The sequence below is a fragment of the Rhizobium sp. BR 314 genome (assembly GCF_047445805.1).
Taxonomy (GTDB): domain Bacteria; phylum Pseudomonadota; class Alphaproteobacteria; order Rhizobiales; family Rhizobiaceae; genus Rhizobium; species Rhizobium lusitanum_B.
On sequence record NZ_JARWLA010000018.1, the window covers coordinates 55,746 to 113,416 of the forward strand.

Annotated in this window: 52 protein-coding genes (2 of these 52 cut by a window edge); 34 read left to right on the forward strand and 18 right to left on the reverse strand. The window is 61.0% G+C overall.

All coding sequences use genetic code 11. The annotated features are described in order from the left end of the window. From QD461_RS21305 to QD461_RS21325, 5 genes are all read left to right on the forward strand, one after another. On the forward strand, positions 1-248 hold the final stretch of the coding sequence (locus QD461_RS21305) for a LysR family transcriptional regulator (RefSeq protein WP_414089540.1). Its footprint begins 673 nt before the window's first position; only the last 248 of its 921 coding nucleotides appear in the window; its start codon lies beyond the left edge, outside the window; it ends in the stop codon at positions 246-248. A 48-nt stretch (positions 249-296) separates the two neighbouring features. Then, a complete protein-coding gene (locus QD461_RS21310) occupies positions 297-1,103 on the forward strand; it encodes an alpha/beta fold hydrolase (protein ID WP_414089541.1) in 807 nt (268 codons plus the stop codon). Positions 1,104-1,238: 135 nt separating this feature from the next. Next, positions 1,239-2,363 (forward strand): alkene reductase, encoded by a 1,125-nt coding sequence (locus QD461_RS21315; protein ID WP_414089542.1) that lies wholly within the window; start codon positions 1,239-1,241, stop codon positions 2,361-2,363. Beyond that, positions 2,360-3,088, forward strand: coding sequence for an SDR family NAD(P)-dependent oxidoreductase (locus tag QD461_RS21320; RefSeq protein WP_414089543.1), 729 nt, complete (start codon positions 2,360-2,362; stop codon positions 3,086-3,088). Before QD461_RS21315 ends, QD461_RS21320 begins: the two co-directional genes overlap by 4 nt. A gap of 481 nt (positions 3,089-3,569) precedes the next feature. Next, positions 3,570-4,628: a LacI family DNA-binding transcriptional regulator gene (locus QD461_RS21325; protein ID WP_414089544.1), complete on the forward strand. Its 1,059-nt coding sequence runs from the start codon at positions 3,570-3,572 to the stop codon at positions 4,626-4,628. A 45-nt stretch (positions 4,629-4,673) separates the two neighbouring features. Here QD461_RS21325 and QD461_RS21330 read toward each other — a convergent pair whose 3' ends face one another. Further along, positions 4,674-6,839 (reverse strand): mechanosensitive ion channel family protein, encoded by a 2,166-nt coding sequence (locus tag QD461_RS21330; RefSeq protein WP_414089545.1) that lies wholly within the window; start codon positions 6,837-6,839, stop codon positions 4,674-4,676. Between the two features lie 164 nt (positions 6,840-7,003). Here QD461_RS21330 and QD461_RS21335 point away from each other — a divergent pair, with 164 nt between their 5' ends. Next, entirely contained in the window at positions 7,004-7,963 is a 960-nt protein-coding gene (locus QD461_RS21335; protein ID WP_414089546.1) for a hypothetical protein, read from the forward strand. Between the two features lie 27 nt (positions 7,964-7,990). On the opposite strand, the gene pncB is transcribed toward QD461_RS21335, so the two are convergent. The 7 genes from pncB to QD461_RS21370 all read right to left on the reverse strand — a co-directional run bounded on the left by pncB (position 7,991) and on the right by QD461_RS21370 (position 17,202). Next, on the reverse strand, positions 7,991-9,295 hold the full coding sequence (pncB, locus tag QD461_RS21340) for a nicotinate phosphoribosyltransferase (RefSeq protein WP_414089547.1): 1,305 nt from the start codon (positions 9,293-9,295) through the stop codon (positions 7,991-7,993). A 305-nt stretch (positions 9,296-9,600) separates the two neighbouring features. Beyond that, complete coding sequence (locus QD461_RS21345) at positions 9,601-10,560, reverse strand: 2-hydroxyacid dehydrogenase (RefSeq protein ID WP_414089548.1); 960 nt, start codon at positions 10,558-10,560, stop codon at positions 9,601-9,603. 11 nt (positions 10,561-10,571) lie between these two features. Then, positions 10,572-12,209, reverse strand: coding sequence for an ABC transporter ATP-binding protein (locus QD461_RS21350; protein WP_414089549.1), 1,638 nt, complete (start codon positions 12,207-12,209; stop codon positions 10,572-10,574). After that, entirely contained in the window at positions 12,206-13,360 is a 1,155-nt protein-coding gene (locus QD461_RS21355) for an ABC transporter permease (RefSeq protein ID WP_414089550.1), read from the reverse strand. Before QD461_RS21355 ends, QD461_RS21350 begins: the two co-directional genes overlap by 4 nt. Further along, the gene (locus QD461_RS21360) at positions 13,360-14,451 is read right to left on the reverse strand and encodes a microcin C ABC transporter permease YejB (protein WP_414089551.1); all 1,092 of its coding nucleotides are present in this window, start codon (positions 14,449-14,451) and stop codon (positions 13,360-13,362) included. The genes QD461_RS21355 and QD461_RS21360 overlap by 1 nt, the downstream gene beginning before the upstream one ends. A 183-nt stretch (positions 14,452-14,634) precedes the next feature. Beyond that, positions 14,635-16,473 (reverse strand): extracellular solute-binding protein, encoded by a 1,839-nt coding sequence (locus tag QD461_RS21365; RefSeq protein WP_414089552.1) that lies wholly within the window; start codon positions 16,471-16,473, stop codon positions 14,635-14,637. A gap of 108 nt (positions 16,474-16,581) precedes the next feature. Continuing rightward, on the reverse strand, positions 16,582-17,202 hold the full coding sequence (locus QD461_RS21370) for a TetR/AcrR family transcriptional regulator (RefSeq protein WP_414089553.1): 621 nt from the start codon (positions 17,200-17,202) through the stop codon (positions 16,582-16,584). Between the two features lie 51 nt (positions 17,203-17,253). On the opposite strand from QD461_RS21370, the gene QD461_RS21375 reads away from it, so the two are divergent. From QD461_RS21375 to QD461_RS21405, 7 genes are all read left to right on the forward strand, one after another. After that, complete coding sequence (locus tag QD461_RS21375) at positions 17,254-17,823, forward strand: hydrolase (protein ID WP_414089554.1); 570 nt, start codon at positions 17,254-17,256, stop codon at positions 17,821-17,823. Positions 17,824-17,967: 144 nt separating this feature from the next. Beyond that, the gene (gene mepA, locus QD461_RS21380; RefSeq protein ID WP_414089555.1) at positions 17,968-19,002 is read left to right on the forward strand and encodes a penicillin-insensitive murein endopeptidase; all 1,035 of its coding nucleotides are present in this window, start codon (positions 17,968-17,970) and stop codon (positions 19,000-19,002) included. Positions 19,003-19,099: 97 nt separating this feature from the next. Then, positions 19,100-19,480 carry a methylglyoxal synthase gene (locus tag QD461_RS21385; protein ID WP_414089556.1) on the forward strand — a complete coding sequence of 127 codons (381 nt, stop codon included), beginning with the start codon at positions 19,100-19,102 and terminating at the stop codon, positions 19,478-19,480. A 35-nt stretch (positions 19,481-19,515) separates the two neighbouring features. Then, the gene (locus tag QD461_RS21390; RefSeq protein ID WP_414089557.1) at positions 19,516-20,538 is read left to right on the forward strand and encodes a glucokinase; all 1,023 of its coding nucleotides are present in this window, start codon (positions 19,516-19,518) and stop codon (positions 20,536-20,538) included. 329 nt (positions 20,539-20,867) lie between these two features. Beyond that, a complete protein-coding gene (locus QD461_RS21395) occupies positions 20,868-22,607 on the forward strand; it encodes an ABC transporter ATP-binding protein (RefSeq protein WP_409527710.1) in 1,740 nt (579 codons plus the stop codon). Between the two features lie 14 nt (positions 22,608-22,621). Continuing rightward, on the forward strand, positions 22,622-23,446 hold the full coding sequence (gene dapB, locus QD461_RS21400; RefSeq protein WP_414089558.1) for a 4-hydroxy-tetrahydrodipicolinate reductase: 825 nt from the start codon (positions 22,622-22,624) through the stop codon (positions 23,444-23,446). A 121-nt stretch (positions 23,447-23,567) separates the two neighbouring features. Further along, a complete protein-coding gene (locus QD461_RS21405; RefSeq protein WP_184708739.1) occupies positions 23,568-24,203 on the forward strand; it encodes a 2,3-bisphosphoglycerate-dependent phosphoglycerate mutase in 636 nt (211 codons plus the stop codon). Positions 24,204-24,294: 91 nt separating this feature from the next. On the opposite strand, the gene phnF is transcribed toward QD461_RS21405, so the two are convergent. After that, positions 24,295-25,029 (reverse strand): phosphonate metabolism transcriptional regulator PhnF, encoded by a 735-nt coding sequence (gene phnF, locus QD461_RS21410; RefSeq protein WP_414089559.1) that lies wholly within the window; start codon positions 25,027-25,029, stop codon positions 24,295-24,297. A gap of 101 nt (positions 25,030-25,130) precedes the next feature. On the opposite strand from phnF, the gene phnG reads away from it, so the two are divergent. The 15 genes from phnG to phnN all read left to right on the forward strand — a co-directional run bounded on the left by phnG (position 25,131) and on the right by phnN (position 38,216). Next, complete coding sequence (gene phnG, locus QD461_RS21415) at positions 25,131-25,607, forward strand: phosphonate C-P lyase system protein PhnG (protein WP_414089560.1); 477 nt, start codon at positions 25,131-25,133, stop codon at positions 25,605-25,607. After that, complete coding sequence (gene phnH / locus QD461_RS21420; RefSeq protein ID WP_414089561.1) at positions 25,607-26,230, forward strand: phosphonate C-P lyase system protein PhnH; 624 nt, start codon at positions 25,607-25,609, stop codon at positions 26,228-26,230. The genes phnG and phnH overlap by 1 nt, the downstream gene beginning before the upstream one ends. Before the next feature lie 3 nt (positions 26,231-26,233). Then, the gene (locus tag QD461_RS21425) at positions 26,234-27,343 is read left to right on the forward strand and encodes a carbon-phosphorus lyase complex subunit PhnI (protein WP_414089562.1); all 1,110 of its coding nucleotides are present in this window, start codon (positions 26,234-26,236) and stop codon (positions 27,341-27,343) included. After that, entirely contained in the window at positions 27,340-28,251 is a 912-nt protein-coding gene (locus QD461_RS21430) for an alpha-D-ribose 1-methylphosphonate 5-phosphate C-P-lyase PhnJ (RefSeq protein ID WP_414089563.1), read from the forward strand. Before QD461_RS21425 ends, QD461_RS21430 begins: the two co-directional genes overlap by 4 nt. Beyond that, on the forward strand, positions 28,248-29,024 hold the full coding sequence (gene phnK, locus QD461_RS21435; protein ID WP_414089564.1) for a phosphonate C-P lyase system protein PhnK: 777 nt from the start codon (positions 28,248-28,250) through the stop codon (positions 29,022-29,024). The genes QD461_RS21430 and phnK overlap by 4 nt, the downstream gene beginning before the upstream one ends. Before the next feature lie 9 nt (positions 29,025-29,033). After that, on the forward strand, positions 29,034-29,741 hold the full coding sequence (gene phnL / locus QD461_RS21440) for a phosphonate C-P lyase system protein PhnL (protein ID WP_414089565.1): 708 nt from the start codon (positions 29,034-29,036) through the stop codon (positions 29,739-29,741). Continuing rightward, a complete protein-coding gene (locus tag QD461_RS21445) occupies positions 29,738-30,355 on the forward strand; it encodes a DapH/DapD/GlmU-related protein (RefSeq protein WP_414089566.1) in 618 nt (205 codons plus the stop codon). Before phnL ends, QD461_RS21445 begins: the two co-directional genes overlap by 4 nt. A 94-nt stretch (positions 30,356-30,449) precedes the next feature. Beyond that, positions 30,450-31,004 (forward strand): pyridoxamine 5'-phosphate oxidase family protein, encoded by a 555-nt coding sequence (locus QD461_RS21450; protein WP_414089567.1) that lies wholly within the window; start codon positions 30,450-30,452, stop codon positions 31,002-31,004. Positions 31,005-31,225: 221 nt separating this feature from the next. Next, on the forward strand, positions 31,226-32,080 hold the full coding sequence (gene phnC / locus QD461_RS21455; protein WP_414089568.1) for a phosphonate ABC transporter ATP-binding protein: 855 nt from the start codon (positions 31,226-31,228) through the stop codon (positions 32,078-32,080). A gap of 93 nt (positions 32,081-32,173) precedes the next feature. Continuing rightward, the gene (phnD, locus tag QD461_RS21460) at positions 32,174-33,079 is read left to right on the forward strand and encodes a phosphonate ABC transporter substrate-binding protein (RefSeq protein ID WP_184708761.1); all 906 of its coding nucleotides are present in this window, start codon (positions 32,174-32,176) and stop codon (positions 33,077-33,079) included. Between the two features lie 66 nt (positions 33,080-33,145). Further along, positions 33,146-34,126 (forward strand): phosphonate ABC transporter, permease protein PhnE, encoded by a 981-nt coding sequence (gene phnE, locus QD461_RS21465; RefSeq protein WP_414089569.1) that lies wholly within the window; start codon positions 33,146-33,148, stop codon positions 34,124-34,126. Positions 34,127-34,134: 8 nt separating this feature from the next. After that, the gene (gene phnE, locus QD461_RS21470; RefSeq protein WP_414089570.1) at positions 34,135-35,481 is read left to right on the forward strand and encodes a phosphonate ABC transporter, permease protein PhnE; all 1,347 of its coding nucleotides are present in this window, start codon (positions 34,135-34,137) and stop codon (positions 35,479-35,481) included. A gap of 188 nt (positions 35,482-35,669) precedes the next feature. Continuing rightward, the gene (locus QD461_RS21475; RefSeq protein WP_184708767.1) at positions 35,670-36,356 is read left to right on the forward strand and encodes a DUF1045 domain-containing protein; all 687 of its coding nucleotides are present in this window, start codon (positions 35,670-35,672) and stop codon (positions 36,354-36,356) included. Positions 36,357-36,474: 118 nt separating this feature from the next. Beyond that, positions 36,475-37,614, forward strand: coding sequence for an alpha-D-ribose 1-methylphosphonate 5-triphosphate diphosphatase (locus QD461_RS21480; RefSeq protein ID WP_414089571.1), 1,140 nt, complete (start codon positions 36,475-36,477; stop codon positions 37,612-37,614). Beyond that, positions 37,611-38,216, forward strand: coding sequence for a phosphonate metabolism protein/1,5-bisphosphokinase (PRPP-forming) PhnN (gene phnN / locus QD461_RS21485; RefSeq protein WP_414089572.1), 606 nt, complete (start codon positions 37,611-37,613; stop codon positions 38,214-38,216). Before QD461_RS21480 ends, phnN begins: the two co-directional genes overlap by 4 nt. Before the next feature lie 27 nt (positions 38,217-38,243). Here phnN and QD461_RS21490 read toward each other — a convergent pair whose 3' ends face one another. Both QD461_RS21490 and polA read right to left on the reverse strand, forming a co-directional pair. Further along, on the reverse strand, positions 38,244-38,528 hold the full coding sequence (locus QD461_RS21490; RefSeq protein ID WP_414089573.1) for a hypothetical protein: 285 nt from the start codon (positions 38,526-38,528) through the stop codon (positions 38,244-38,246). A 17-nt stretch (positions 38,529-38,545) separates the two neighbouring features. Further along, the gene (gene polA / locus QD461_RS21495) at positions 38,546-41,548 is read right to left on the reverse strand and encodes a DNA polymerase I (RefSeq protein WP_414089612.1); all 3,003 of its coding nucleotides are present in this window, start codon (positions 41,546-41,548) and stop codon (positions 38,546-38,548) included. A gap of 436 nt (positions 41,549-41,984) precedes the next feature. On the opposite strand from polA, the gene QD461_RS21500 reads away from it, so the two are divergent. Beyond that, complete coding sequence (locus QD461_RS21500; protein WP_184708773.1) at positions 41,985-42,401, forward strand: MarR family winged helix-turn-helix transcriptional regulator; 417 nt, start codon at positions 41,985-41,987, stop codon at positions 42,399-42,401. A gap of 159 nt (positions 42,402-42,560) precedes the next feature. On the opposite strand, the gene QD461_RS21505 is transcribed toward QD461_RS21500, so the two are convergent. Continuing rightward, positions 42,561-44,897 carry an EAL domain-containing protein gene (locus QD461_RS21505; protein ID WP_414089574.1) on the reverse strand — a complete coding sequence of 779 codons (2,337 nt, stop codon included), beginning with the start codon at positions 44,895-44,897 and terminating at the stop codon, positions 42,561-42,563. A 197-nt stretch (positions 44,898-45,094) separates the two neighbouring features. Between QD461_RS21505 and QD461_RS21510 the strand changes: the two genes are divergently transcribed. Then, on the forward strand, positions 45,095-46,483 hold the full coding sequence (locus QD461_RS21510) for a dipeptidase (RefSeq protein ID WP_414089575.1): 1,389 nt from the start codon (positions 45,095-45,097) through the stop codon (positions 46,481-46,483). Between the two features lie 122 nt (positions 46,484-46,605). After that, the gene (locus QD461_RS21515; protein WP_414089576.1) at positions 46,606-47,526 is read left to right on the forward strand and encodes a nucleoside hydrolase; all 921 of its coding nucleotides are present in this window, start codon (positions 46,606-46,608) and stop codon (positions 47,524-47,526) included. A gap of 42 nt (positions 47,527-47,568) precedes the next feature. Here QD461_RS21515 and QD461_RS21520 read toward each other — a convergent pair whose 3' ends face one another. The 5 genes from QD461_RS21520 to QD461_RS21540 all read right to left on the reverse strand — a co-directional run bounded on the left by QD461_RS21520 (position 47,569) and on the right by QD461_RS21540 (position 53,770). Continuing rightward, complete coding sequence (locus tag QD461_RS21520; protein ID WP_414089577.1) at positions 47,569-48,744, reverse strand: M20 aminoacylase family protein; 1,176 nt, start codon at positions 48,742-48,744, stop codon at positions 47,569-47,571. 183 nt (positions 48,745-48,927) lie between these two features. After that, entirely contained in the window at positions 48,928-49,989 is a 1,062-nt protein-coding gene (locus tag QD461_RS21525) for an ABC transporter ATP-binding protein (protein ID WP_414089578.1), read from the reverse strand. Further along, entirely contained in the window at positions 49,986-51,539 is a 1,554-nt protein-coding gene (locus QD461_RS21530) for an ABC transporter permease (protein WP_414089613.1), read from the reverse strand. Before QD461_RS21530 ends, QD461_RS21525 begins: the two co-directional genes overlap by 4 nt. Positions 51,540-51,750: 211 nt before the next feature. Beyond that, positions 51,751-52,767: an iron ABC transporter substrate-binding protein gene (locus QD461_RS21535; protein WP_414089579.1), complete on the reverse strand. Its 1,017-nt coding sequence runs from the start codon at positions 52,765-52,767 to the stop codon at positions 51,751-51,753. Positions 52,768-52,885: 118 nt separating this feature from the next. Continuing rightward, positions 52,886-53,770, reverse strand: coding sequence for a LysR family transcriptional regulator (locus QD461_RS21540; protein WP_414089580.1), 885 nt, complete (start codon positions 53,768-53,770; stop codon positions 52,886-52,888). 99 nt (positions 53,771-53,869) lie between these two features. Here QD461_RS21540 and QD461_RS21545 point away from each other — a divergent pair, with 99 nt between their 5' ends. Both QD461_RS21545 and QD461_RS21550 read left to right on the forward strand, forming a co-directional pair. Then, positions 53,870-54,277 carry a CidA/LrgA family protein gene (locus tag QD461_RS21545; protein WP_414089581.1) on the forward strand — a complete coding sequence of 136 codons (408 nt, stop codon included), beginning with the start codon at positions 53,870-53,872 and terminating at the stop codon, positions 54,275-54,277. Further along, positions 54,264-54,968 (forward strand): LrgB family protein, encoded by a 705-nt coding sequence (locus QD461_RS21550; protein ID WP_414089582.1) that lies wholly within the window; start codon positions 54,264-54,266, stop codon positions 54,966-54,968. The genes QD461_RS21545 and QD461_RS21550 overlap by 14 nt, the downstream gene beginning before the upstream one ends. 57 nt (positions 54,969-55,025) lie before the next feature. On the opposite strand, the gene QD461_RS21555 is transcribed toward QD461_RS21550, so the two are convergent. Next, positions 55,026-56,363: an MFS transporter gene (locus tag QD461_RS21555; RefSeq protein WP_414089583.1), complete on the reverse strand. Its 1,338-nt coding sequence runs from the start codon at positions 56,361-56,363 to the stop codon at positions 55,026-55,028. 390 nt (positions 56,364-56,753) lie between these two features. Between QD461_RS21555 and cyoA the strand changes: the two genes are divergently transcribed. Beyond that, a protein-coding gene (cyoA, locus tag QD461_RS21560) for a ubiquinol oxidase subunit II (protein WP_414089584.1) crosses the window boundary here: on the forward strand, positions 56,754-57,671 show its 5' portion. 201 nt of this gene lie beyond the right edge of the window; only the first 918 of its 1,119 coding nucleotides appear in the window; its start codon is at positions 56,754-56,756; its stop codon lies off the right edge, out of view.

Below are 57,671 nucleotides of genomic sequence, written 5' to 3' on the forward strand. Positions count from 1 at the left end.
TCGAAGCCATCTGCGAGATGGCCGCTGGCGGTGTCGGTCTTGGCATCGTCCCCGAAATAGCCGCACGGCGTTGCAGCCGCTCGATGGGCATAACCGTACTCCGCCTTACCGACGACTGGGCGACACGCAGGCTTTCGGTTTGCGCCCGTTCACTGGAAGATCTACCGCAACCGGCGCGCGATCTTTTCCAGCAACTGGCAACGGCGAAACTACGACCTACATTGGTAAAACCATCGCGGATCGAATAGGGTCGCGCGCATTGCTGCCTGGAGGAGGCAGCCGATTGGGAGGTCAACATGGAATTTCGGGACGACGATCTCGATCGATTCGAGGTGGAGGGGCCGACACCCTTGCCGGACACGGAAACAAAGGGTCATGTCGATCATGACGGCGCCCGCATCTGGTATGCATCCTACGGCAGCGGCGCTCCGGTGATCCTCCTGCATGGCGGCCTCGGCAACAGCTGCAACTGGGGCCACCAGGTGCCGGCACTGATCGAATCCGGCGACCGCGTCATCGTCATCGACAGCCGTGGCCATGGCCGCAGCACCCGCGACGAGCGAACTTACACCTACGAACTGATGGCTTCCGATGTGCTCGAGGTCATGGACAGGCTTGGGATCGAGAAGGCTGCGGTTGCGGGATGGAGCGACGGCGCCTGCATCGGTATGGTCCTTGGGCATACCCACCCGGAGCGGATTTCCGGTGTCTTCTTCTTCGCCTGCAACATGGATCCGAGCGGCACCAAGGAATTTGTGGCGACGCCGATCATCGAACGCTGCTTTTCACGGCACACGAAGGACTATGCCGCCTTGTCGGCCACCCCCGATGCGTTCGATGCCTTCGTCGAGGCCGTCAGCTTGATGCAGCGAACGGAGCCGAACTATACTGTCGCCGATCTCGCCGAGATCAAGGTGCCGGTCGCCATCGTGCAAAGCGAGCACGACGAGTTCATCAAGCGCGAACATGCCGACTATCTCGCGCGGCACATTCCCGGCGCGGAAATGATCCTTCTGCCTGACGTCAGCCACTTCGCACCGGTGCAGCGGCCGGCTCAATTCAACGCCGCCCTGCTCGCATTCCTCACTCGGATCAAGGCCTAATACGAGATTCAGTTGCGCACGTCCGATTGTTGGAATAAATGATGACCATCATATATTCCAACTCCCGAGACCGAATCGCCGCTGACAGGCCCTTCCGCCCCGGGGAGCAATTTTCGCTCCAGGCAGGAGAATTTCATGACAGTAAATTTATTTTCGCCGCTTGCTATCGGTCCCCATGAACTGGCACATCGCGTCGTCATGGCACCGCTGACGCGAATGCGGGCAAGCCAGCCGGGCAATGTCCCCTCGGCGCTGAATGCCGAATATTACGGGCAACGCGCGACTAAAGGCGGGCTCATCATTTCCGAGGGGTCGCCGGTTTCGCTTGTCGGGCAAGGCATGCCGGCAACCCCCGGCATCCACACGCCAGAGCAGATCGAAGGCTGGCAGGCGGTCACGGATGCGGTTCACAGCAAGGGCGGCAAGATCTTCCTGCAGCTCTGGCATGTCGGGCGCATTTCCCATTCTTCTCATCAGCCGGACGGCGCTCTGCCCATCGCCCCCTCCGCCATTGCCGCCAGGGGGCAGGCGTTCACCGCCTCGTTCGAGCGCGTGCCGTTCGAGACACCTCAGGCGATCGACATCGATCTGATATCGCTGCTCATCGACATCTATGCTCAGGCCGCCGCCAATGCAAAGCAAGCCGGCTTTGACGGTGTCGAGATCCACGGCGCAAACGGCTATCTGATCGAGCAATTCCTGCAGGCACGCACGAACCATCGGACCGACCAATATGGCGGGTCGATCGAAAACCGCACGCGGCTTCTGCTCGAAGTGGTTGAGGCCGTTTCCAAGATCTGGGGGTCGGAGCGGGTCGGCGTTCGCCTCTCGCCGTTCGGCATCGCCAATGACAGCGGCGAGGACGATCCCTTGCGGCTCTACGGCCATGTCATTCGCGAGCTGAACCGGCTGCATCTTGGTTATCTGCACCTGATCGAGCCTCGCGCCAGCGGTGCGGGCCAGGCTGAGGTCGACCACAAGAATGTTCCCTCGGCGGCAGAACTGTTCAGGCCGGCATGGTCGGGCAAGCTGATCGTAGCCGGAAACTTCCGGCCCGATACCGCCGAGGCAGCGCTTGCGGCAGGCCATGCCGATGCAATCGCCTTCGGCCGCCTGTTCATCGCCAATCCCGATCTACCTGAGCGCATCCGGCGCAGCGCGGCGCTAAACCCCTACCACCGCCCGACCTTCTATGGCGGCGGCGCCGAGGGCTATACCGATTATCCGTCACTCGATGATGCCATGGAGGCAGCAGAATGAGCACGCCAAGCGCCGTTATCGTCGGAGTGGGAGCAGAACAGGGCCTGGGTGCCGCGCTCTGTCGCCTGCTCGCAACCAAGGGCTATCATGTCTTCATCGCCGGCCGGACGCCGGCGAAAATCGACAAGGTCGCCGCGACCATCAAGGCATCTGGTGGCAGCTCCGAAGCCATCGAAACGGATGCTACGGATGAAGCTGCCGTCGTGCGCCTTTTCGAACATGCTTTCACAGCTCAAGATGACATCGCCGCGCCAGATTTCGTCGTTTTCAACGCTGGCATCAATCGTCCGATCAGTTTTCGCGACCTGACGGCTGAGCAATTCGAGGAGTTCTGGCGCATCTGCTGCTTCGGCGGTTTTCTCGTCGGGCGCGAGGCGGCGCGGCATCTGGCCCCACTCGGCCGCGGCACGGTGATCTTCACCGGCGCCTCGGCCAGTCTGCGCGGCAAGGCGGGCTATGCGCAGTTTGCCGCCGCCAAGGCCGGGCTGCGTATGATCAGCCAGAGCATGGCGCGGGAATTCGGGCCGCTCGGCCTGCATGTCGCCCACACCATCATCGATGGTGGCATCGATGGCGAGCGGCTCCGTTCGCGGCGTCCCGATATGGATGCCGATGGCCTGCTCAATATCGACGCTATTGCCGAATCCTATTGGCATATCCATCGCCAGCATCCTTCGGCCTGGACGCAGGAACTCGATCTGCGGCCCTACAAGGAAAATTTCTGACGCCGCGATGCGAGGCTCTTGGGCACCTCATGGGGCAGTCCTAGCAGTTTCGCGACAGGGCTTTAGCTATGGCAAGAAACTTCGGATCTTCGTGCCGGTTGCCATGTCGGCCGTCCGTACTTTCCCGTTGAGCGATTTCACTCGGGATCGTGAAGGACCAGGCCGACGACCGGCCTCGGCTACGAAGGAAACGTGTGAGCCACCCAAGTGTGCCGCGCTTGCCCGCATTTCCCTCACCTTCACTCGGAGGTGGGCCAACTGCGTTCGGATTTGCGGGATCGCCCCAGCGAGCGTGATAGAGGTCCTTGAAAAGATAGTCGGTCGTCATTTCCATTCCTCACGAATTGAATCGATTCAATATTGATGCATACTGGCGAATTGAATCGGTTCAATAATACGCCGCTGGAAACCATCGTCAAGCAGAATTGAACCGATACAACTTCGTTGCTAGGATGCATCTGAAACACATGGAGAATTTCAATTGGCCAAGGGCACGATCAGGCTCGCGGACGTCGCCAAGGCGGCGGGCGTATCGCAGGGAACCGCCTCCAATGTTTTCAGCCGGCCCGATGTGGTGCGTGAGGAAGTGCGCGAACACGTTCTCGAAACAGCCAAGCGGCTCGGCTATGCCGGCCCGAGCCTGACGGGGCGCCTGCTGCGGGCAGGAAAGGTCAACGCGATCGGAGTAGCGGCCGTGGAGCCGCTCGCTTATTTCTTCGACGATCCCTGGGCAAGGGCGCTTCTGGCCGCTGTTTCCCAGGTTTGCGATGCCAGCGGCACGGGCCTTGCGCTCGTTTCTGCCAAGGACCGGCAGAAGCTGGATTGGAACATCAAAAGCGCATTGGTTGACGGCTTCATCCTCCTCTGCGTCGAAGGCGGCGAAAAGCTGGTTGAGCTGACGCGCGAGCGGCAGTTGCCCTTCGTGGCGCTGGCCCTGAACGACGACGATCCATCGATCGCCTCGATCAGCGTTGACAATCTGGGAGGTGCCGCCATGGCTGCCCGGCATCTGGCGGAGCTGGGGCACAGACGTTTCGGCGTGCTTGCGACCGAACTTTCAAACGACCATGTCGGACCGGTCGGCATCGCCGAGATCGAGCGGGCGATCTATTCCACCTCACGCGATCGAGCATTCGGCTACTGGAGGGCACTCGAGGCCTTCGGCATCCGGCGCGAAGATGTGCCAGTCTACGAGACAATCAACGACAAGCCGAGCGTCGAAGCCGGTCTCGACTTTCTGTTTTCGGCTCCTGAGCCGCCGACGGCGATCCTTGCGATGTCGGACAATATCGCTCTGCTGACAATCAATTGGCTGCGGGCACGCGGCCTTTCGGTTCCTCAGGATGTCTCCGTGATCGGTTTCGATGGCGTGCCCGAAGGCGGCATGGTCGAACCGGGCCTCACGACGATGGCGCAACCCTTTGCCGAAATCGCGCAACGCGCCGTCAGGGCGGTTCTCGAGGATGCCGTACCGGCAGAGGGTGAGATGATCGATGTCACTCTGGTGGTGCGCGGCAGCACAGCCGCGCCGAAGCGCTGATTTCTCGTCAACCGAAATCGGCAAAGGCCGCCAGGAGCGGCATCATCAGCCCGCAGTCTGCTCGCCCTCCACACCCGCCGCCCGCATCTGCATAAGTTGGCGAGCGGCCGCGGCGGTGGCGTCCTTGTCGCTGGCGACCTGCACGGTCGGCAAGGCGAACTGGATGCCATTGTCATCGAAGGCCTGCTTGATGAGGGCCAGCGCGCTGCGGCGGATGACGGAGAGTTCGTTGGGCTTGGCGGTGATCGCCAGCCTGATCTCGATGGCAAAATCGCCGAACTGCTCGACGCCCTTCATCTTCAGCGTCTGAATGATGCTGGGCTTCAGGTCCTCATCTTCGAGCAATCGCTGGCCGATGTCCTTGATGATCTTCTTCAGCTTCACCAGATCGGTATCGTAGGTGACCTTGACGATGATCTTGTCTATGGCCCAATCGCGGTTCATGTTGTTGACCGCGCCAAGCGAGCCGAAGGGGATCGTCGCCAGCGGACCGCGCTGGTGGCGCAGTTTCACCGAGCGCAGGCTGAAGGATTCCACCACGCCCTTGTAGCGGCCGCTTTCGATGTATTCGCCGATGCGGAAGGCGTCGTCCCAAAGGTAGAATATGCCACTGATCACGTCCTTGACGATCGTCTGGGCGCCGAAACCGACGGCAACGCCGACGACGCCGGCGCCGGCGATCAGTGGTCCGATCTGAACGCCGAGACCAGACAGCACCATCATAATGGCAATGATGCCGATGACGACGGCGAGAATGTTGCGGAAGATCGGCAGCAGCGTCTGCAGGCGGGCGCGGCTCGCCCTCATCTCTTCGGTATCGCCGATGGCGGGGAGCGATTGCATCACCTTGCCGTCTATGTAGGTCTTTGCCAGCTGCCAGACGAGATCGGCGACAAGCAGGATGACGATGCCGCCGAGGATGCCGCGCGCAATTTTGCCGATGACCGATTCACTGCCGCTCATCATCGCATGCGCCTCGACACCAAGCACCTTTCCGAGCCAGAGTGCCGCAAAAGTAATGATCAGCGCACGCACACCGCGATCGAGAAGCACGGCCGCGAGCTTGCCGGCTCCGAAAATGCCATCGGCCGCGTCGTGCAGCGCCTCGATTGCCCGCGTGGACACAGAAAGAATGCGCGGCAGCAGGACTGCATAAATGCCGATCCATAAGAGACCGTCGAAGCCGGCGACCCATAGGCCCCACAGTGCCGCGAAGAATATCGTCAGCAACCACGAAACCGTCTTCGCCCCGCGCTTTTCCGATGAGACGGGCCTCGACCACACGGCGGTAACAGCAATCACATAGAGGCCAATGCCGAGCGCATAGCCGATGAGATCGCGCGCGCCGGCTGAAAAGCCAAGCGAGGTCACGGCCTCCATGATGGCCCAGCCACAGGCGAAATAGGTGGTGAACACCATGCATCGCCGGTACCAGTATATCGCCACACCGCGCCTTTCGGCGATGCGCGCCGTGCCGCCATCCTCGTCCAGAATATCGTTCGCCCGGCGCATGGCGATCAGCTCCAACAGCAGCTTGCCAATGGCGAATGCCAACCGGATGGAAACAAGTGCGATGACGCAGGCGATGGCAAAACTCTCAATCACCGGCGGCCAATCGAAGGCCAGAAGCGGAACGAGAGTCGCCAGACCATGGACGATGGCTGGCACCACGCCACCCAGAAACTGAAACCGTGCGGCTTGCAGCTCGGTCTCTGTGCCGGCGGCGGCGGCTTCACGCTGCGCGCGCCTCGCATTGATGAAGCGCGCGACCGCGAGTTCCGCCACCAAACCCAGGAAAAAAAGTATCACAACCTGGATGATAATGCGCAAGACGCCGACCGTTCGGCCTTCGTCCTCCAGCTTTTCGGAAGCCGTCATCACCTCAAAGGGCAGGGTCATCGCTGCCCCGGAGACGATTTCGAAGTGGTGGCGCGTATGCCCGAGCATGCCGGATAGTACGGACATCTGGTCGCCGTTCGGCGAAGCGGAATCGGGAACGACAGCGGGCTGATTGTTCGATTGCGATGCGAGCCATTGCCGGACATCCGGCTCGTTCATCAACTGGATGAGTTCGCGCACCTTGTCGGGTGCCGGCGCCGCCGGTTGCGCGGCGGCAGAGCTCTGGGCGAACGAAGAAACGGGAACGAGCAACGCGAACAGACAAAAAAGCAGGGCCCCGACCGACCGCCTGCCACCCCCGACATTCCTCATGCGCGCCGCCCTTCCCACGATCGGTCCTCTTTCCCGCAGACTATACGCCTTTTTGCTGCGGGCAAGCAGGCACTTACCGCCATGCTCCCGCGTCGCCGCGTCGGCATTGCCGCAGGGTGGTTGCCGCGCTAGGTTCTGCGGCAGGTACCGTTTGATGCTTGAGGATGCGCGTGTTCAATTTCCTTAAAAAGCTCTTCGGTAGGGGCAAGCAGATGGAACAGGGGCCGCCGGCTCCAGCGACGCCAGACGCCATCCCCATCAGGACGCTGGATCTCAACATCCCCGACGAAGCCTTGCAGGACGAAGCCCGTTTTGCGACCTATCTGCAGGAGCGGCTGCCGTTTTTCGGCGACCTGATTAGGATCGACTATGATGCCAACGTCGGAAGTCTGACGCTGCACAGCCGCAGCGGCGATACGATGACGAAATTCCTTAACAACGCGCTGCTGGCGCTCAGGGAAAAGCGCGGACCGGCTCGCGCCCATGCGCTGTTGAACTACCTCAACATGGCCGAAACGATGGAGGACAACAGCGAACTCGGCAGCGTCCTGCCGGTGTTAAAGGCGCGCGATTTCATCGACGTTGCACGGCAGCAGATGATGCACGCCTTCAAGGATGAACCGGATCCGCCGCAATTCGTCTATCTCGACGAGACGGAGGGCCTGATCAAGCTCTTCGTGGTCAACGGCGAGACCAACGTCAGCTATGTGATGTCGACGACCCTGGACGACTGGGGCATCGACGCAAGGGAACTTGCCGAACTGGCGCAAGGAAACCTGCAGAAATTCCTCGACAAGACCGGCCTGCAGATCGCCAAGCGCAGCCGATTTCAATATATCGAGGTGGATGGCCAGTTCGAATCCAGCGTCGCCTTTCTGCCGAGTTTCTGGGCGCAGATTCAAGAGCAGTCCAACGGCGCCGCGCCGATCGCCGCGTTCCTGTCCCGCGACAAAGTGTTCTTCACCCACGAAAAGGATGTCGAGGGATTACAGCTTCTGGAGCTGATCAGCGCCGATCTCAGCGATGTGCCCTATGTTATTTCGCCGGATCAATATCGATGGGAGAATGGCAGATGGACGCTATTCAGGCGCGTCGCCCGGATGGAAGCGGCGAGCCGCCATTAAAGCAGCTCGCGATATCGCGCGAAGACCTCAAACGAACACGTCCTGGTCGACACGGTCTTCCGCGCCGAAGAACTTCAGATAGCGCTCGACTTCCGCAGGCTCGCCAGTCGCCTTCTGGGGGTTGTCTGAGAGCTTGACGGCCGGGTGGCCGTTGGCTTCGATGACCTTGCAGACGATGGAGATGGGATTCAAACCCTTGAGTTCGGTCGGCGCACAGCCGGCGAAATCGTTGGTCAGGTTTGTACCCCAGCCGAAGCTCATGCGAACGCGGTCGTCGAAATGCTTGTAGGTGTCGATGATGGCGTCGACGTCGAGGCCGTCGGAGAAGATCAGCAGCTTCTGGCGGGGATCGCGGCCCATCTTCTTCCACCAGTCGATGATCTTCTCGCCGCCTTCGATGGGGGGGGCGCTATCGGGGCGGAAGCCGGTCCAGTCAGCCACCCATTCCGGCGCGTTGCGCAGGAAAGAGGCCGTGCCGAAAGCATCGGGCAAAACGACGAGAAGGTTGCCGCCATAAAGGCGGTTCCAGTCGCGCAGCACCTTATAGGGAGCCTTGCCGAGCTCTTCGTCGTTCTGCGCCAGTGCGGCAGCGACCATCGGCAACTCATGCGCATTGGTACCGACGGCTTCGAGGTCGGAATCCATGGCGAGCAGCACGTTGCTCGTACCGGTGAAGGCATGCGGTACGCCTTCCTTCAGTGCTTCGACGCACCAACGCTGCCAGAGGAAGCTGTGTCGGCGGCGAGTGCCGAAATCCGAGATGCGCAGGCCCGGCAGCTCCCGCAGGCGCTCAACCTTTTCCCACATCTTGGCCTTGGCACGGGCATAGAGCACATCGAGTGTGAAAGGACCGAGTGCCCTTAGCGCCGAACGCGAGCGAAGCTCGTTGATGATCGCAAGCGCGGGGATTTCCCACATCGTAGTTTCTTTCCACGAACCGTGGAAGTCGAGAATATACTGACCGTCGCGCTTCGAGAGCTCGTACTCCGGCAGCTGGAAATTCGACAGCCAGGCGAGGAATTCCGGCTCGAATATCTGGGCGCGGCCATAGAAGCTGTTACCCGCCAGCCAGATCATCTCCTTCTTGGAGAGACGCAGTGTGCGGGCATGATCGAGCTGCTCGCGCAACTCCCTCTCGTCGATCACTTCGGCAAGGCGGACGCTCTTGGTGCGATTGATGAGGGAGAAGGTGGCGTCGACATCAGGGTAGAGCTTCCAAATCATCTGGAGCATCAGAAGTTTATAGAAATCCGTATCGATCAGACTGCGAATGATCGGATCGAGCTTCCAGGTATGATTATAGACGCGGGTGGCAATATCCGTCTTGGTCATGTCGTTCCTGCCCCGCCTCCTGCCCTGCGGACGTCATGCTTTTCGCCAGCGGGCAAGCCGGCACGCGTTTGTAGCGCTCTGTTATCAAAAAATGTTGAGCGAATGTCCAGTCGCTGAAAGAAAATTGATACCAGAGCCGATTGAGCGATATCGCGGGCAACGATCGACGCGAAAAGCCTCGATCGCCGTTTTCTCGATCAGACTTGGAGCATTTCCACTTTTCTTCGAGTCGCGAAAACGCTCCATATCTTTGTTTTCATGCAATGCCGGACGGAAAGCCGCTTCGCACTTTTCCTGCAATTGATCTAGTAACCCAGGCTGCGATCCACCAGATGCTGCAGCGGTTCGCCTCGCTCAAAGCGCGCGATCTGTTCCTCGACATGGCGCATCAGCGCCCTTTCATCCGAGACGGCGGAATCGTGCGGCGTGATGATGACATTGTCCAGGCCCCAGAGCGGATCGTCCGCCGCCAGGGGTTCGACGGCGAAAACATCGAGCGAGGCACCGCCGAGAATGCCGGTCTCGATCGCCAGCGCGATATCGGCCGCCACCTGGCTCTTGCCGCGGCCGGCATTGATGAAGACCGGCTTGCCCAGCGCACCATCGCGGCGAAGCCTCGAAAAGAGCGAGGCATTGTAGATACCCGTCGTCTCCGGCGTCAGCGGCAACAGGCCGACAAGGATATCGGTGCGCGCCAGAAACGCATCGAGCCCGCGGGCATCGAAGGTTTCCGTGCCATCGATCTGCTTTCTCGTGCGGGACCAGCCGATAACGTTGAAACCCATGGCCTTCAATTTCGCAAGGGCATCGCAGCCGAGAACGCCGAGCCCCATGACGCCGACCGTGATGTCGGCTGCTTCTGGACCATGCTGCGGCGCCCATACACGCTGACGCTGGCTCGTGAAGTGACCCTGAACATCGCGAAGGTGCATCAAGCATTGCATGACGACCCATTCGCTCATGCGTGTCGTGAGGCTGCGATCGACGAAGCGGACGATCGGGACATCGGGCAGGCCGGCGATGGACATCATCGAATCGACGCCGGCGCCGCCCGAAAAGATAACCTTCAGATTGGGTGCGCGCTGAAAAAGATCCGCATCCGGCTTCCACAGGAGCGCGTAGTCGGCCTGCGAGAGGTCGGCGTCCTTATTGGCGGGCTCGGCGAGATTGATGCTGCGGCGATCGGAAAAGGCCGTTTCGAGGATTTTGGCAATTGCCGCGGGATCGAATTTGAGGTCGACAACGATAGGGTTTTTGGCCGGCATGGCTGAAGTCTTCACTGTTTGATGGCGGCGGTCGGCACCGCCTCGATGTTGAATGCTGCGGCGAGAAGCGCCTTGGTATAATCCTGTTGCGGCGCGCGGAAGATATCGGCGGAAGCACCCTGCTCCACCACCTTACCGAAGCGCATGACGATCAGCTCGTTGGCAAGCGCCTTCACCACTTTCAGATCGTGGCTGATGAAGAGATAGGCGAGATCGTGCTTCTTCTGCAAGTCGCGCAGCAAATCCACAACCTGTGCCTGCACGCTCATGTCGAGCGCCGAGGTCGGCTCGTCCAGCATGACGAAACGCGGCTTCAGCACCATGGCACGGGCGATGGCAATGCGCTGGCGCTGGCCGCCGGAGAATTCATGCGGGAAGCGCCAACGGGTGGACGGGTCGAGGCCTACCTCCTCCAGTGCCCAGCAGACACGCTTGTCGCGCTCATCGACGGAAAGCGACCGCTCGTGTACCTTGAGCCCCTCGGCGATGATCTCGCCGACCGACATGCGCGGGCTGAGCGACCCATAGGGATCCTGAAAGACCACCTGCAGCTGGTTGCGCAGCGGCCGCATCTCGCGGAATGAATAGCCGGCTATATCTTTTCCCACGAAGGCGATACGGCCCTTTGAGGAAATGAGCCGGGCGAGCGCCAGCCCGAGCGTCGTCTTGCCCGAACCGGATTCGCCGACGACACCGAGCGTCTGGCCCGCCCTGAGCTTCAGATCGATACCATCGACCGCCTTCACGTGGTCGACGACCTTGCGCATGAAGCCGGCCTTGATCGGGAACCAGACGCGGATGTCATTGCCTTCCATGACCACGGGCTTGCCGTTATCGCTGGCCGGCGGCTCGCCACGCGGCTCGGCTGCCAGCAGGTGGCGGGTGTACTCATGCTGCGGCCGGGCGAAGACGTCTTCCACTGTACCGGTCTCGACGATGTGGCCCTTGGTCATCACGCAGACGCGATCGGCGAACTTGCGGACGATGCCGAGGTCGTGAGTGATGAACAGCATCGACATGCCGTGCGCACCTTTGAGCTCGCGCAGCAGTTCGAGGATCTGGGCCTGCACCGTCACGTCGAGCGCCGTCGTCGGCTCGTCGGCGATCAGCAATTCCGGACGGTTGGCGAGCGCCATGGCGATCATCACGCGCTGGCGCTGGCCGCCGGACAGCTCGTGCGGATAGGCCTTGAGACGCTTTTCCGGCTCCCGGATACCGACCTGGTTCAGTAGTTCCAGCGTGCGGTTGCGGGCAGCATCGCCCACCATACCCTGATGCAGGGCCAGGATTTCGCTGATCTGCTTTTCGATCGAATGGAGCGGATTGAGCGATGTCATCGGCTCCTGGAAGATCATCGTAATGTCGTTGCCGCGCACCGCACGCAGCTCGCTGTCCGATGCCTTCAGCAGATCCTTGCCCTTGAACAAGATCTCGCCGGAGGGATGGCTTGCGGCCGGATAGGGCAGCAGCTTCAGGATCGAATTGGCCGAGACCGACTTGCCCGAACCGGATTCGCCGACCAGCGCCACGACCTCGCCGCGATGGATATCGAACGAAATGCCGTCGACGGCAATCGAGGTGTGGCCGCCCTGACCAAAGGCGACCGACAGATTGCGAACGGACAATAGCGGAGTGGAGTTTTCGCTCATCGGAAGGTCTTCCTCGGATCGAAGGCGTCGCGCACGGCCTCGCCGATGAAAATCAGCAGCGACAGCATGATCGACATGGCGAAGAAGGCCGAAAGCCCCAGCCAGGGAGCCTGCAGGTTGGATTTGCCCTGGGCGATCATTTCGCCCAGCGACGGTGAGCCGGGCGGCATACCGAAGCCGAGGAAGTCGAGCGAGGTCAGGGTGGTGATCGAGCCCGACAGGATGAAGGGAACGAAGGTTAACGTCGCGACCATCGCGTTCGGTAGCAGGTGGCGATACATGATGGTGCGGTTGTTGACGCCGAGCGCGCGGGCAGCGCGCACATATTCGAAATTGCGCGCCCGCAGGAATTCGGCACGCACGACGCCGACAAGACCCACCCAGGAAAACAGCAGCAATATGCCGAGCAGGATGAAAAAGCCGGGCGGCAGCACCGAGGCGATGATCAGCAGAATGTAGAGCACCGGCATGGACGACCAGATTTCGATGAAGCGCTGCATCAGAAGATCCGTCCAGCCGCCAAAATAGCCCTGTATCGCACCGGCGCAGACGCCGACTACGGCCGAGCAGATGGTGAGCGCCAGGCCGAACAGCACCGAGATGCGGAAGCCGTAGATCAGGCGGGCGAGCACGTCTCGCGCCTGGTCATCCGTGCCGAGCCAGTTGAAGTTGCTCCAGTTGCAGTTCGGGTCGGAGATCCCGCCGGCATAGCCCGAGCAGCGCTTTTCCTTGCTCATTGCCCAGAAGGGCGGGGTCGGCGCCGACATTCCAACGGGCAGGTTGGAATTGGCGGTCTGATAGGAATAGTGGATCGGCGGCCAGATCATCCAGCCATTGGCATTGATCTCGTCCTGGATATCCTGGGCGCGATAATCCGTCTGCGCGAGGAAGCCGCCGAATTTCTCTTCCGGATAGTCGACGAAGATCGGCGCCAGGATCTCGCCCTTGTAGGACATAAGGATCGGCCGGTCGTTGACGATGAACTCGGCGCCAAGGCTGAGGACGAACAGGACAAGGAATATCCAGAGCGACCAGTAGCCCCGGCGGTTCGCCCTGAAATTCTCCCAGCGACGCAGGTTGGTCGGCGAGAAGAGGCCCTTGCGCGGCGGCTTTTCGACCGGCGTGGAAGCCGGAGTGCTGGCTGCGTCCATCACACGTCCCTCCGCTCGAAGTCGATGCGCGGATCGATCCAGGTGTAGATCAGGTCGGAAACGAGGCTAACGACGAGGCCGAGCAGCGAGAAGATGAACAGCGTCGCAAAGACAACCGGATAGTCGCGCTGGACGACGGAGAGATAGCTGAGGCGGCCAAGGCCATCGAGCGAGAAGATGTTCTCGATCAGCAGCGAACCGGTGAAGAAGGCGTGAATGAAAGCGCCGGGAAAGCCGGCGATGACGATGAGCATGGCGTTGCGGAAGACATGGCCATAAAGCACGCGCCGTTCGGAAAGCCCCTTGGCGCGGGCGGTGACGACGTATTGCTTCTTGATCTCTTCGATGAAGGAATTCTTGGTGAGCAGCGTGGTGGTAGCGAAGGCTGCAAGCGACAGCGAAATCAGCGGCAGCACCAGATGCCAGAAATAATCGAGGATCTTCTGCCACCAGTTGAGATCGGCGAAATTATCCGAGACAAGGCCGCGCAGCGGAAACCAGTCGAAAAAGGAGCCGCCGGCGAACAGCACGATCAGCATGATGCCGAAGAGGAAGCTCGGAACCGCATAACCGATAATGATGATGCCCGACGTCCAGACATCGAAAGTCGATCCGTCCTGCACCGCCTTGCGAATGCCGAGCGGAATGGAGATGGTGTAGGAAAAGAGCAGGATCCAGACGCCAAGCGAAATCGACACGGGCAGCTTCTGACCGATGAGGTCGATGACCGTCGTGTTGCGGAAGAAGCTCTCGCCGAAATCGAAGCGGATATAGTTCCACATCATCTGACCGAAGCGCTCCAGCGGCGGTTTGTCGAAGCCGAACTGCTTGTCGAGCTTGGCGATCAGCTCGGGATCGAGCCCCTGTGCACCGCGATATTTCGAGCTGCTGTCGTTGAAAGCCTGCTGGGTCGCGGTGTCGGTGCCGCCCGACAAGCGGTTGCTGGCATTGTCGCCCTGCCCGGTCAGCTGCGCGATGACCTGTTCCACCGGCCCGCCCGGCGCGAACTGCACGATAGTGAAGGAAATGGCCATGATGCCGACGATGGTCGGGATCATCAGCAGCAGGCGTCGCAGAATATAGGCGCCCATCAGTCGGCCGCCTCCTCGAAGAGGAATATGTCCCGCCTCGCCTTAATCCATCTATCGATCAATTCACATTCCCTTCCGCCGGCCCTTCCGCCGAATTGAAACCGGCGCAGTCATATCAGCTTGAAATTATCCGAATCAGCCTCGAGCATTTGGAGGCAGCGAGCCTCTTATTGCAAGAGAGGCTCATTTTCCGGCGCTTTTCGACCACCAGACCTCGGGAAAGCCGATCGAGTAGTAGGGCAGCTCAGGCAGATGCTCGAACTTGTCCCAATAGGCGATCCTCGTTGTCGTCCCGTAGAAGGTGGGCACAACGTAATGGCGGGCAAGCAGTACGCGGTCGAGCGCCCTGGTGGTGGCTTCCTTCTCCGCGACGTCCTTGGCAAGGATCACCTTCTGAATGAGTTCGTCGACGCCAGGGTCGGCGATGCCAGCATAATTGCGGGATCCTTGACGATCGACAGAGGCTGAGCCCCAGAAATCGGCCTGCTCATTGCCAGGATTGAGCGTTTCAGCCCAGACATTCCAAATCATGTCATAGTCGAAACTGCGGATGCGGTTGACATATTGCGAAGGATCGACCGTCCTGACGCTGGCATCGACACCGATGCGCTTCAGGTTCTGGATGTAGGGCAGCACCGAGCGTTCGTAGGAAGGATTGCTCAGCAACAGCTCCAGCGTGAACGGCTGACCGGTCTGCGCATTCACCATCTTGTTGTTCTTGAGGACCCAGCCTGCATCCTTGAATAGAGCGATTGCCTTGCGGAAATTGTCGCGCGCTTTCTGTGGATCGCCGCCGACGGGATTGGCGTAGGGAGCTGTGAAGACCTCGGCCGGCACCTTGTCTTTGATGCTGTTCAGAACATCGAGCTCCTGGCCCTGCGGCAGACCGGAGGAAGCGAATTTGGTGCCGAAGAAGAAGCTGTCGACCCGCGTCAGTTTCCCGAAGGAGAGGGTTCGGTTCAGCTCCTCGAAATCGTAGACATAGTTCAGCGCCTCGCGGATACGCTGATCCTTGAACCGTTCGCGCCGCATGTTGGGAACGAGCGCCTGCATGATGCCAACCGAGCGCAGCGTGTTGGGAAGTTCGTCGCGCTTGATACGGCCATCTTTGGCGGCCGGAAAATCGTAGCCTGTCACCCAATGGCTCGTCGAATTGTCCTGCCAGTAGTCAATGGCACCGCCGCGAAAGGCCTCGAACGCGACATCATAGTCGGAGAAATAGACATAGCTGATCGAGCCGAAATTGTTCTCGCCTACATTGACCGGCAGGTTCTTGCCCCAATAATCGTCGCGCAACTCGTAGCGGATTGAAGCACCCGGCTGCACCGATGCGATCTTGTACGGGCCTGATCCCACAACTGGTTCCAGCGTCGTGCGCGAGATATCGCGCGGCTTGCCATCGGGACCGTTTGCTTCCCACCAATGTTTCGGCACGATGGTAATCGTGCCGAGGATCGAGGGTAGTTCCCGGTTGTTTTTCTCATCGAAGCGGAAGGTGACGTCGCGCTCGCCGGTCTTTTCCGCGCTGATGACATGCGCGAAGTAGCTGGTCGCCATGGGATTGAGTTCTTTGGTCTTCTCGAAGCTGAAGATAACGTCTTCCGGCGTCACAGGCGTCCCATCGGCCCATTTCGCCTCGGTGCGCAACCGAAAGACCGCGCTCGAAACGTCATCGGGATAGGAAACGCCTTCGGCCAGCAGGCCATAAGAGGAGTTGGCCTCGTCATCGGCCTTCTTTAGCAGCGTATCGTAGATCAGCTCCGTGCCACTGGCGACATTGCCCTTCAGTAGCACCGGATTAAGGGTATCGAAGGTGCCGCTGGCCGAAAGCTTCACTTCACCGCCCTTGGGCGCATCCGGCTTGACATAGTCGAAATGCTTGAAGCCGGGCTGATATTTGAGATCGCCGAGAATGGCCGTGCCGATGCGGAATTTCGGCTCATCTGCTTTCGAGGATACCGGCATCGCCAGCAGGCCAATAAGAGAAGCGACCAAGCCTGCTTTCAACCGTGACAATGCCATCCATGATCTCCCGATGATTGTATCAGAATCAGCATAAGGCAAATGAGGGCAAAAAACAGGACGCAATTACTCATCTCATCGCCCCTGAACCGCTCGCCAACGGCGCACTCAGATCTGAGGAGCGGCGTCCTCCAGACGGCGGCGCAGCATCAGACGCAGCTCGCCGATAATCCGCCGGTCCTCCGCCGCATCCGGATCGCTGGCAACGACGGCGGCGATACGCAGCAGTTCGAGCACGATACCCGACATCAGGCCGATATCGTCCGATATCGGCGGCTGCGCCTGCCGCAGCACATTGGCAATCAGCTCCTTCAACTCCGCACGTGAACGCGCCTTGCGCTCCTTTGGAATATCGCGCCGCCCGGCGAGCGCTGCAAATTCCGGATATGTTTCCATGAAGGCCGCGAGAGCGTCGAAGATCGCCTCGCCACACTCGGCTGCGGAAAGGCCGGTGCTCCGTTCCGCAATGTCGCGAAGCCCCGCCTTCAACCGATCCAGACGATCGATGTGCAGCGCCTCGGCCAGCAAGGGTTTGGTCGGAAAGAACTGATAGAGCGAGCCGATAGAGGAATGCGCTTCGGCAGCGATCTCCGTCATGGTCGCAGCATCATAGCCCCTTCGCGCAAAGACCTTGCCGGCGGCATCCAGCAGAATGACGACGCGGTCGTGGCCGCGCTGCCGCTTAGGAACCCGGTTCTTCAATTCTTCACTTGATTTTTGTGAGGCCATCCTCATATTTCCATTGTGAGGACATCCTCATATTTTCTGGAGCCCCTGCCGATGTCACTTTACGACCCCAAGACCACCGCTCTCGTTTCCATCGACCTGCAGGGCCTCGTGCTCAGCCGGCCGCTCGCGCCCTATTCTGCCCAGCATATCATTGCCAATACCGTCGCCATCGCAAACAAGCTGAAGGCCGATGGCGGCACCACCGTTTTCGTAACAGTCGGATTCTCTTCGGACTATGCCGATGCTGTCAATCAGCCGACGGACGAAACCTTGGTACTTCCCCCAGGTGGTTTGCCCGCAGCCGCGCTGGAAGCCCCCGCCGAGATGGCGGCGCTGACGCCTGACGTCGCCATCGTCAAACGCCAATGGAGCGCCTTTTACGGGACGGAACTCGATCTGCAGCTTCGCCGCCGCGGTATCAAGACCCTGATCCTGACAGGCGTCGCCACCAATTTCGGCGTGGAATCGACAGTACGCGATGCTTACGCGGCAAATTATGCCGTCATCGTTGCCGAAGATGCAGTATCGACCTTCTCTCAGGACATGCAGGATTTTTCCTGTACCAAGGTCATGCCGCGGCTGTCGCGCATCCGCAAGACGGCGGAGATTTTGGCGAACTGATCCATCTTTAGAGATGGCCGAGATCGGCAAAGGCGGGTGCGCTTTTCGGCCACCTGTGCTTGCTGCGGATTAACTTGAATCAGTTTTCAGGATAGTCTCGCCGCAAATCACTTCGGCCCGTCTCGGTCGTCTTCAAGGATATCAATGGTTTCCCTACTGGCTCGCACCCTTCAAACTATCGGCAAGGTCTCACTTGCAACCACGATCGGCATAGGCCTCTTGGCGGGCGATGTGCTGGCACAGCAGACGGCTCCGTCGCCCGGCAGCGCCAAGGCAGTTTTCGGAGCCGTGACGCTGCCGACCGCCGGACCGTCGCACTCGATCGGGTTCTATGCCAAGGGGTGCCTTGCTGGCGCGGTCGCTCTGCCGGCCGACGGACCGACATGGCAGGCCATGCGCCTTTCCCGCAACCGGCGCTGGGGGCGGCCCGAAATGATCGGCCTGCTGGAGCGCCTGGCGCGTGATGCAGCGAAAAATGACGGCTGGCCAGGCCTGCTCGTCGGCGACATCTCGCAGCCCCGCGGCGGGCCGATGTTCAACGGCCATGCCTCGCACCAGATCGGTCTCGACGCCGACGTCTGGCTAACACCGATGCCTCGACACAAGCTCTCCGCCGCCGATCGTGAGGCTCTGCCCTTCACCTCAATGCTGGCCAAGGACAAGTTCCTGACCATCAACGACAAGGTATGGACACCGGCGCATGCCCGCCTGCTGATGCGCGCGGCAAGCTATCCCGAAGTGGAGCGGATCTTCATCAATCCGGCGATCAAAAAGAAGATGTGCGACAGCTGGACCGGCGATCGCAGCAATCTCGGCAAGCTGCGACCGGAATATGGCCACGACTCGCATTTCCATATCCGCCTGCGCTGCCCTCCAGGCTCTGAGGGCTGCACAGGACAGGCGCCGGTCGCCGCAGGCGACGGCTGTGACAAGACACTCGCGTGGTGGCTCGGCCCGGAGCCCTGGGCCAAGCCCAAGCCCAGCACGAAGCCGCCGGTAAAGCCGCGCGAAGTCATGGTTTCGGATCTGCCCAAGGCCTGCGGGGCCGTGCTGGCGGCACCGGCGGCCGCTTCCGCTCGCGCAGCCACGTCCGCCGCCAAGCCGGCCGATGCAGCCGCGGAAACCGAAGCGATGCCCGTCTCTGGCAATACGCCACCCGGCAATATCCCGCAGCAGTGAGGCCCGAACCATCCGCGCGGGGCAGCCTTTCAAAACGCGCCCCCTTGGTATAGAAGGCGAATTAATCGATTGAAACCCGTTGCGGAGCGAAGACTTTATGGCCGGCAGCAAATGCATCGCGCTGATCGCGCATGATCAGAAAAAGGATGCGATGGCGGATTTTGCACGGCGGAACCAAGCGGCACTTGCCGATTGGCATATCGTCGCGACCGGTACGACCGGCGGCCGCGTGCTTGATGCCTGTCCCAATCTGAAGGTCACGCGCCTGAAAAGCGGGCCGCTCGGCGGCGACCAGCAGATCGGCGCACTGATCGCCACCAGCGAAATTGACATGCTCATCTTCTTCATCGATCCGCTCACCCCGATGCCGCACGACGTCGACGTCAAGGCATTGACGCGGCTTGCCGTTCTCTACGACATTCCGATGGCGCTCAACGAATCCACTGCCGAGCGGCTGATCAAAACACTGAACCATTAAATCCGCCTTGCCGGCGGCAGACCACGGACCTGGCCATGCCCGAGCTCAATCACAGCGACGCCCCTCTGCCTTTTCCCATCCTGATCGGCGATATCGGCGGCACGAACGCACGCTTCTCGATCCTTGCCGATGCTGCGGCCGAACAGGAACATTTTCCCGTCGTGCAGACGGCAAATTTCGAAACGATCGACGACGCGATCCGGCAAACTCTTGAGAAGAGCAAGGTGCAGCCACGTTCCGCGATCCTTGCCATGGCCGGTCCCGTGCAAGGCGACGAGATACCGCTCACCAATTGCGACTGGGTGATCCGTCCGAAGACGATGATCGCCAATCTCGGGATAGAGGATGTGCTCGTCATCAACGACTTCGAGGCGCAGGCGCTGGCAATTGCCGAGATCGCCGACGACCACCGCGAAACCATCGGCACGGCCTCTGAAAACAAGACCGCTTCGCGCGCCGTACTCGGGCCGGGCACCGGTCTTGGCGTGGCCGGCCTCGTCCACACCCAGCATCAGTGGATTCCGGTGCCGGGCGAAGGCGGCCATATCGATCTCGGACCGCGCACCGAGCGCGACCTGCAGATCTGGCCGCATCTGGAACCGATCGAGGGCCGCATCTCGGCCGAGCAGGTCATCTGCGGCCGCGGGCTTCAGAACCTCTACCATGCCGTCTGCGTAGCCGATGGCATCGAGCCGAGCCTCAAGGAACCAGCCGACATCACCAACCACGCCCTTGCCGGCACCAACGCGCAGGCCGAGGAAACGCTGACGCTTTTCGCCACCTATCTCGGCCGCGTCGCCGGCGATATCGCCATGATCTTTATGGCGCGCGGCGGCGTCTACCTCTCCGGCGGCATCCCTCAGAAGATCCTGCCGGCGCTGCAGAAGCCGGAGTTCCGCGCCGCCTTCGAGGACAAGGCGCCGCATACCGAAATGATGAAGACCATCCCGACCCATGTGGTCACGCATCCTCTCGCTGCGCTGTCGGGACTTGCAAGCTATGCCCGCAGACCCGCAAGTTTCGGCCTGGCGACCGAAGGCCGCCGCTGGCGGCGTTGATGCTTTCAAGCCGATATGCAGCTTCGCTTGAGCGGGCTATCAATCTGCCGGCAGGGGCACTGCTGAGATCGGCTTCGCGTGCCCAATGGCGGCGGTGGGAAGAGGCCGAACTTCTTTCCGATGAGGGCTCGTTCTCCTATAATGACGGGGGCTTCAGACATGGCTCTTAACCAGCGCGGCAAGCCATCTCTAGCCAAAGCCGCCCTAAGTCTTTATAGAGCCGCGAAAGCATATGCCATGTGCGGCTCGCTTGGTTTGAGACAGGAAGCCGATTTTTGAAATCGCCCGATACCCAAAAAAACACCGTCGACAGCGAAGCCATCACCGGCATGCTGAAGCGCATCATCGCGGAAAACGGCCGTGATCATATTCGTGGCTACATCATTGCAATTAGCTGTTTGATCCTGGTGGCGTTGTCGACCGGTTATATCGGCTACATCGTCCAATCCGTCATCGATAGCGCCTTCATCGCCCGCGATATCTGGCATGCCTGGACCATTTGCTTCAGTATTTTCGTCGTTTTCGTGGTGCGCGGATTTGCCGGATATTTCCAGTCGGTCATCCTGTCCAAAATCGGCAACAATATCATTGCCCGCTATCAGAGCCGCCTCTACACCCATCTCATGACGCTGTCGGTCGGGTTCTTTAGCGAGGCCCGGTCAGCCCAACTCGCCGCCCAAATCAGTCAGAACGTGTCCGGCATCCGCGATGTCATGAACCTGACGATCACCTCGACGGCGCGCGATCTGCTGACCTTCGTCGTCCTGCTCGGCGTCATGATTTTCCAGGATCCGGTGCTGAGCATAGCCTTCGCCGTCATCGCCCCGCCGCTGTTCCTGACGCTGCGCTACATCTCCAAAAGGCTGCGCTCCGCGACCCGCGAAGCGATCGTTCTCAACAGCCATGTGCTGGGCGCTATGCAGGAGACGATCCAGGGTATTTCCATCGTCAAGGCGTTCACGATGGAAAACGAGCTGGAGAACAAGATCGACAAGCTCATTACCGCGGCCGAACACCGGCAGAACCGTATCGCCCGGCTGTCGGAGCGCAACGGTCCGCTGATGGAAACCGTCGCCGGCTTCGCGATCGCCAGCCTTTTCGCCTATGCCGCCTACCGTTCGATCTACGACAACATATCCCCGGGCGTGTTCTTCTCCTTCGCCACCTCGCTGTTGCTCGCCTACGATCCGGCACGACGCCTTGCCAAGCTGCAGGTGCAGCTTGAACGCGCCGTGGTGAATGCGCGGATGATCTACGAGCTGCTCGACATGGAGCCTCGCCAGCGCGATTTGCCGGATGCCAAGCCGCTGGTCGTTACCGACGCCCGCATCGAGTTCCGCGACGTCGGCTTTGCCTATGGCGACGAAGCTGTTCTGTCCAGTGTGAGCTTCACAGCCGAGGGCGGTCAGACAACGGCGCTCGTCGGACCTTCCGGCGCCGGCAAATCCACCGTCATCAATCTCATTCCACGTTTCTACGATCCGAAGGCCGGCTGCATCCTGATCGATGGTCAGGACATCGCGCATGTGACCAAGCAGTCGCTGCGGCATCAGCTCGCCTATGTCTCGCAGCAGCCTTATCTCTTCGAAGGCACGATCCGCGACAATATACGTTATGGCCGTCCCGATGCGACGAATGCCGAAATCGAGAACGCAGCCCGCCTCGCCTATGCCCATGACTTCATCACGGCGCAGCCGCTGGGCTATGATACGCCGGTCGGTGAAAACGGCGTGACGCTTTCCGGTGGCCAGCGGCAGCGCCTGTCGATCGCCCGCGCACTCGTACGCAACGCGCCGATCTTGCTGCTCGACGAGGCTACCTCGGCGCTCGACACTGAATCGGAAGCAGCCGTGCAGAAGGCGCTGGACGAAGCCATGAGCGGCCGCACGGTCGTCGTCATCGCCCATCGCCTGTCGACGGTCGTCCGAGCGGAAAAGATCGTCGTCATGCAGAACGGCCGCGTTGTGGAAGAGGGCAACCACGAGACGCTTGCAGAGGCCGACAATGGCCTCTACGCTCGCCTCAACAACCTTCAACGGCCGGTCGCGTCCGGTAATTCCCGCAAATAGACGATAGAGACGATATGAGCGACGATGCGATGAAGCTGGTGGTGGTTGGCGCGGCGGGCCGCATGGGACAGGCTCTCATCCGTCTCATCCATGCAACCGACGGCGTAACCCTGCATGCCGCGGTCGCGCGTCCTGGCTCGGCCTTTATCGGCAAGGATGCCGGCGAAATCGCCGGGCTCGGGCCGATCGGCATTCCCGTGACCGACGATCCGCTCGCCGCGTTTCTCCATGCCGAAGGCGTCATCGATTTCACAACGCCGGCAACCAGCGTCACCTTCGCCGGCCTTGCCGCACAGGCGCGCGTCGTCCACATCATCGGCACGACCGGATGCTCGGATGAGGATGAAGCCAAGTTCAAGGCAGCTGCGCGCCATGCCCGCATCGTCAAATCAGGCAATATGGGCCTCGGTATCAATCTTCTGAGCGTGCTCGTCGAGCAGGCGGCACGTGCGCTGCCCTCGAACGACTGGGACATCGAGGTGCTGGAGATGCATCATCGCCACAAGGTCGATGCGCCCTCGGGCACGGCACTGCTGCTCGGTCAGGCGGCGGCGAAGGGCCGCGGCGTCGATCTCAACGACAGTTCCGTGCGCGTGCGCGATGGCCATACCGGCCCGCGCCCGGCCGGCACGATCGGCTTTGCGACCCTGCGCGGCGGCGGCGTGGTCGGCGATCACTCGGTGATCTTCGCCAGCGAGAGCGAGCGGCTGACATTGTCGCACAATGCCGGCGACCGGTCGCTGTTTGCGCGCGGCGCGCTGCAGGCCGCACTCTGGGCGCGCGACAAGAAACCCGGCTTCTATTCCATGCTCGACGTTCTCGGGCTCGCCACACGCTGATCCGACCCCAGAGCGGGCCGGCACGGAACTGCCGATCCGCCCAGCCTTTTATTGTCTCGCAGTTCCCGGCGGAAGGCCGCTAGGCGCTTTTCCTGGAACTGCTCTATCAAGGAGAAATATTATGAGCGGTACTCTCGTTCTCGTTCGCCACGGGCAGAGCGACTGGAATTTGAAGAATCTCTTTACCGGGTGGAAGGACCCCGATCTGACTGCGCTTGGCGTCGAAGAAGCCAAGACCGGCGGCAAGGCTCTGGCCGACTATGGCATCAAGTACGATATCGCTTTCACCTCGGATCTCACACGCGCCCAGCACACGCTGAAGATCATCCTCGATGAAATCGGCCAACCCGGCCTCGAAACCATCAAGGATCAGGCGCTGAACGAGCGCGACTACGGCGATCTCTCCGGTCTCAACAAGGACGACGCCCGCGCCAAGTGGGGCGAAGAGCAGGTTCACATCTGGCGCCGCTCCTACGACGTTCCGCCGCCCGGCGGCGAGAGCCTGCGCGACACCGGCGCGCGCGTCTGGCCCTACTACCTGACGGAAATCCTGCCGCGCGTGCTTGCCGGCCAGAACGTGCTGGTCGCCGCTCACGGCAACTCGCTGCGCTCGCTCGTGATGGTTCTCGACCGCCTGAGCAAGGCACAGATCCTGGAGCTGAACCTCGCGACGGGCGTGCCGATGGTCTACAAGCTCAAGGCCGATTCCACCGTCGCCTCGAAGGAAGTCCTCGGCGACATGTCCGGCGCGCATTGAGCGCAAGCTTTCGGGCCTGAAGGCCCCTCAGACTAGCCCTCTCCCCGCTTGACGGGGAAAGGGACGATCTTCCAGAGATTGCTTCGCAGCCTCAGTTTTCGACAGTGAAGCGCACCCTGTCTGCGGCGAAGCGGGAAATCGAATATTGCACCGGGACATCGTCGAGATCCGCGTTGAGCGCCTGGGCGACCAGAACGATAGCACCTGGAGATAGTTGCAGATCGCTCAGGTCGCTTTCGTCGGCATGAGCCGCCGTGATCTCGGTGACGACGCGCACATAGTCCGGCACGCCCAATTCCCGAAAAGCCTTCGTGATCGATCCGGTCGTCCGGTAGATCTCGGCGATATCGCCGAAGCGATCGGCCGGGAACCAGCTGGTGGCGCGCGATACCGGGCGATGATCCGCCTGGCCGAGCGTTTCCAAGCGCACAAGTTTTGTACCGACATCGACCTTGAGCTGCCCGGCAAGTTCCACATTTGCCGGCTCGTCACTGGAAGCAAGCAGGACGCTGCGGGTTTCGCGCACCTGATCGCCGATCCCTTGCGAGAAGCGTGTCCGCTTGGAAATCGGGAAGCTCAGCCGCTCCTTGCGCTCAATCAGCGTGCCCCGCCCCTGCACCGCCCGGACAATCCCCTCCTGCGCCAGCGCGCTGAGCGCGCTGCGGATCGTGTGCCTATTGACGCCGAACTGCAGGGCCAGCGTGGTTTCCGGCGGCACCATGCCCGTTTCGTCAAAATCGCCGTGATTGATCGACGTGCGAATCCGGTCGGCGATCTGCCGCCAGAGCGCCACGCCCGTCTGCCTCTGTATCTTCTGCCCTACCATCTCGCCCACTCGCCCTGTCACACGCTTGTCACGACTCACCAATAGATATAAATCTACATTGTATGGTTGTCTATATCAATAGATATTTAGAGGAAGATGCGATGAATTCAGCACAGAGGCAAGAAGCGGCCGCGCAGGAGCGCCGGGAACGCAAGCGCGTTGCCGATCTTCTGGCGCAGGCCGAGCGCGACGAGCTAGAAGCGGCGTGGGAGGCATTGCCGAGCAAGCCGGTGGTGCAGCCGGTGCGCGGCCCGGAAACGGGGCTGGTCATGGTACGCGGCCGTATCGGCGGCGGCGGTTCGCCCTTCAATCTCGGCGAGGTCACGGTGACCCGCGCCACCATCCGGCTGGCATCCGGCACCATCGGTCACGCTCATGCGCTGGGCACGGATCGCGACAAGGCTCGTCTCTCGGCCATCTTCGATGCCCTTTGGCAGCAGTCGGCCACTAAGGAGTTCGTCGAAAAGACGATCCTGCTGCCGGTCACCGAGCGCATCGCCGAATATGACCGCAAACGCGCCGAAGAGACGGCTGCGACCCGCGTCGATTTCTTCACCATGGTTCGCGGAGAAGACTGATGAGCCTCACGACTTCCACTTTCGGCAATGATGCATTGACGGGCGGCTTCGCCGATCCGGTCTTCGATGGGCAGAATGTCTTCAAGATGATGATGGATGCGATGGCCCGCCCGGGAACTCTGCAAGCCATCACGACCGAGGTCGCACCGCCGCAGCCTCTCGGCATCGCCGCCGGCGCGATCGGGCTTACCCTTTGCGACCACGACACGCCGGTCTGGCTTTCGACCAGCCTTGGACGATCGAGCCTGCCGGAATGGCTGAGTTTCCACACCGGAGCGCCGATCATCCAGGAGCGATTGGAAGCGGCCTTCGCCTTTATCGAGGCCGGCATGGCGTTGTCCTCCTTCAATCAGTTCGCCATCGGCACCCAAGAATATCCGGATCGCTCGACGACGATCGTTCTTGAAATCGAAAGCCTCGAAGGCGGCAAGGACCTGGCGCTTTCCGGCCCGGGCATCAACGGCGTCAGCATCATCGCTCCCGTGGGCCTGCCGGATTCCTTCCTTCGCATCTGGAACGACAATCGCGCCCTCTTCCCGCGCGGTGCGGATCTCGTTCTGACCGCCGGCCGGCAATTCCTATGCCTGCCTCGCACCACCAAGATCATCGCGACGGAGATGTGACATATGTATGTTGCCGTAAAGGGTGGCGAAGCCGCCATCGCCAATGCTCACCGGCTGCTGGCCGACCGTCGCCGTGGCGACCGTTCGCTGCCGGCGCTCGGCATTGACCAAATCGTCGAGCAGCTCGCGCTCGGCGTCGACCGCGTCATGGCTGAAGCTTCGCTTTATGACCGCACGCTGGCAGCGCTTGCCGTTCGCCAAGCTCGCGGCGACATGATCGAGGCGATCTTCCTGCTGCGCGCCTACCGCACGACGCTTCCTCGCTTCGGCTACTCACAGCCGCTCGACACGTCTGCGATGAAGATCGAACGTCGTATCTCGGCAACCTACAAGGATCTGCCGGGCGGCCAGCTTCTCGGCCCGACCTTCGACTATACGCACCGCCTGCTCGATCCGAGCCTCCTCACCGACGAGGACGTGGACGAACCGATGCAGCGCCCGGCCGAAGAGGGCCGCGTCATGCGCGTTTCGGAAATCCTTGGCCAGGAAGGCCTGATCGAAGGCGACGGCGCCCTGCCCGTCGACCATGAGATCGGTGACCTGACGCGCGAGCCGATGGAATTCCCGATGAGCCGCGATCTTCGCCTGCAGGCACTCGCCCGCGGCGACGAAGGCTTCCTGCTGGCGCTTGGCTATTCGACCCAGCGCGGCTATGGCCGCAACCATCCCTTCACGGGCGAAATCCGCATCGGCGAAGTGGAGGTCGAATTCGACGTGCCGGAACTCGGCTTTGCCGTCTCGCTCGGCCGTATCCAGGTGACCGAATGCCAGATGGTCAACCAGTTCAAGGGTTCGGCCAAGGCGCCGCCGCAATTTACACGCGGCTACGGCCTGGTTTTCGGCCAGAGCGAACGCAAGGCCATGGCCATGTCGCTGGTCGACCGCGCGCTGCGCGCCGAAGAGCTTGGTGAAGACATTACTGCGCCGGCTCAGGACGAGGAATTCGTCATTTCCCACTCCGACAACGTGCAGGCGACCGGCTTCGTCGAACATCTGAAGCTGCCGCACTATGTCGACTTCCAGGCCGAACTCGACCTGGTGCGGCGGATGCGCCGCGATTTCGAGGCCGCTCGCGAACGCGGCATGGATCCCATGACGGAGGCAGCCGAATGACCGAACTCGCCACCTACAACTTCGCCTATCTCGACGAACAGACCAAGCGGATGATCCGCCGCGCCATCCTGAAGGCAATCGCCATCCCCGGCTATCAGGTACCCTTCGCCTCGCGCGAAATGCCGATGCCTTACGGCTGGGGCACCGGCGGCGTGCAGCTGACGGCGGCGATCATCGGCCCGCAGGACGTGCTGAAGGTCATCGATCAGGGCGCCGACGACACGACGAATGCGGTCTCCATCCGCGCCTTCTTCCAGAAGGTTGCCAATGTCGCGGTCACCACCCGCACGGAAGAGGCGACCATCATCCAGACCCGTCACCGTATCCCCGAAACCAAGCTCGGTCCGAACCAGGTGCTCGTCTATCAGGTGCCGATCCCCGAGCCGCTGCGTTATCTGGAGCCGCGCGAGACCGAGACCCGCAAGATGCATGCGCTCGAGGAATACGGCCTCATGCATGTGAAGCTTTACGAGGATATCGCCCGCAACGGCCGTATCGCCACGACCTACGCCTATCCGGTCAAGGTCGCGGGACGCTACGTGATGGATCCATCGCCGACGCCGAAATTCGACAATCCGAAAATGCATCTGTCGGATGCGCTGCAGCTCTTCGGTGCCGGACGTGAAAAGCGTATCTATGCCGTGCCGCCTTACACCGAAGTCGTCAGCCTCGATTTCGAGGACCATCCTTTCGAGGTTCAGCGTTTCGATAAGCCCTGCGCTCTTTGCGGCGCCGAGCAGGTCTATCTCGACGAGGTGATCCTCGACGACAAGGGCGGGCGCATGTTCGTCTGCTCCGATACCGATTTCTGCGAAGATCGCCGTGCCCACGGCCATGCCGGCCTTATGCTGGCACCAAATGGGCTTGCGCCCGATGGATTGCCCGACAGCAAGGAGGCTGCCGAATGAGCGACACACCGCTTCTCAAGGTCAAGGACATCTCGAAATTCTACGGCAGCCGCATCGGCTGCCGAGATGTGTCCTTCGAACTATGGCCCGGCGAAGTGCTGGCTATCGTCGGTGAATCCGGCTCCGGCAAGACGACGCTGCTCAACTGCATCTCGACGCGGCTGCTGCCGACCACCGGTAGCGTCGAATACCATATGCGTGACGAGACCTATCGCGACCTCTTCCGCATGAACGAAGCCGAGCGCCGCTTCCTGATGCGCACTGACTGGGGCTTCGTGCATCAGAACCCGGCCGATGGCCTGCGGATGACGGTTTCGGCAGGCGCCAATGTCGGCGAGCGGCTGATGGCGATCGGCAACCGCCACTATGGCAATATCCGCAACACGGCCATCGATTGGCTGGAGCGTGTTGAGATTGACGCCGACCGTATCGACGACCAGCCGCGCGCCTTCTCAGGCGGCATGCGCCAGCGTCTGCAAATCGCCCGCAACCTGGTGACTGGGCCGCGCCTCGTCTTCATGGATGAGCCAACCGGTGGTCTCGACGTTTCGGTACAAGCGCGTCTGCTCGACCTCGTACGCGGCCTCGTCAACGATCTTGGCCTTTCGGCCATCATCGTCACGCACGATCTCGCCGTCGCCCGGCTTCTGTCCCATCGTATGATGGTGATGAAGGACGGTTATGTCATCGAACAGGGTCTTACCGACCGCGTGCTCGACGATCCGCGCGAACCCTATACGCAACTGCTCGTCTCTTCGATCCTGCAGGTCTGAGGAAGAAAAATGGCAACCCCACTCGTCGTTTCCGAAGTCTTCAAAAGCTTCACCATGCATCTGCGCGACGGCATTCGCCTGCCTGTCGTCGCCGATGTCTCGTTCTCCGTCGCCGCAGGTGAATGCGTCGTGCTCGGCGGCCCGTCCGGCATCGGCAAGAGCTCGCTGCTGAAAATGATCTACGGCAACTACGCCGTTGACAACGGCCAGATCCTCGTGACGCACAAGGGCAAGATCGTCGATCTTGCCACGGCCGACCCGCGCACCGTGCTTGAGGTCCGCCGGCAGACCATGGGTTACGTCAGCCAGTTCCTGCGTACGGTGCCGCGCGTTGCCGCCATCGATGTAGTCGCCGAGCCGCTGCTGGCTCGCGGCGTCAGCTCTGACAATGCCCGCGAAAAGGCGGCAGGTCTGCTTGCGCAGCTGAACCTGCCGCGGGAACTCTGGCAGCTGCCGCCCGCCACCTTCTCCGGCGGTGAGCAGCAGCGTGTCAACATCGCCCGCGGCTTCATCACCGACCACGCCATCCTGCTGCTCGACGAACCCACGGCATCGCTCGATGCCAAAAACCGGGCCGTCGTCGTCGACATGATCGAGAAGAAGAAGCAGGCGGGCGTCGCGCTTCTCGGCATCTTCCACGATGAGGAAGTCCGCGAAGCCGTCGGCAGCCGTATTCTCGACGTTTCGCAGTTTTCGCCGAGGAAGGCAGCAGCATGAGCCGGCAACTGGGCGAGACGCCCTACATAAGCTCCTCGGCCAGCGTCAACAGTTCGACGCTCGGCCGCTATACTGAAGTCTCCGACCGCTGCCGCATCGACGAAGTCGAGATCGGCGACTATTCCTACATCATGCAGGATGGCGCCATCTGGTGCGCGACGATCGGCAAGTTCGTCAACATCGCAGCCGCGGTGCGCATCAACGCCACCAACCATCCGACATGGCGTGCCACGCTGCATCACTTCACCTATCGGGCCGCCGACTATTGGCCGGATGCCGATATGGAAACAGACTTCTTCAGCTGGCGGCGCGACCACCGCGTCGTCATCGGTCACGATGTCTGGATCGGCCACGGCGCTACCATCCTGCCTGGCGTGACGGTCGGCAACGGTGCGGTCATCGGTGCAGGCGCCGTCGTCTCCAAGGATGTAGCGCCCTAMACGATCGTCGGCGGCGTGCCGGCAAAGCTGATCCGCGAGCGCTTTACGGCAGAAGTCGGAGCTCGCATGGACAAGCTTGCCTGGTGGAACTGGGACCATGACCGCCTTCGCACGGCGCTTGCCGACTTCCGCGCCCTGTCTGCGGAAGATTTTTTGGATCGCTACGCCGCCTGAGGACGCTTTGCGCCCGAGCCGGGCTTGCACCAGACCCGCGGGCGTTTCAGCCTCGGGCGATCTGTCTAGCCCCGGTTTAAGGGAGGAGTTGTTCATGGCAAAGCAGTTTTCCAGTATCGACGACAGGCTGCGCGATTTCATCGCGCGGCAGCACATCTTCTTCACGGCATCCGCCACGGCAGCCTCGCGGGTCAACATCTCGCCGCGCGAAACGCTCTGCCTGCGTATCATCTCCCCGAACACGGCCATCTATCTCGACCGCACCGGCAGCGGCAACGAGACTTCGGCTCACATGAAGGCCGACGGGCGGCTGACCATCATGTTCTGCGCGATGGAAGGGCCGCCGATGATCCTTCGCCTCTACGGCCGCGGCAGGATCATCCGTCGGCCATCGCCGGAATACAGGGAATTGCTGCACACACATTATGACGGAGACGAGCCGCTGGGCGCGCGACAGATCGTGTGGCTGGATATCGATCTCGTGCAGACGTCCTGCGGCTTCGGCGTGCCGCTCTTCAACTATGAAGGCGAAAGACCAAGCCTCGACAACTGGGCCAATGCAAAGGGGCCCGATGGCATAGAAGAGTATTGGCGTGAGAAAAACACCGTCAGTATGGACGGCTTACCTACCGGTTTATTTGACGACTGAGGACAACCGAAGGATTCAGTCCTCAAACGTGTAAAATCGGGGCGAATTGTAACAGCACTTACATAAAACTGACATTGGAGCTTCATGAAGCGGGACTAATCGGTTGCCTTGTGGTTGGCGCCGGCCCCCTCGAAACTCCCTTCGAGGCAGGGGCGTGCGCCCATTCTTAGCACCGGTAACGCTGATTTTTTGCAGCCCGGCAGCCGCGAAAGGGAAGCATTATGTTCGAACTCAGGAATGTCTCGCGCCGGTTTGGCAACAAGCTCGCTGTGGATTCCGTGACTTTGAACATACCCCAGGGCCAGATGGTCGGCGTCATCGGCCGTTCCGGTGCCGGCAAGTCGACGCTGTTGCGCATGATCAACCGCCTGGCCGATCCGAGTTCCGGCTCCATCCATTTCTCCGGCGTCGAGGTTTCCAAGCTCAAAGGCCGTGCGCTGCGCAGCTGGCAGCGCGACTGCGCCATGATCTTCCAGCAGTTCAACCTCGTTCCGCGCCTCGACGTGCTCACCAACGTCATGCTTGGCCGCCTGAACCAGCGCTCCACCGTTCTGAGCCTGCTCTCCGTCTTCACCCGCGAAGAGCGCATTGAAGCGATTGCCGCTCTCGAACGGCTCGGCATCGAACAGACGGCCCTGCAGATGGCCGGCACGCTTTCCGGCGGCCAGCAGCAGCGCGTCGCCATCTGCCGTGCCTTGATGCAGCAGCCAAAGATGATGCTGGCCGACGAGCCGATCGCTTCGCTCGATCCGCTGAACGCCAAGATCGTCATGGATGCGCTGCGCGACATCAATGAGCGCGAAGGCATCACCGTCATCACCAACCTGCACACGCTGGATACTGCCCGCAACTATTGCGAACGCATCATCGGCATGGCGGCCGGCCGCGTCGTATTCGACGGCAAGGCATCCGAACTGACGGCCGCTGCCGTCAAGGAAATCTACGGAACCGACAAGGACGGCGCCGGCATCGACGAGACCATGACGTCGACCGCAATCAACTTCGCCGATCCGGCCGCGCAAACCGCGGCAACTGAATCTGCTGGCCCGCAACCGCTGGCGCTGGCCGGTCTCTGAGAGAGACGGCCGGGATCGAGAGCCCGCGTCAAGGGCACATTTCTTCTAGACCGAAGGCATCCGGGGACACCGGTTAATCAGGAGACGAACCCAATGTTGAAGAAGACTCTTCTTGCGGCTACGGCGCTTCTCGCGCTCGTTGGCGGTGCCAACGCTGCAGACCTCAAGGAATTCCGCGTCGGCATTCTCGGCGGCGAAAACGAAGCCGACCGCCTGCGCAACTACGCCTGCCTTTCCGACCACCTGAAGAAGGAGTTCGGTTTCGAGAAGGTTTCGCTCTTCCCGGCCGCTGACTATAACGGCGTTATCCAGGGTCTGCTCGGCGGCACGCTCGACTTCGCAGAACTCGGCGCTTCCGGCTACGCAGCCGTTGCCATCAAGGACCCGAAGGCCGTTACCCCGATCCTGACCACCCAGCAGACCGACGGCGCGACCGGCTACTACTCCATCGGCCTCGCTCTGAAGTCTTCCGGCATCAAGACGATCGCCGACGCCAAGGGCAAGAAGCTCGGCTACGCCGATCCGGATTCCACCTCGGGCTACCTCGTCCCGCTGACGCAGATTCCGAAGACCACCGGCGCTCCGAACGACAAGTTCTTCGCTTCGACCCAGTTCAACGGCGGTCATGAAAACAACCTGCTCGCCGCTTACGACGGCAAGGTCGACGTTGCTGTTGACGACTCCTCGGGCATCGGCGACTTCAAGGACGGCTTCACCTCCGGCACCTTCCGCAAGGCTGTCGACAAGGGCACCGTCGACCCGAACAAGCTGGTCGAAGTATGGCGCTCGCCGCTGATCCCGAACGGCCCGCTCGTCGTTCGCAACGCTCTCGGCACCGAATGGCAGGCCAAGCTGGCCGACTTCTTCCTGAAGCTGCCGACCACGGACGCCAAGTGCTTCAACGCCATCGAAGGCGGCGACTTCAAGGGCTACGTCAAGGTTACCCCGGACTTCTACAACGCCGTTATCGACGTTCGTAAGGCTGCCATCGGCGGCTAATCAGCATTCCGATAACTGGGCGGCTGGCGACGGCCGCCCTTTTGCTATTCACAAAGGCAGGATTACATGACGATTGCCGATACGCACCCGAACATGCAGAGCCCGCCCCAGGGCGCCAAGGAGATCGGCGACGCCTGGACCAAGATGGTGGCCCGCCGCCGTCTTTACACCGGAATCGGCCTTGTCATCCTGCTCGTCGCTTTCGTCAGTTCCGTCCGCTTTGCCGACGAAAGCAATGCCGGCCATTTCTTCGAGCGCCTGCCGCATCTCTTCGACTTCGTAAGCTGGCTCATTCCCAAGGACTGGGCCGACGTCTATCGCGCCCTCTTCGACCTGCCGAGCCCAAATGGCGCCAACGGTGCTGGCGGCGAGGAATTCAATTTTCCACTCGGCCGTGTCTATGTCTGGGGCGATTTCTACATCCCCGAATATTTCGAGCTGATGATCGTCACGATCAACATTGCGCTGGTCTCGACCATTGTCGGTTTCGTCTTCGCGGTGCCGCTCGCCTTCTTTGCCGCGCGCAACCTCTCGCCGTCGCATCCGATCCGCCTGATCGCCAAGCGCATCATGGAACTGCTGCGCGCCTTCCCGGAAATCGTCATTGCCGGACTGTTTTCCGCCATCCTGTCGATCGGCCCGATCGCAGCCATCATCGCCGTCGGCCTTCACACCATCGGCGCGCTCGGCAAGCTGTTCTACGAAGTTATCGAGAACATCGACATGAAGCCGGATGAAGGCATGCGCGCCGTCGGCGCAAGCTGGACCGAGCGCGTGCGCTTTGCCGCCCTGCCCCAGGTGCTGCCGAACTTCATGTCCTATGCCTTGCTGCGCCTCGAAATCAACGTTCGCGCCTCCACCATCATCGGCGCCGTCGGCGGCGGCGGTATCGGCGAAGAGCTGAAGCTTGCAATCTCGCGCGGCTTCGGCGCCAAGACCATGGCGCTGATGTTGCTCCTCTTCGCGACGATCATTGTCGTTGACCAGTTTTCCGCATGGCTCCGCCGCCGTCTCGTCGGCGAGCACGCCTTCCTTCTGCAGCATTGAGGTTCCCCATGTCCGTCATCGACGCCAGCCGTATGCAGGAAATCGAAGCGCGTTACCCGGAGGTCTTTCATCGATCCTTCCGCCAGCGCTATGGCGCGCTGATGATCTTCATCGGCGTCATCCTCTACAGCATCTATGCCGTATGGTTCTTCAATCTGGCGAAAGTCGTCTCGGACGCGCATTGGGAGCGCGTCGGCATCTATCTCAGCCAGTGGATCAGCTACGATGTCCAACCGGAGTTCCGTATCTCCGGCGATAAGATCAGCATCAAGTATCCGCGCTTTTCGCCGCTGGGCGACAATCCCAATCCGAACTGGGTGACGACCAATGCCGATGGCAGCATCGCCGTTTCGGTGAGCGGCACCAGCCGCATGGTGACAATCACCAAGACGCAGGCGATCCTGACGGCGCATGGCTTGACCATTCCCATCGACATTACGGGCAATGCCCCGAAAATCGTCGGCTCACAGCCGGTGCCGAGCTGGATGACCGTCTATGACGACAATATCCTCGCCAATTTGGGCTTTGCCGGAGACGTCAGCATCTCCACTGATCGCGTGAAGATCCGCAAACGCTTCCTTGGCTGGGCCAATTTCGTCTTCGACACGCATTCGCCCTTCTTCGACAAGCCGGCGAACGAGGTCATCAGCCTGATCGTTTCCGGGCCGCGGCTCGATCCCGACCAGTCCAATCTCTCGCTGGCCTTCGACAATATCTGGAACAATGGCGCCTGGCAGCACGGCGACGTCTGGACCAAGCTGTTCCAGACCATTGTCATGGCGTTCCTCGGCACGCTGCTCGGTTCGCTCGCAGCCTTCCCGCTCGCCTTCCTCGCTGCCCGCAACATCACACCGAACCGACTGCTCAATCAGGTCCTGAAGCGCTCCTTCGATTTCCTGCGCTCGGTCGACATGCTGATCTGGGCACTGTTCCTGACACGCGCCTTCGGCCCCGGCCCGCTCGCCGGCAGCGGCGCCATCTTCCTCACGGAGACGGGTACGCTCGGCAAGCTCTATTCCGAAGGCCTCGAGAACATCGACAACAAGCCGCGCGAAGGGGTGAAGTCCACGGGTTCACCGCAGATCCTGGTGCAGCGTTACGGCATCGTGCCGCAGATCGTTCCCGTCATCGTCAGCCAAACGCTCTACCAGTGGGAATCGAATGTGCGCGGTGCGACCATCATCGGTGCAGTCGGCGCCGGCGGTATCGGCCTCAAGCTTTGGGAAGCGATGCGCACCAATGCCAACTGGGCGAACGTCGCCTACATGGTGCTGCTGATCCTCATCGTCGTCTTCCTGTTCGACGCCGCATCCAACGCCCTGCGGTCGCGCCTGATGGGTACGAGGGCCAAGTAAAAAAGAGCGAGAAAATCGCAGCGCATCATCATTTTGTCACGGGAATCCGGTAGCGCAAGCCCGACAAGACCGCATTGATCGAATCGGATTTAGCCGGATTCGACCAGCTGCGGTCTTGCTGCTCTTGCGGTTTGTCGCAAATCACCCAACAGTGTCGCGCGCAGCCGATTTTTCCAAGGAATTCAGCCTTGCGCTATGCTCTCTATTTCACGCCGCCCAAAGACGATTCGCTGACTGCGCTGGCCGCCCGCTGGCTGGGTCGCGATGCTTTTTCCAATGAGATCTTTTCCGACAAGGCCATGGGTCCGCTGCCGGAAGGCCATGCCGAACTGACAGCCGATCCGCGCCGCTACGGCTTCCATGCCACGCTAAAAGCACCTTTCGAGCTCGCCGCCTCGGTGAATGAGCGCGACCTGCTCGAGGTTGCCGCCGATTTCGCCTCGCGCACCAAGGCCTTCACGATTCCGGAGCTGGTACTCGGCCAGCTTGGCCCATTCTTCGCGCTCGTGCCCGGCTCGCTGCATCAGCCGCTGCAGGATTTTGCCTTCAGCGTCGTCAAAACTTTCGAGCCGTTCCGCGCCCCGCTTTCGGACCATGATATCGCCCGGCGCAAGCCGGAGGCGCTGACGGAGCCACAGCGCGCCCATCTGCTGCGCTGGGGCTACCCTTATGTCAGTGACGAGTTCCGCTTCCACATGACGCTGACCGGGCCTGTGCCGACGGAGCGTCAGGCCGACATGCACGAAACCCTGCGCGAACGCTTTGCTGACCATTCCGGCAAAGCTCTCGCCATTTCCAGCCTTGCCATCTTCGTCGAAGAAGAGCGTGGGGCACCCTTTACCGTCCGCTCCTGGCTGCCACTTGCTGGCAGCTAGAGCATTTCGACTTCAAACGTAGTCGCGGGAATGCTCTATCTCTTTGTTTTCACGCAATTCCGGACGCAAAACCGCTTCGCACTTTTGCTGGAATTGCTCCAATGATGAAAGACCCGACATGACCAAAGAAACCGTCCTTTCCAACGCCCGCATCGTCCTTGAAGAAAAGATCGTCGCAGGCTCGGTGCTGATCCGTGGCGGTTGTATTGCCGACATTTCCGAAGGCAAGTCCGCGATCGGCGAAGATTTCGAAGGCGATTACCTGATCCCCGGTCTGGTGGAACTGCATACCGACCATCTGGAAGCGCATTACTCCCCGCGCCCTGGTGTTCGCTGGCACAAGACGTCGGCGATCCAGGCGCACGATGCCCAGATCGTCACCTCAGGCATCACGACAGTATTCGATTGCCTGCGCATGGGCTCTGATGAAGATGGCGGCTTCGAAAAGGGCGAGATGCGCGATATGGCCGATGCCATTCAGGCCGCCCAGCGCGAGGATAGGCTGCGCGCCGACCACCTGATCCACCTGCGCTGCGAAGTTTCCTCCGACAACGTCCTCGATCACTTCCAGGACTTCGAGAAAGACCCCTATGTCCGCTTGGTGTCGCTGATGGATCACGCACCCGGCCAGCGCCAGTTCCAGACCATGGACCAGTACATCTTCTACTACCAGAAGAAGCGTGGCTTGAGCGACGAGGCCTTTGCCAAGTTCGTTGCCAAGCGCCAGGAAGAATCGGCCAAGTACGCGACCCCGCACCGCGACGCCATCTCCAAGGTCTGCTCCGAACGCGGCATTACCGTCGCCAGCCATGACGACGCGACGCTTGCCCATGTCGACGAAGCCATTCACTACGGTGTCCGCCTGGCGGAGTTCCCGACCAGCATCGACGCGGCCAAGGCTTCTCATGGCGCCGGCATGAGCGTGCTGATGGGCGCGCCGAATATCGTGCGTGGCAAGTCGCACTCCGGCAATATCGCAGCGCGCGATCTGGCCGAACTCGGCGTGCTGGACGTGCTCTCTTCCGACTACGTGCCGCTCAGCCTGCTGCATGCTCCCTTCATCCTTGCGGATGAGGTTGAGAGCATTTCGCTGCCGCAGGCGATCGCCATGGTCACCGCAACGCCCGCAAAAACCGTCAGCCTTGATGATCGCGGCCGCATCGCAGAGGGCCTGCGCGCCGACCTGGTTCGCGTTCGCCGCGATCATGGCGTGCCGGTCACCCGTTCCGTCTGGCGGGAAGGACGGCGGGTCGCATGAGCACGGACGCTAATCTCGAGCCGGCTAACGACAGCCTTTCGAGTGCGACGGCCGGCGTCCTGGCGGTCGTCGTCGGCCCGAGCGGTGCCGGTAAGGACACACTGATGAATCTGGCCGCCCGGCATTTCGCCGGCCGGCCCGACGTTCACTTCGTCCGCCGTGTTATCACACGCACGGTCGATGCCGGCAACGAAAACCATAGAAGCGTTTCCGATGCGGATTTCGATGCGATGAAGCAGGCCGGCGCTTTCGCCGTCTCCTGGGAAGCGCATGGCCTGAAATACGGCATCCCGGACGAAGTTGCGGACGAGCTTGCACGCGGCAATCTCGTTATTGCCAACGGCTCACGCTCGGCGCTGCCCCATTTCCAGACCGCCTTTCCGCGACTGAAGGTCATCAACATCACCGCGCGGCGGGAAGTGCTGGCCGAACGCCTTATGGCACGCGGCCGCGAAAGCCGTGAAGATGTGCTGAAGCGCTTGGAACGCAGCACGCTTGCCGTTCAGGACGGCTACGATGTCACCGATATCGACAATAGCGGCACGCTCGAAGAAGCCGAAACCGCCATCATTTCCGCGCTGGAAGCACTGATCCGGAAGTGACCGGTTCCGATGCTGGTGGGCCGAACGTCATTCGGCCTGCCACACATCCTCATAGCCCTGGTCGTCGACAGTCAACTTCGTCCCCACGGGAAGATGAAGATATTTGACGACGAGCGGCAGCACCTCGCCCAGATGTCTGGCGTGAACCGGCTGATAGAAATCCTCGGCGTCGGAATATTCCCCGCAATGGAAAAACCAGCTGATATTTCCGCCGTCAGGCTGAGCAACTCTCGTTCCATATATCGGCATCCTGCCGAGCGTCGGCAGGGCGACGGCCACCATCTCTTCCGACGTCGCCCTGGGCTCGTTCACGCTCAGCTCTCTCCGGCTCAGTGCGCCTCATCCCAATTATTGGCGGCGCGCGCGTCCACCTTCAAAGGCACGGCCATGTCCACAGCCGGCAGGGCGGCGTTTTCCATGACCGAGACGATGACCGGCATCGTGCGCTCGACATCGGCATCCTCGACTTCGAAGATCAGTTCGTCATGCACCTGCAAGAGCATGCGCACGCGATCGCCAAGCCCGGCTGAGGCCAGCGCCGGCTCCATCTTGATCATGGCGCGGCGGATGACATCCGCGGCCGAGCCTTGGATCGGGGCATTGATCGAGGCACGCTCATTGAAGGCGCGGACGGACGGGTTGGAGGAGCGGATTTCCGGGAAATGGATGCGGCGACCGAAGATCGTCTCGACATAGCCCTTGTCGCGCGCAGCTTGCTTGGTGCTGTCCATATAGTCGCGGATGCCGGGGAAGCGCTCGAAATACTTCTTGATGTAGTCGCTGGCTTCGGAGCGCTCGATCGAGAGCTGGTTGGCGAGGCCGAAGGCCGAAATGCCATAGATGATGCCGAAGTTGATCGCCTTGGCGCGGCGGCGCACCTCGCTCGGCATGCCCTCCACCGGCACGCTAAACATCTCGGAGGCCGTCATCGCATGAATGTCGATGCCGTCTTCGAAGGCTTGCTTCAGCTGCGGGATATCGGCGACATGCGCCAGAACGCGCAGTTCGATCTGGCTGTAGTCGGCCGAAACCAGCTTGTGGCCCGGCGTCGATATGAAGGCGGTGCGGATCTTGCGGCCTTCCGCCGTACGCACCGGAATATTCTGCAGGTTCGGTTCCGACGAGGAAAGGCGCCCGGTCGTGGTCGATGCCAGCGAATAGGAGGTGTGAACGCGCTTCGTCTGCGGATGGACGTAGCCCGGCAGAGCGTCGGTATAGGTCGATTTCAGCTTGGTGAGCTGACGCCAGTCGACGATCTTGCGCGGCAGATCGAAGCCTGCGGCCGCCAGGTCTTCCAGCACCTGCGCCGAGGTCGACCATTGGCCTGTCTTGGTCTTGCTGCCGCCGGCCAATCCCATCTTGCCGAAGAGGATATCGCCGAGCTGCTTCGGGGAACCGATGTTGAAGCGCTCGCCGGCAAGATTATAGATCTCGTCCTCGAGGGCGGCGGCGCCCTGCGCCAGTTCGCCCGAAAGGCGCGAAAGGATCTGCCGGTCGATGGTGATGCCGCGCTCTTCCATATGGGCAAGCACCGGCACAAGGGGCCGCTCCAGGCGCTCGTAGACTGCCGAGAGCTTCTCTGCCGCAAGCCGCGGCTTCAGCACCAGCCAGAGGCGTAGCGTCACATCAGCATCCTCGGCCGCATAGGCCGTGGCGCGGTCGATATCGACGAGATCGAAGGTGACGTTGGATTTGCCGCTGCCAGCCACGTCCTTATAGGCGATCGGCTTGTGGCCGAGCCAGCGCTCGGAGAGGCTATCCATACCGTGGGTAGCGTTGGAGCCGCCATCGAGCACATAGGAGAGCAGCATCGTGTCGTCGAAAGACTTCGTCTCGATGCCGTAGCGCTTCATCAGCAGGTAGTCGTATTTAAGGTTCTGGGCGATCTTGAGGATGGATGCATCCTCCAGCAGCGCCTTCAATCGCGGCAGCGCATCGCGAAGCGGGATCTGATTGTCCGCCATGCCGCCGCCGAGCAGGTCGCCGACGCCGGTCTTGTGGGCAAGCGGGACGTAGGCGGCGCGGATGGAGCTGCCCGTGGGATCATTGCGGTTATCGGCGATCGCCAGCGAGAAACCGACGATTTCGGCCTGCATCACATCGAGCGATGTCGTCTCGGTATCGAAGGCGACGATGCCAGTTTCGCGCGCATCGGCGATCCATTGATCGAGCGTGGCGACATCGCGGATGGTCACATATTTCAAATGATCGATCGGCGCAGTGGCAAAGCTTGCGGCACGCGCATTGGCGAGGTCGGCCGGCTCGCTCAACCCCTCGACGGCCAGGCGCGGCTTTGCCGCCGGCACTGGCACGGAGGCTCCCTCGGTAGACACCTCGCTGCCGGCGACGAGTTCGACATTTTCACCGACATCGAGATCCGGGCCATGCGCGCCATCAGCCAGCTCGACCTTGACGACGGATGGCTCGATCGCCGCAGGATCGCAATCGCAGGCATCGGCGACGCGGCGCGTGAGCGAGGTGAATTCCATCGCCTTCAGGAAGCCGATCAGCTTCGGGCCGTTCTGCGGCTCCAGCACCAGGGCGTCGAGCGGCAGTTCTAACGGCACGTCAGTCCGCAGCGACACCAGCTGGCGGGAGATACGGGCAAGCTCGGCATTGGCGATGATGTTTTCGCGACGCTTCTGCTGCTTGATTTCGCCGGCGCGGGCCAGCAGCGTGTCGAGATCGCCGAATTCCTCAAGCAGCTGCGCCGCCGTCTTAGGCCCGATGCCCGGAATGCCGGGAACGTTGTCGACCGAATCGCCCGTCATGGCCTGCAGGTCGATCATTTTCTCCGGCGGCACGCCCCATTTCTCGATGACGTCAGGAATACCGATCTGTTTGTCCTTCATGCTGTCATACATGTGGACCATCGGGGTGACGAGCTGCATCAGATCCTTGTCGGACGAGATGATCGTCACATCGGAACCGGCAGCCTCGGCCTGGCGGGCATAAGTGGCGATGATGTCATCGGCCTCGAAACCGTCAGTCTCGATGCAAGGCAGGTTGAAGGCACGTGTCGCCTCGCGGATGAGGCCGAATTGCGGGATCAGCTCCTCGGGCGGTGCGGAGCGGTTTGCCTTGTATTCCGGAAAGATCTCCTTGCGGAAAGTCTTCGAGGAATAATCGAAAATCACGGCGAAATGGGTGGGCGTCACCCCGACCGACGTGTCGCGCGCCGAGGTCAGGAGCTTCCACAGCATGTTGCAGAAACCGGAGACGGCGCCTACAGGCAATCCATCGGACTTCCGGGTCAGCGGCGGCAGGGCGTGAAAGGCCCGGAAAATGAAACCGGAGCCGTCGACGAGGAAGAGATGATCACCTTTTTTCATGGTGACATGGATAGCGTGGCGCACCTCCAACGTCCATATAAAGTTCTGGTTTTGCAGGCTGACGAGCGCGCCGGATCTCTCACCGAAACGTTACTAATTTTTAATCAATCTAATCTGCGCATTCCCTTGAAAAACCATATTTGGAATCACAAATGTTACTCACCGGCGATTGATACGCCGAGGGTCTGACAACCGGCCTGTCCCCCGCCACGTCAGACTCGGACAAAGGCCTATCCCCTCTCCGGGCCTTTGTCCCCCTTTTTCGAGCCGCCATGGCGCCCTCCAGGCCATGGCGGCTTTTTCATGAGAAAAATACAACCTTAGAGATTATTAACCGCTCATGAAGTTGAGGATTCCCAACGGATCCCTACCCAATATTTGCTGATTGTCTTGTTTCTGAATCCTCGGCATACTTGCAATCATGGGATTTAATCGGATGGACTCCGCAGCCTACCTTGCCAGTCAATTGGCGAAGGTATTTTCTCGCTCGTTGCTGCAACGGGCGAACAAGCTCGGTTTCTCGCCCGGACAGTTTCCGATCCTGCTGGAACTATGGTCCGAAGACGGGCTGACGCAGAAGCAATTGCTGGAGCGGGTCGATATCGAGCAAGCGACGATGGCCAATACGTTGTCCCGCATGGAACGCGACGGGCTGGTGGAGCGCCGCCCGCACCCAACGGACAAGCGAGCGCAACTTATCTTCCTGACGGTGAAGGCGAGCGAGATGAAGGCCGAGGCCATAGAGGCTGCGACGGCGACCGATTCCGAGCTTCTCAAGGATTTTCGCAATTTCGAGCGCGAACTGCTGCTGGAGTATATCCGGCGCATTCTGGACAACGCCAAGCATGATTGAAGCACTATTGCATAATTCCTTAAATCGGAATCGATTTAAGGAATTATGCAATAAATCTAAAGTGTTACGGCACCTTTGCGCGTCATAAGTGACGCGCGGCGTTGTGGCAGGGAAAGCGCGCAGAGCGTTTCCGCGGCTTCACCCGAACGTGCTCCATTCTTATCCCGCCGCCCGGTCCATGTCGGGAAACTGCTGGCTCGGCCCGATATCCGGCTTGCCGAAGAATATCCCTTGAAGTTGGGCACATCCCTCCTCGATGACGATGCGGCGCTGGATTTCCGTCTCCACGCCTTCCGTCACCACGGGCATATTCAGACTGTGCCCGAGACCGATGATCGCGCGGACGATCGAGCGCGCCGCCGGATCATGTTCGAGTGCGCCGGTGAAGCTGCGATCGACCTTGATCTTGTCGAAGGGGAATGCGCGCAGATTGCTGAGTGAGGAGAAGCCGGTGCCAAAATCGTCCATGACCACACGAACGCCAAGGCGGTGCAGGCGCTGCAGCGTCGCAAGGACCGCCGTGCGTTCGCGCATCAGAGCCGCTTCAGTGATTTCAAGCTCCAGTCGCCGCGGATCGAGCCCGGTTTTTCGCAGGATGCGCTCGATCTGATCGTAGAGCGTCGGGATCATGAATTGCAGCGGTGACAGATTGACAGCGACGCTCGCGGGCTGACGCCAGCGGACCGCTTCCTGGCACGCCTGTTCCAGCACCCACTCGCCGATTGCCGCGATCGATCCGCTCTCCTCGGCAATGGGAATGAACGTCTCGGGTTCGATGATGCCGCGGTCCGGATGCCGCCAGCGCAACAGGGCTTCGTAACCGCTGACGCTATCACTGCCGACGTCATAGATCGGCTGATAGTCGAGATAGAGCTGCTTGCGCAGAATGGCCTGCCGCAAGTCGTTCTCAAGTTGCCGACGCATACGGGCGGCCTTGTCCATCTCGGCGTCGAAGAAGCAGGCATGACCGCGGCCTGCGCGCTTGGCGCGGTAGAGCGCGGTATCCGCATTCGCATAGAGCTGCTCGGCATTGGCGCCATCGCGCGGAAAGATCGCAATGCCAAGGCTGACGCCAACCGCCGTCGGATCGCGGGCGGTGTCCATCTCCGCGGCGAATTCCACCAAGATGCGCTCCGCAAGACGCGTGGCGGCCTCGGGCTGCTGGCGCATGGGCTGGATGATGGCGAACTCGTCGCCGCCAAGTCTCGCAACCGTATCGCCTTCCTCGGCCACGCGCTGGAGGATGCCGGCGACCCTGCAAAGAAGGCGGTCTCCTTCGGCGTGACCGAAGACATCGTTGATCGCCTTGAACCGGTCGAGATCCAGGCAGAAGACTGCGACCTCGCCATGCTTGCGGTTTGCCATCTGCAGCGCCTGTCGCATGCGCTGGTCGAACAGCGAGCGATTGGGAAGATCCGTCAATATGTCGTGATGGGCGAGATGCTCGATCATCTGCTCGGCCCGGCGCCGCTCCGTCAGATCGCGCACGACGAGTACGCTGCATTCGTGGCCGCGATATGTAATGGAGCGGATCACGGTTTCGACGGGAATGGCCTTGCCGTCGCGACCGGAAAGCGTTGTTTCAAGCGGAATGGCAGCTTCGGTGCAGGCCTCCAGATCGAGTGTCAGAAAGGCTTCCGGCACCGCACCGATCACCTGCTGTGTGGACCATCCGGAAATGGTGAAGAAGCGTTCGTTCGCATCGATGATCCGGCCGTCTCGGAGGACCAGCAGCCCTTCCAGCGACGCATTGGCAAAGCCACGCAGATCTGTGAGATGACGATCGATGAAAATCGCGCCGAGAGAGCTGAGAATCAGTGCCGTGGCTGCTGCGAGGACGATGCTGGCAAGAAAGCTGCGGTCGATCGCGAGCGCCTCCGAGGGCACATCCGTCTCCAGCGTAAGCGAGACACCGCTCATCGCCGTGAAGTGTAGCGAACATATCGCCAACAGCAGCAGGAGCGCGCCGACAACGATGCGCCTGACGCGATGAAGCCTGCGAAAGGCGACAAAGGCCAATGAAGCAAAGCTGATACCGACCGCAACCGACGCGACAATACGTGGCAGGCTATAGGAGAGCTTGGCCGATGTTTCTATGGCCTGCATGCCGGTGAAGTGCATGGCGCCGATGCCGAATGCCATCAACACGCCGCCAGAGGCGAACGACATCGAATTGTCCCACTCGAATGCGACGGAGATGGCGAGCCATGAGCCGAGAATTGCAAACACCATCGACAGTAATGTTGGTGACACGGCATAGGTGATGGGGATGCTGTCCTGATATGCCAGCATGGCGATGAAATGCGTCGCCCATATGCCGACACCGCTGGCAAAGGCCGCAGCGGTGATCCAGTAGCGGCGCTGATGCGAGCGGCACTCCTGTGCGCGTGCGAAAAGTAGCATGGTGGCGAGGCTGCCCATCAGGCAGGTAAATGCGGCAACAAAAATCAGCCTGATATCATGATCGTCGCGGATGCATGCAATCACTGAAAACATTTGGTGCCCCCGGAATACGCCTCTAGATTGATGTTATTTCTAATAATCTAAAGAACTTGTAAATTACATGAGCAACTATGCACATAATGACTGCCTTGCTGCAGCGAAGCAAGCTACGGTAAATTTTCGGTTTTGATGCCTCGAAACCCGCCGGGCTTTGGTCTATCGTCCCGCCAAACTCATGTAAGGAGTCGGATATGACCGATATATCGCCCGTTCTCGACCGTGCCGATCAGAACCTCCCCTCCAGCCTGGACAAGCTCTTCGAGTTGCTCCGCATCAAGTCCATTTCGACCGATCCGGACTACAAGACGGAGTGCCGCAAGGCGGCGGAATGGCTGGTCGCCTACCTGAACTCGATCGGCTTTACCGCGTCCGTCCGCGACACGCCTGGCCATCCGATGGTCGTCGCGCACCACGATGCCGGCAGCGCCGACGCGCCGCATGTGCTGTTCTACGGCCACTACGACGTGCAGCCGGTCGATCCGATCGAACTCTGGGAAAGCGATCCCTTTGCGCCTGCCATCAAGGACATGGGCGACGACCGCAAGATCCTGACCGGCCGCGGCACCTCCGACGACAAGGGCCAGCTGATGACCTTCGTCGAAGCCGTGCGTGCCTACAAGGAAACCAAAGGCGCACTTCCTGTGCGCATCTCCATTCTGTTCGAAGGCGAAGAGGAATCCGGCTCTCCTTCGCTGAAGCCTTTCCTCGAAGCCAATGCCGCCGAGCTGAAAGCCGATTTCGCGCTGGTGTGCGATACCGGCATGTGGGACGGCGACACGCCGGCAATCTGCGCCGGCCTGCGCGGGCTTGTCGGCGAGGAGATCGTCATCACCGCAGCCGATCGCGACCTGCATTCGGGCGTGTTCGGCGGCGCTGCGGCCAACCCGATCCACATCCTCACCGATATTCTTGCCGGCCTGCATGACGAGACCGGACGCGTGACGCTTCCTGGCTTCTATGAGGGTGTCGAGGAAACGCCATCCAACATCAAGGCTTCCTGGGAAAAGCTGGGACTGACAGACGAAGACTTCCTCGGCGAAGTCGGACTGTCGATCCCCTCGGGCGAAAAAGGCCGCTCGGTGATGGAACTCACCTGGGCACGGCCGACGGCCGAGGTCAACGGCATCTGGGGCGGCTATACAGGCGCGGGCTTCAAGACCGTGATCGCCGCCAAGGCATCCGCGAAGGTCTCCTTCCGTCTCGTCGGCCAGCAGAATCCAGCGGCGATCCGCGAGAATTTCCGCGCCTATGTGCGCTCGAAGATCGCCGCCGATTGCTCGGTGGAATTCCACGAGCATGGCGGCTCGCCGGCCATCCAGCTTTCCTACGATTCACCGGCGCTGACCAAGGCGAAGAACGCCCTCTCCAGCGAATGGCCGAAGCCCGCCATCGTCATCGGCATGGGCGGCTCCATCCCGATCGTCGGCGATTTCCAGAAGATGCTCGGCATGGAATCGCTGCTGATCGGCTTCGGTCTCTCCGACGACCGCATCCATTCGCCGAACGAGAAATACGAGCTGCGCTCCTACCACAAGGGCATCCGCTCCTGGATCCGTGTACTCGACGCGCTGGCTGTTTGATTGATCGGCCGGGGCGCGCAGCTCACTTTGCGCGCCCTGTACCTACTCCGCCTCGACGGTCATTATTCCGTCCCGCAGAACGAGCGTCCGCAGATGGCTCGACCAAATCTATGAGATAGAGCATGGGAATCTGGATCGACACCGACATGGGATTCGATGACATCGCTGCCATTCTGGTGGTTGCGAGCTCGAATCTTGTCATCGACGGCGTTTCGCTGGTGAGCGGCAACGCGCCGCTCGCCCATGTTCGCGACAATGCGGCAAGTGCTGCCGCGGTCTTCGGCTGGAGGTTCCCCATCCATACCGGCCGCGAACTGCCTGTCCTGTGCAAGCTGGAAACCGCCCAGAGCATCCTTGGCCAGAACGGCATTCCGACAGTAGGCAGAAGCCTGCCGTCAGCCGAACCCCTTCCCTTCAGCGACGCCTTCGCTGCGCTCTGCGGCTGGCTCGGCGACGGCAACGGGCCGAAGCGCATCCTGGCGCTTGGTCCGCTGACGAATATCGCCGCCCTCGCGCTGGCGCGCCCAGACCTTGCCGCCCGTATCGACGAGCTGACCTGGATGGGCGGCGGCGTCACCGCGGGCAATCATACCGCCTCGGCCGAATTCAACGCCTTTGCCGATCCCGAAGCTTTGGCGATCGTGCTTGCGCATGGCCTGCCGCTGCGCATGGTCGATCTCGACATCTGTCGAAAGGTGCTGGCTTGGCCCGAGGATGTTGCGCATCTGCGCCAAACGGCGAGCGAAAAGGCGCAGCTGCTCGCCGATCTGCTGGAAGGCTACGTCAACATCGCCATCAGTCGCGGGCGGGCGGCCATGGCGATCTACGATCCGACGGCAGCGGCCATCTTCGTTGCCCCCGAAATTGCCGTTCTGAAGCACGCGCGCATCGATACAGAACTGCACGGTCAGCACACACGCGGCCGCACCGTCGTCGAAACGCGCGCCTCGCATGGTGCATTCAATGCGCATTTCGCTACCGAGATTGATGCGGAGAAGGCGCGCACGATCATATTCGACGCGCTGCGTCAGGCAGCCGCCTGACGCCAAACTGGACACGCCGATGGAAGAGCGGCAGGCGCTGTTTCAGCCCCCTTCGCTCAGCTCCTGCTGCACCAGTGTCGTCCAGAAGGCAACGCCGGAACCAATCGCGTCGTCGGCAAAATCATAAGCCGTGTTGTGATGCAGCGCGCCGTCGACGGCCGGGCCATTGCCGAGCCAGACGTAGCAGCCCGGCGCCTTCTGACCGAAGAATGCGAAATCGTCGCCAGCGGTCGACGGCGGAAAACGGGTTCGTGCCTTCTCGCCGAAAACCGCCTGGGCCGCCTTCAATGCCCGCGCGGTGGCATCCGCATCGTTGACGACAGGCGGAATGCGGCGCTCGAAGTGATAGTCGGCCGCGATCCCGTACATGGCGGCAGTGCCCTGGGCCAGACGGCCGATTTCCCGCTCCAGCTGATCGCGGACCTCAGGTGCATAGGCGCGCGCCGTGCCGCCGATCTCGACAGTATCGGGAATGACGTTTAGCGCATTGGGGTCGCCCGCCTGAAGCGCGCAGGCACTGACGACGGCGGGCTGCAGGGGATCGACGACGCGGCCGACAATGGTTTGCAGCGACGACAGGAAAGTTGCGGTTGCCGTGATCGGATCCTTGCCGAGATGCGGTTTCGCCCCATGCGTACCGGTACCGCGAAAAGTGACGCGCCAAGTATCCGACGAAGCCAGCTGCGGTCCTTCGACGACGGCCATCTCATCGACATCGAGACCCGGCATGTTGTGCAGGCCATAAACGGCATCACAGGGAAACAGGTCGAAGAAGCCTTCCCCCACCATGCGATGCGCACCGCCGCGGCCTTCTTCGGCCGGCTGAAAGATGAAATGTACGGTCCCCGAAAAGCCGCGCTTGGCGGCCAGATGGCGGGCAGCGCCGATCAGCATGGTCGTGTGACCATCGTGACCGCAGGCATGCATCTTGCCGGGAATGGTGGACTTGTAGGAACGATTTGCCTTCTCCGGCATGGCCAGCGCGTCCATATCGGCACGAAGGCCGATGCGGCGCGTACCGTTACCGACCTGCAGCGTGCCGACGACGCCGGTCTTGCCGAGGCCGCGATGCACCTTGAGCCCCGCTTCCTCCAGCAAGGTAGCAACGATGCCGCTGGTACGCTCCTCCTCGAAACCAAGTTCCGGATGGGCATGAAGGTTGCGGCGAAGCGATGTGAGGAAAGGGAGGTCCTGGACGATCTCTTCGGGCAAAGACATGGGCATTCCTTCGATGTGAGGCATGATGAGGGCGTGCCTAAAGCGCGCCGCGATCTTTCAGATTCGCTTCTTGCGCTTCAGGCCTTACATTTGGCGCATGTCGTTATCGCAAAACCGCTGCACACTTTTGCGCGACATGCTTTATCTTCCCCAAAGCACCGCCTGCTTCAACCCAAATGAAGCTCAGACATCGAGCTTGTTGAAGACATGTGCCTTTCCGATAACGGTCAGCGACACCACGCTGCCGACCTCAGGCAGGCCGACGCCGGAGCTTTTGATGTTCAAGGTCTCCGAACCATTGGCGTTGGACAGGACCACAGTCACCGTGCAGACGGCGCCGCCAAACTCGATTTCGGTTACCTTGCCGATGCAGGCCGCGTCCGCGCCCACATCGGCGATCGTCTCAAGGCGCAATTGCTCGGGCCGCAGCATGATATCGGTCCGCCCGTGCGCATTTTCGGCATCGACCGGGATACGGCCGAGTATGCACTTGGCAGATCCGCCATCGAGATCGCCCGGCAACACGATAGCATCGCCGAGGAAGAGCGCGGTTTCGCGATCCCTGGGGCTGAGATAGAGAGCCTGCGGCGTCCCAGCCTGTATGAGCGCACCCTCTCGCAAGACAGCGACCTGATCCGCGAAGGACAGAGCTTCTGTCTGGTCGTGCGTGACGAGCACTGCCGTAATACCGGCGATTTGCAACACACGGGCGACGGCCTTTCGCATGTTTTCGCGCAGGCCGGTATCGAGGGCGGAAAATGGCTCGTCGAGCAGCATCAACCTCGGTTTGCGACCGAGCGCACGCGCAAGAGCTACACGTTGCTGCTGGCCGCCGGAAAGCTCGTGAGGTCGGCGCGTGAGCATATTTCGGTCGAGTTCGACCATATCGATGAGAGCGTTGATCTGCTGATCGCGGTCGCGTGCACCACGCTCCATGCCGAAGCCGACATTCTCGGCGACGCTGAGATGCGGAAACAAGGCGCCGTCCTGGGCGACTATGCCGATGCCGCGGCGATGCGCCGGCACAATGGCTTCGCCATCCGCCAAGGTCTCGCCGTGAAGCACGACCTGCCCTGCATCAGGGGTTTCGAAACCGGCGATGATACGCAGCAGCGTCGTCTTGCCCGAGCCGGATGGACCGACGATAGCTGTACGGCTGCCGGCGGCGACCGTGAGATCGATATTGTTCAGTGCGCGGACGGGACCGTAGCGCTTGCTGATATTCTTGATCGCCAGAAAGGTCATTGTCCGGCCGTTCGTTTGGATTGCACATAAAGGAGAAGGGTGAGCGGCAGCGACATGACGACCATCATGAAGGCGTAGGGTGCCGCCGAAACATAGTCGATTTCGCTCGTCAGCGACCAGAATTTCGTCGCCAGCGTTTCCGTGCCGTTGGGGGAAAGCATCAGCGTTGCCGTCAGCTCGTTGGTGATGCCGAGCGCGACGAGGGCAACGCTGGCGGCAAAGCCGGGAGCGGCAAGCCGCATGGTAACTTGCCGCACCGCCTGCGACGGCGTGCGGCCGAGCGCCATGGCGGCACGCTCGAGTTCGACCGGCGCCTGGGCGATGCTGGCGCGCAGGCCGACCATGGCGCGCGGCAGGAACAAGAGGACGTAGGCGAGCAAGAGCGTTGCAAAGGTCTGATAGAGCGGCAGGACCAGCCGGACCGTGATCGACACCAGCGCCAGTGCGACGACGACTCCTGGCAGTGAGCCGACATAATAATGGCAGGCTTCCAGAACGCGCTGCAGTCGACCCGGCGCGCGCACCGACAGCCAGGCCATGGGCGTTGCGGCAATGGTGGTGAGAAGACCGCCCGCTATCGCGAGAGCAATGGTTTGCAGCAGGGCCGAGCCGACCGTATCGACGCGCCAGATGCCGAAACCGCCGAGATACAGCCAACGGGCCAGAGTGACGAAGGGAATGCCAAGCGTCAGCACGGATGTAACGACGGGCAGCGCGATGGCAGCGCCGACAAACCAGCCCAGACGGCGACGATCAGCCGGGCGGGCAGCGCCCGAACCGACACGGGCATAGCGCTCGTTGCCGCGCGCCAGCACCTCGATGCCGAGCAGAAGCAGGCAGCAGAAGACAAGGACACCACCGAGCATATTGGCGGCTGGGCTGTTATAGGCCGACTGGAACTGATCGACGATCGCGGTCGAGAAGGTGTCGAAGCGGATCATGACGTAAAGGCCGTATTCCGCCAGGAGATGCAGGCCGATCAGCAGCGAACCGCCGCAAATCGCAAGGCGGAGTTGCGGCAGGACCGCGCGGAAAAAGACACGCCACGGGCCGAGGCCGAGCGAGGCGGCAGCATCCTCGATCGCCGGATCGAGCCGGCGCAGGGCCGCAGCGACAGGCAGATAGAGGAAAGGAAAATAGGCAAGCACCGATACGAGAACGCCGCTCCACAGCCCGCGCATGCTGGGCACGAGGCTGACCCAGGCGTAGCTGTGCACAAAGGCAGGCACGGCGAGTGGTGCCGCCGCCAGCCAAGACCAGAGGCGGGCTCCGGGAATATCGGTACGCTCCGTCAGCCAGGCCAGCGTGACCGCGAGCAGGATGCACAACGGAATGGTGCAGACTTCGAGCAGGACGGTATTGACGAGCAACTCGCCGACGCGATTGCGGAAGATCAGGGCGATGACCTCGGTCCAGCCCGTATCGATCGTGATCCAGGCGATGAAGCCGAGCGGCACCAGACTGAGGAGCGCGACGATGGACGCGAGAGCGACGACGGAACCATGCCGAACGCGACTACGAGGGGCGGCCGTCAACTGGGGCATCTGCATGGCGGCAGGTTCGCCGGCATATGTGTTCTTCTGCAGCAAATCCGAGCTGCCTTTCACGCCCTGAAATAGGAAGGCAACCGCCGCAGACGGCGGTTGCCCGATCGATCGGCCTTAGGGCCATCCCTATGCCCCTAGCAGGGCATAGGACAATGATGCAAGAGCCAAGCCCGTCCGAAGGCACCCTAAAAGCGCCGCGACGCGGGCTTTCGCCTTAGATGAGTCCAGCTTCCGTCATCAGATCGGTGACCTTCTTGCTGTTCAGCTTCGAAGGTTCGACCTTGGGCGCCTGCAGGTCGGCGAGCGGCACCAGCTTCGGATTGGAAGCCTCGCTATTGCCGACGGCATATTCATAAGAGTTGCCATCACGCAGAACGGCCTGGCCACCCTTGCCAGTGATCCACTTTAGGAATGCCTGGGCTTCCTTCTGATGCTGGCTGGATGCGAGAACGCCACCGCCGGAAATGCTGACGAAAGCGCCCGGATCCTGGTTCTTGAAATAGTGCAGCGCGACGTTCTTGCTGTTTTCACCGGTCTTGGCCTGATCGCCGAACCAGTAATAATGATAGATCACAGCGCCCTCGACCTCACCGGCATTGACGGCCTTCATGGCAACGCTGTTGCCTTTATAGGGGCTGGCGTTTTGCTTCATCGCCTTCAGCCAGGCGCGGGTCGCATCCTCGCCCTTCAGCTCGAGAAGCGCGCTGACGATCGCCTGGAAATCGGCACCGGCGGGCGATGCGCCCCAGCGGCCCTTCCACTTGGGATCGGCCAGATCGAGCAGCGACTTCGGCAGATCGGCTTCCTTCAGCTTGGTCTTGTCATAGGCGAAAACCGTTGAGCGGGCGGCAACGCCGACCCAATTGCCATCGGCAGCCTTGAAGGTTTCCGGCACCTGAGCCAGCGTATCGGCATTGACCGGAGCAAAAAGCTTGTTGGCGTCGACCAGCGCCATGCCCGGCGAATTTTCCGTCAGATAGACGTCGGCGGGAGAGGCCGCGCCTTCCTGGACGATCTGGTTGGCGAACTGCATGTCGCCGCCGTTGCGGATCGTGACCTTGATGCCCGTTTCCTTGGTGAAGCCATCTGCCCAAGCCTGCGTCAATGCCTCGTGCTGGGCGTTGTAAACGACAATGCCCTCAGATTCGGCGGCGTTCACCATCATCGGAGCGACCACAAGACCTGCGGCAAGCGCCAGTGCGCTGGTGAGATGAGTAAAGGAAAAAGTCATAGGTCCTCTCGCTTGAAAGTCGCCGCCTGCAGCGGCAATGGAATAGCCTATATTTTTCCTGACAATTATTTTCAAGTTTACTTCGGCGCTTTGTTATCAAAAAAGTTTGAAAATGGAGTCAAGATTTCACCGTGATCTCTGCGGCGAGGTCGAGCCACGCTTTACCGGCGTGGGAGAGATAGCTACCTCGCCGCCAAATCCACGCCATGTGCCACTGCATTTCGGGCTCGACGACGAGTGCATGGCTGACGCCGGGACGTTGCCGCTGCTCAGCGATCAGCCGCGGCAGGAAACCCACTCCGAGGCCGGCTGCGACAAGCTCGACAATGAAATTGATCTGACTGGAGCGCGCGGCGATATCGGGCGCAAAGCCGGCAGAGCGGCAGGCATCCAAAATGATGCCATTGAGGGCGAAGCCGGTCTCGAACAGGAGAAAGGCATTGTCCCTGAACGCCGCCATCGGCACTCGCTCCTGTCCGGCGAGCGGATGGGACGAAGGCAGAAGCACATGCATCGGCTCGCGACGCACGGGCTGCGATTCGAAAACTGCGGGTGCCGGCAGCAGCGAGGCGCCGAGATCGACCTCATCGGCGAGAACCATCTCTTCCAGTCGCTTCGCCCCCTGCTCCGCCAGCTTAATCTCGATACCTGGATAACGGCTGCGGAAGACGGCAAATACCGGCGCGAACAGCGCGTCGTTGCCGATCGGCGGCAGGCCGAGCCGCAGGGTGCCGCGAGCAAGGCCGCGCAGGTCGGCGAGCTCGACAAGCAGGTCATCGCGCCCGGCGAGGATCGCCATCGCCCGGCGATAGACTACCTCGCCGGCATCCGTCATCGTCGTGCGATGGCCGATGCGATTGAGCAGCGGCAGGCCAAGCTCATCCTCGAGCTGGCGCACGGCCTTGCTGACCGCAGATTGGGTCGTGAAGACCACCTTGGCGGCTTCCGAAAAGCCGCCCTGGCGCACCACCTCGACAAACGCTTTCAAGGTTCGAAGTTCCATTTCTATTCCATACAGGACTGATTTCAATGAAATCAATTCATTTTGTTCATGCGGAGGAAGGACTTATCTTCAGGCCATCCAATCTTTCCGAGCCTTCCCATGCATATCGATCTGAAAAACCGTCCGAAATTGAGCCGTCTGGCCCAGATTGCCCTGCTTTTGGCCTTCTGGCAGGCCGGTGAAGCCACAGCGCGCCTCACGCATCTACCCATTCCCGGCGCCATCATCGGCATGCTGCTGGTGCTGGCATTGTTCGCGAGCGGCACGATGAAGCTTGCAAGCATGCAGCGCGGAGCGGAGTGGTTTCTGGCCGAGATGCTGCTGTTCTTCGTGCCGGCGGTATTGGCCGTGCTCGATCATGGCGAATTCATCGGGCTCATCGGACTGAAGGTGCTTGCGGTCATTATGGTCGGCACGGTGATCGTTATGGGCGTCACAGCGCTTGCGATCGACATCGGCTATCGCCTGATGATGCGGCAAGGAGCGATCCGTCATGTCCATCATTGAAGCGATCGCATCCGGCCTTTTTTGGCCGCTTGCCACGATCGTCCTCTATTATCTTTCGAAGGCGCTTTATCGGCGTTGGCGTTCGCTGTGGCTGTCGCCGCTGATTGCGGCGCCGGCGGTCCTGATCGTCGTCGCGCTCGTGCTGCATACGAGCTATCAGGACTATATGCATGACAGCCGCTGGCTGCTGGCCCTGCTTGGGCCGGCAACGGTCGCCTTTGCCGTGCCGATCTACGAGCAGCGCGATCTCATCAGGCGCTACTGGCCGGTGCTGTTGTTCGGGGTTGCGGTCGGCAGCACCACGGCGATGCTCTCGGCCTGGTGGCTTGCCAGCCTTCTCGGCCTCGACGAAAGCCTGCGCCTCAGCCTGATGCCGCGCTCGATCAGTACGCCTTTCGCCATGGTGGTGTCGGGCGATATCGGCGGCGTACCCAACTTGACCGCCGTCTTCGTCGTCGTCACCGGCCTCTTCGGCGCCGTCGTCGGGCAGACGCTGCTGCGGCTCCTGCCGTTGCGATCGGGCATAGCCCGCGGGGCCTTGTTTGGCATGGGCGCTCACGGCGTCGGCGTCGCCAAGGCCCATGAGATCGGCCGCGAGGAAGGATCGATCGCCGGGCTGGTCATGGTGCTGGTGGGATTGACGAATGTGCTGGCTGCGCCGCTGATCGCCTGGCTCATGCACTCCGCATGAACAAAAAGGGCCGCGGCACTCTCATGCTGCGGCCCTTTATAGATCCAAAAAGCTTCTTCAAGTATCGCGTGTTTCCAGCGTCTTGCTGAAGAAGATCGCGACCAGCGTGCAGATAACACCCGACAGCAGGTAGAGGCTGGTATAGACGAGCCCGAACTGACTGGAGAGGGCAAGCGCCACGAATGGCGCGAAGCCGGCACCGATCAGCCACGACAGATCCGACACCAGGGCCGAACCGCTATAGCGATATTGTTGCGTGAAGCGCGAAGCGCTGGCGCCAGCTGCCTGGCCGAAGGAAAGGCCGAGGAGCGTGAAGCCGAGAACCACGTAGATATGACGGCCGGTCGCTCCGCCATCGAGCAGCCAGGGTGCGACGAAGGCAAAGCAGGCGATCAGTACAGCGCCGATGGCCAGCTGATTGCGGCGGCCGATCCGATCGGCCAGCATGCCCGAACAGATGATGGCGAGAATGCCGCAGATCGCGCCGAGGAATTCCATCAGCAGGAACGAAGCGGGCGTTTGCTCGCTATAGAGCGTTGCCCAGCTGAGCGGGAAAACCGTAACGAGATGGAAGGTTGCAAAGCTTGCGAGCGGCACGAAGGCACCGATCAATACGTCCCGGCCGTGCACGCGCAACAGCTCCGTCATCTTCACCGGCTCAAGCTCATGACGCTCCAGAAGCGTACCGAATTCCTCGGTTGCGACGAGGCGCAGACGGGCAAAGAGCGCGACGACATTGACGGCGAAGGCGCAGAAGAACGGATAGCGCCAGCCCCAATCGAGGAAGTCCGCCGTGTTGAGGCTCGTGACGAAATAGGCAAACAGGGCGCTTGCCAGCATGAAGCCGATCGGGGCACCGAGCTGCGGGATCATCGCGTACCAGCCACGACGATTGGTCGGGGCGTTGAGCGCAAGGAGCGAGGCCAAGCCATCCCAGGCACCGCCGAGCGCAAGACCCTGGCCGATGCGGAAAAGCGCAAGCAGGATGATCGCATAAACGCCGACTTCGGAGTAGCCGGGCAGGAAGCTCATCGCTGCGGTCGAGCCGCCGAGCAGGAAGAGCGCGATGGTGAGTTTAACGCCGCGGCCGTACCGGCGGTCGATCGCCATGAAGATGAACGAGCCGATGGGGCGGGCGATGAATGCAAGCGCGAACACCAGGAAGGATAGCAGTGTTCCATGCAACGGGTCAGCAAAGGGGAACATCAGCTTCGGGAAGACCAGAACCGAAGCGATGGCATAAACGAAGAAATCGAAAAACTCGGACGTGCGACCAATGATCACGCCGATGGCGATATTGCCGGGTGCGACGGAGCCGCCGGCATGCATGCTGCGGGCATCGCTTTCAAGCGTTGAAGATGTTGGGTTTAGTGTTTCATGAGTCACGCTGACCATGTAGGGAGCCTCCCTCTCCGTGCACGAGTTCCTCCACGAATTCGTGCATAATCAAAATGTTTATCAAACATGCGAACATATCAAGTGTCAGACATGAAATAATTCGCAAATTAGCCATCAAAGCCGGCGTTTGCCGCCGCCGTCGACACCGTGCGCGCATCGGGAAAAGACTGCCGGTGGCCATTTGTTCCGATCCAGGTATATTAGCCCTCATAAAAGCGAATGATCGACGGAAAACCTTCTGGATCTTGCCAGGTTTTCCCGATAGGTGGGACCGCATTCCATACCGCATTGCACGCGCGCTTGCTGCGGTGCGACGAAACACCTCATATCGTTCATGACCGCCGTCCTTTAGTCGCGGTAGGGTCGAAACAAAAAGAGCTTTAAGACGTGCTAAGACTATCCAAGATTTTCAGCCGTTTGTCCGTTATCCCATTGTTCTTGCTGCTATCCGGCTGCAGTTTGGTGGTGATGGATCCCTCCGGCGATATCGCTATGCAGCAGCGAGACCTCATCATCATTTCGGTCGTGCTGATGCTCATCATCATCATTCCGGTGATCTTCCTGACGCTGTATTTCGCCTGGAAATACCGCCAGTCCAACAAGGAAGCGACCTACGAGCCGGAGTGGCATCATTCGACGCGTCTGGAGCTGGTCATCTGGTCCGCTCCGTTGGCCATCATCATCGCGCTCGGCGCCGTGACCTGGATCAGCACCCATCAGCTCGACCCCTATCGTCCTCTCGACCGTATCGCTGCCGACAAGCCGCTCAGCGCCGATGTGAAGCCGCTAACCGTCGAAGTCGTCGCGCTCGACTGGAAGTGGCTCTTCTTCTATCCGGAATACGGCATCGCCACCATCAACGAAATGGCAGCTCCGGTCGATCGCCCGATCAACTTCAAGATCACGGCATCCGCTGTGATGAATTCCTTCTTCATCCCAGCACTGGCTGGCCAGATCTACGCCATGCCCGGCATGGAGACTAAGCTGCACGCCGTCATCAACCATCCCGGCGAATTCCAGGGCCTCTCCGCCAACTATAGCGGCGCCGGCTTCTCGCACATGCGCTTCAAGTTCCATGGCGTGAACCAGGCCGATTTCGACCAGTGGATCCAGAAGGCCAAGAGCCAGGGCACGAAGCTCGGCCGTCCGGAATACCTCGCCCTCGCCAAGCCGAGCGAACGCGAGCCGGTGCGCTACTTCAACGCCGTCGACGATGGTCTCTACAATGCCATCCTCAACATGTGCGCCGATCCGAGTAAAATGTGCATGAGCGAAATGATGCATATCGATGCCAAGGGCGGCGGC

Bases quoted from the DNA above. Each gene is read 5' to 3' on its own strand.
- QD461_RS21310 (WP_414089541.1), top strand. From the start codon at position 297: ATGGAATTTCGGGACGACGATCTCGATCGATTCGAGGTGGAGGGGCCG.
- QD461_RS21315 (WP_414089542.1), top strand. From the start codon at position 1,239: ATGACAGTAAATTTATTTTCGCCGCTTGCTATCGGTCCCCATGAACTG.
- QD461_RS21320 (WP_414089543.1), top strand. From the start codon at position 2,360: ATGAGCACGCCAAGCGCCGTTATCGTCGGAGTGGGAGCAGAACAGGGC.
- QD461_RS21330 (WP_414089545.1), bottom strand. From the start codon at position 6,839: ATGAGGAATGTCGGGGGTGGCAGGCGGTCGGTCGGGGCCCTGCTTTTT.
- QD461_RS21335 (WP_414089546.1), top strand. From the start codon at position 7,004: ATGCGCGTGTTCAATTTCCTTAAAAAGCTCTTCGGTAGGGGCAAGCAG.
- pncB (WP_414089547.1), bottom strand. From the start codon at position 9,295: ATGACCAAGACGGATATTGCCACCCGCGTCTATAATCATACCTGGAAG.
- QD461_RS21345 (WP_414089548.1), bottom strand. From the start codon at position 10,560: ATGCCGGCCAAAAACCCTATCGTTGTCGACCTCAAATTCGATCCCGCG.
- QD461_RS21350 (WP_414089549.1), bottom strand. From the start codon at position 12,209: ATGAGCGAAAACTCCACTCCGCTATTGTCCGTTCGCAATCTGTCGGTC.
- QD461_RS21355 (WP_414089550.1), bottom strand. From the start codon at position 13,360: ATGGACGCAGCCAGCACTCCGGCTTCCACGCCGGTCGAAAAGCCGCCG.
- QD461_RS21360 (WP_414089551.1), bottom strand. From the start codon at position 14,451: ATGGGCGCCTATATTCTGCGACGCCTGCTGCTGATGATCCCGACCATC.
- QD461_RS21365 (WP_414089552.1), bottom strand. From the start codon at position 16,473: ATGGCATTGTCACGGTTGAAAGCAGGCTTGGTCGCTTCTCTTATTGGC.
- QD461_RS21370 (WP_414089553.1), bottom strand. From the start codon at position 17,202: ATGGCCTCACAAAAATCAAGTGAAGAATTGAAGAACCGGGTTCCTAAG.
- QD461_RS21375 (WP_414089554.1), top strand. From the start codon at position 17,254: ATGTCACTTTACGACCCCAAGACCACCGCTCTCGTTTCCATCGACCTG.
- mepA (WP_414089555.1), top strand. From the start codon at position 17,968: ATGGTTTCCCTACTGGCTCGCACCCTTCAAACTATCGGCAAGGTCTCA.
- QD461_RS21385 (WP_414089556.1), top strand. From the start codon at position 19,100: ATGGCCGGCAGCAAATGCATCGCGCTGATCGCGCATGATCAGAAAAAG.
- QD461_RS21390 (WP_414089557.1), top strand. From the start codon at position 19,516: ATGCCCGAGCTCAATCACAGCGACGCCCCTCTGCCTTTTCCCATCCTG.
- QD461_RS21395 (WP_409527710.1), top strand. From the start codon at position 20,868: ATGCTGAAGCGCATCATCGCGGAAAACGGCCGTGATCATATTCGTGGC.
- dapB (WP_414089558.1), top strand. From the start codon at position 22,622: ATGAGCGACGATGCGATGAAGCTGGTGGTGGTTGGCGCGGCGGGCCGC.
- QD461_RS21405 (WP_184708739.1), top strand. From the start codon at position 23,568: ATGAGCGGTACTCTCGTTCTCGTTCGCCACGGGCAGAGCGACTGGAAT.
- phnF (WP_414089559.1), bottom strand. From the start codon at position 25,029: ATGGTAGGGCAGAAGATACAGAGGCAGACGGGCGTGGCGCTCTGGCGG.
- phnG (WP_414089560.1), top strand. From the start codon at position 25,131: ATGAATTCAGCACAGAGGCAAGAAGCGGCCGCGCAGGAGCGCCGGGAA.
- phnH (WP_414089561.1), top strand. From the start codon at position 25,607: ATGAGCCTCACGACTTCCACTTTCGGCAATGATGCATTGACGGGCGGC.
- QD461_RS21425 (WP_414089562.1), top strand. From the start codon at position 26,234: ATGTATGTTGCCGTAAAGGGTGGCGAAGCCGCCATCGCCAATGCTCAC.
- QD461_RS21430 (WP_414089563.1), top strand. From the start codon at position 27,340: ATGACCGAACTCGCCACCTACAACTTCGCCTATCTCGACGAACAGACC.
- phnK (WP_414089564.1), top strand. From the start codon at position 28,248: ATGAGCGACACACCGCTTCTCAAGGTCAAGGACATCTCGAAATTCTAC.
- phnL (WP_414089565.1), top strand. From the start codon at position 29,034: ATGGCAACCCCACTCGTCGTTTCCGAAGTCTTCAAAAGCTTCACCATG.
- QD461_RS21450 (WP_414089567.1), top strand. From the start codon at position 30,450: ATGGCAAAGCAGTTTTCCAGTATCGACGACAGGCTGCGCGATTTCATC.
- phnC (WP_414089568.1), top strand. From the start codon at position 31,226: ATGTTCGAACTCAGGAATGTCTCGCGCCGGTTTGGCAACAAGCTCGCT.
- phnD (WP_184708761.1), top strand. From the start codon at position 32,174: ATGTTGAAGAAGACTCTTCTTGCGGCTACGGCGCTTCTCGCGCTCGTT.
- phnE (WP_414089569.1), top strand. From the start codon at position 33,146: ATGACGATTGCCGATACGCACCCGAACATGCAGAGCCCGCCCCAGGGC.
- phnE (WP_414089570.1), top strand. From the start codon at position 34,135: ATGTCCGTCATCGACGCCAGCCGTATGCAGGAAATCGAAGCGCGTTAC.
- QD461_RS21480 (WP_414089571.1), top strand. From the start codon at position 36,475: ATGACCAAAGAAACCGTCCTTTCCAACGCCCGCATCGTCCTTGAAGAA.
- phnN (WP_414089572.1), top strand. From the start codon at position 37,611: ATGAGCACGGACGCTAATCTCGAGCCGGCTAACGACAGCCTTTCGAGT.
- polA (WP_414089612.1), bottom strand. From the start codon at position 41,548: ATGAAAAAAGGTGATCATCTCTTCCTCGTCGACGGCTCCGGTTTCATT.
- QD461_RS21500 (WP_184708773.1), top strand. From the start codon at position 41,985: ATGGACTCCGCAGCCTACCTTGCCAGTCAATTGGCGAAGGTATTTTCT.
- QD461_RS21505 (WP_414089574.1), bottom strand. From the start codon at position 44,897: ATGTTTTCAGTGATTGCATGCATCCGCGACGATCATGATATCAGGCTG.
- QD461_RS21510 (WP_414089575.1), top strand. From the start codon at position 45,095: ATGACCGATATATCGCCCGTTCTCGACCGTGCCGATCAGAACCTCCCC.
- QD461_RS21515 (WP_414089576.1), top strand. From the start codon at position 46,606: ATGGGAATCTGGATCGACACCGACATGGGATTCGATGACATCGCTGCC.
- QD461_RS21520 (WP_414089577.1), bottom strand. From the start codon at position 48,744: ATGTCTTTGCCCGAAGAGATCGTCCAGGACCTCCCTTTCCTCACATCG.
- QD461_RS21525 (WP_414089578.1), bottom strand. From the start codon at position 49,989: ATGACCTTTCTGGCGATCAAGAATATCAGCAAGCGCTACGGTCCCGTC.
- QD461_RS21530 (WP_414089613.1), bottom strand. From the start codon at position 51,539: ATGCAGATGCCCCAGTTGACGGCCGCCCCTCGTAGTCGCGTTCGGCAT.
- QD461_RS21535 (WP_414089579.1), bottom strand. From the start codon at position 52,767: ATGACTTTTTCCTTTACTCATCTCACCAGCGCACTGGCGCTTGCCGCA.
- QD461_RS21540 (WP_414089580.1), bottom strand. From the start codon at position 53,770: ATGGAACTTCGAACCTTGAAAGCGTTTGTCGAGGTGGTGCGCCAGGGC.
- QD461_RS21545 (WP_414089581.1), top strand. From the start codon at position 53,870: ATGCATATCGATCTGAAAAACCGTCCGAAATTGAGCCGTCTGGCCCAG.
- QD461_RS21550 (WP_414089582.1), top strand. From the start codon at position 54,264: ATGTCCATCATTGAAGCGATCGCATCCGGCCTTTTTTGGCCGCTTGCC.
- QD461_RS21555 (WP_414089583.1), bottom strand. From the start codon at position 56,363: ATGGTCAGCGTGACTCATGAAACACTAAACCCAACATCTTCAACGCTT.